This window comes from Ectopseudomonas toyotomiensis (assembly GCF_900115695.1).
Classification (GTDB): domain Bacteria; phylum Pseudomonadota; class Gammaproteobacteria; order Pseudomonadales; family Pseudomonadaceae; genus Aquipseudomonas; species Aquipseudomonas toyotomiensis.
Map to the genome: position 1 here is coordinate 1 of NZ_FOXK01000019.1, position 44,013 is coordinate 44,013.

The 44,013-nt window shown below is 62.2% G+C and carries 43 protein-coding genes, 2 rRNA genes and 1 pseudogene; 25 read left to right on the plus strand and 21 right to left on the minus strand.

Going from position 1 to position 44,013, the window contains the following annotated elements; translation table 11 throughout:
• Positions 1-329 (plus strand): 23S ribosomal RNA (locus BM186_RS25160); the annotation flags it as partial.
• 139 nt (positions 330-468) lie between these two features.
• A 5S ribosomal RNA gene (gene rrf, locus BM186_RS25165) occupies positions 469-584 on the plus strand.
• A 191-nt stretch (positions 585-775) separates the two neighbouring features.
• On the opposite strand, the gene queD is transcribed toward rrf, so the two are convergent.
• Together queD and BM186_RS25175 are read right to left on the minus strand one after the other, a co-directional pair.
• Positions 776-1,132, minus strand: coding sequence for a 6-carboxytetrahydropterin synthase QueD (queD, locus tag BM186_RS25170; protein WP_021488842.1), 357 nt, complete (start codon positions 1,130-1,132; stop codon positions 776-778).
• 126 nt (positions 1,133-1,258) lie between these two features.
• Positions 1,259-2,338, minus strand: a complete 1,080-nt coding sequence (locus BM186_RS25175; protein WP_074919109.1) for a patatin-like phospholipase domain-containing protein — start codon at positions 2,336-2,338, stop codon at positions 1,259-1,261.
• 146 nt (positions 2,339-2,484) lie between these two features.
• Between BM186_RS25175 and BM186_RS25180 the strand changes: the two genes are divergently transcribed.
• The 4 genes from BM186_RS25180 to BM186_RS25195 are packed head-to-tail and all read left to right on the plus strand — an operon-like array spanning position 2,485 to position 5,085.
• Positions 2,485-2,793: a PepSY domain-containing protein gene (locus BM186_RS25180; RefSeq protein ID WP_021488844.1), complete on the plus strand. Its 309-nt coding sequence runs from the start codon at positions 2,485-2,487 to the stop codon at positions 2,791-2,793.
• A complete protein-coding gene (locus tag BM186_RS25185; protein ID WP_072426372.1) occupies positions 2,793-3,107 on the plus strand; it encodes a PepSY domain-containing protein in 315 nt (104 codons plus the stop codon). Before BM186_RS25180 ends, BM186_RS25185 begins: the two co-directional genes overlap by 1 nt.
• Positions 3,107-3,775 carry a response regulator transcription factor gene (locus BM186_RS25190; RefSeq protein WP_024310251.1) on the plus strand — a complete coding sequence of 223 codons (669 nt, stop codon included), beginning with the start codon at positions 3,107-3,109 and terminating at the stop codon, positions 3,773-3,775. Before BM186_RS25185 ends, BM186_RS25190 begins: the two co-directional genes overlap by 1 nt.
• Positions 3,772-5,085 carry an ATP-binding protein gene (locus BM186_RS25195; protein ID WP_074919111.1) on the plus strand — a complete coding sequence of 438 codons (1,314 nt, stop codon included), beginning with the start codon at positions 3,772-3,774 and terminating at the stop codon, positions 5,083-5,085. Before BM186_RS25190 ends, BM186_RS25195 begins: the two co-directional genes overlap by 4 nt.
• Before the next feature lie 111 nt (positions 5,086-5,196).
• Here BM186_RS25195 and BM186_RS25200 read toward each other — a convergent pair whose 3' ends face one another.
• The gene (locus BM186_RS25200; protein ID WP_074919113.1) at positions 5,197-5,793 is read right to left on the minus strand and encodes an NADPH-dependent FMN reductase; all 597 of its coding nucleotides are present in this window, start codon (positions 5,791-5,793) and stop codon (positions 5,197-5,199) included.
• A 145-nt stretch (positions 5,794-5,938) separates the two neighbouring features.
• On the minus strand, positions 5,939-8,083 hold the full coding sequence (locus tag BM186_RS25205) for a methyl-accepting chemotaxis protein (protein WP_074919115.1): 2,145 nt from the start codon (positions 8,081-8,083) through the stop codon (positions 5,939-5,941).
• A 185-nt stretch (positions 8,084-8,268) separates the two neighbouring features.
• On the opposite strand from BM186_RS25205, the gene BM186_RS25210 reads away from it, so the two are divergent.
• A complete protein-coding gene (locus tag BM186_RS25210) occupies positions 8,269-9,588 on the plus strand; it encodes a Na+/H+ antiporter family protein (protein ID WP_074919117.1) in 1,320 nt (439 codons plus the stop codon).
• A 115-nt stretch (positions 9,589-9,703) separates the two neighbouring features.
• Positions 9,704-11,386 carry a methyl-accepting chemotaxis protein gene (locus BM186_RS25215; RefSeq protein ID WP_074919119.1) on the plus strand — a complete coding sequence of 561 codons (1,683 nt, stop codon included), beginning with the start codon at positions 9,704-9,706 and terminating at the stop codon, positions 11,384-11,386.
• Position 11,387: 1 nt separating this feature from the next.
• Here BM186_RS25215 and BM186_RS25220 read toward each other — a convergent pair whose 3' ends face one another.
• Positions 11,388-12,290 (minus strand): LysR substrate-binding domain-containing protein, encoded by a 903-nt coding sequence (locus BM186_RS25220; protein WP_072426366.1) that lies wholly within the window; start codon positions 12,288-12,290, stop codon positions 11,388-11,390.
• Positions 12,291-12,409: 119 nt separating this feature from the next.
• On the opposite strand from BM186_RS25220, the gene BM186_RS25225 reads away from it, so the two are divergent.
• Positions 12,410-13,018 carry an FMN-dependent NADH-azoreductase gene (locus BM186_RS25225; protein ID WP_021488851.1) on the plus strand — a complete coding sequence of 203 codons (609 nt, stop codon included), beginning with the start codon at positions 12,410-12,412 and terminating at the stop codon, positions 13,016-13,018.
• 60 nt (positions 13,019-13,078) lie between these two features.
• Here the strand turns inward: BM186_RS25225 and BM186_RS25230 are convergent, their stop codons facing one another.
• Positions 13,079-14,665, minus strand: a complete 1,587-nt coding sequence (locus tag BM186_RS25230; protein WP_074919120.1) for an ABC-F family ATPase — start codon at positions 14,663-14,665, stop codon at positions 13,079-13,081.
• A gap of 459 nt (positions 14,666-15,124) precedes the next feature.
• Between BM186_RS25230 and BM186_RS25235 the strand changes: the two genes are divergently transcribed.
• The 4 genes from BM186_RS25235 (at position 15,125) to BM186_RS25250 (ending at position 19,837) form a co-directional block, all read left to right on the plus strand.
• Entirely contained in the window at positions 15,125-15,643 is a 519-nt protein-coding gene (locus BM186_RS25235; RefSeq protein WP_074919122.1) for a sigma-70 family RNA polymerase sigma factor, read from the plus strand.
• Complete coding sequence (locus BM186_RS25240) at positions 15,643-16,560, plus strand: DUF4880 domain-containing protein (protein WP_074919124.1); 918 nt, start codon at positions 15,643-15,645, stop codon at positions 16,558-16,560. Before BM186_RS25235 ends, BM186_RS25240 begins: the two co-directional genes overlap by 1 nt.
• Positions 16,561-16,625: 65 nt before the next feature.
• Positions 16,626-18,995 carry a TonB-dependent siderophore receptor gene (locus BM186_RS25245; protein ID WP_074919127.1) on the plus strand — a complete coding sequence of 790 codons (2,370 nt, stop codon included), beginning with the start codon at positions 16,626-16,628 and terminating at the stop codon, positions 18,993-18,995.
• Positions 18,992-19,837, plus strand: a complete 846-nt coding sequence (locus BM186_RS25250; protein ID WP_241519902.1) for an alpha/beta hydrolase — start codon at positions 18,992-18,994, stop codon at positions 19,835-19,837. Before BM186_RS25245 ends, BM186_RS25250 begins: the two co-directional genes overlap by 4 nt.
• Before the next feature lie 481 nt (positions 19,838-20,318).
• Here the strand turns inward: BM186_RS25250 and BM186_RS25255 are convergent, their stop codons facing one another.
• From BM186_RS25255 to BM186_RS25265, 3 genes are all read right to left on the minus strand, one after another.
• Entirely contained in the window at positions 20,319-21,548 is a 1,230-nt protein-coding gene (locus tag BM186_RS25255) for an MFS transporter (protein ID WP_074919129.1), read from the minus strand.
• 94 nt (positions 21,549-21,642) lie between these two features.
• Positions 21,643-22,506, minus strand: a complete 864-nt coding sequence (locus tag BM186_RS25260) for an SDR family NAD(P)-dependent oxidoreductase (RefSeq protein WP_074919131.1) — start codon at positions 22,504-22,506, stop codon at positions 21,643-21,645.
• A 21-nt stretch (positions 22,507-22,527) separates the two neighbouring features.
• Entirely contained in the window at positions 22,528-23,658 is a 1,131-nt protein-coding gene (locus BM186_RS25265; protein ID WP_074919134.1) for a metallophosphoesterase, read from the minus strand.
• A gap of 137 nt (positions 23,659-23,795) precedes the next feature.
• Here BM186_RS25265 and BM186_RS25270 point away from each other — a divergent pair, with 137 nt between their 5' ends.
• Positions 23,796-24,719, plus strand: a complete 924-nt coding sequence (locus tag BM186_RS25270; protein ID WP_074919136.1) for a LysR family transcriptional regulator — start codon at positions 23,796-23,798, stop codon at positions 24,717-24,719.
• A gap of 223 nt (positions 24,720-24,942) precedes the next feature.
• On the opposite strand, the gene tcyN is transcribed toward BM186_RS25270, so the two are convergent.
• From tcyN to BM186_RS25290, 4 genes are all read right to left on the minus strand, one after another.
• Positions 24,943-25,698, minus strand: a complete 756-nt coding sequence (gene tcyN / locus BM186_RS25275; protein ID WP_074919138.1) for an L-cystine ABC transporter ATP-binding protein TcyN — start codon at positions 25,696-25,698, stop codon at positions 24,943-24,945.
• The gene (tcyL, locus tag BM186_RS25280) at positions 25,698-26,366 is read right to left on the minus strand and encodes a cystine ABC transporter permease (RefSeq protein ID WP_045735909.1); all 669 of its coding nucleotides are present in this window, start codon (positions 26,364-26,366) and stop codon (positions 25,698-25,700) included. The genes tcyN and tcyL overlap by 1 nt, the downstream gene beginning before the upstream one ends.
• Entirely contained in the window at positions 26,363-27,160 is a 798-nt protein-coding gene (gene tcyJ, locus BM186_RS25285; protein WP_074919140.1) for a cystine ABC transporter substrate-binding protein, read from the minus strand. The genes tcyL and tcyJ overlap by 4 nt, the downstream gene beginning before the upstream one ends.
• Positions 27,161-27,243: 83 nt before the next feature.
• On the minus strand, positions 27,244-28,236 hold the full coding sequence (locus tag BM186_RS25290) for a D-cysteine desulfhydrase (protein ID WP_074919142.1): 993 nt from the start codon (positions 28,234-28,236) through the stop codon (positions 27,244-27,246).
• 224 nt (positions 28,237-28,460) lie between these two features.
• Between BM186_RS25290 and BM186_RS25295 the strand changes: the two genes are divergently transcribed.
• Both BM186_RS25295 and BM186_RS26170 read left to right on the plus strand, forming a co-directional pair.
• The gene (locus BM186_RS25295; RefSeq protein WP_074919144.1) at positions 28,461-29,243 is read left to right on the plus strand and encodes a MetQ/NlpA family ABC transporter substrate-binding protein; all 783 of its coding nucleotides are present in this window, start codon (positions 28,461-28,463) and stop codon (positions 29,241-29,243) included.
• 192 nt (positions 29,244-29,435) lie between these two features.
• Positions 29,436-29,834 (plus strand): GGDEF domain-containing protein, encoded by a 399-nt coding sequence (locus BM186_RS26170; RefSeq protein WP_241519901.1) that lies wholly within the window; start codon positions 29,436-29,438, stop codon positions 29,832-29,834.
• A 164-nt stretch (positions 29,835-29,998) separates the two neighbouring features.
• Here the strand turns inward: BM186_RS26170 and BM186_RS25305 are convergent, their stop codons facing one another.
• Both BM186_RS25305 and BM186_RS25310 read right to left on the minus strand, forming a co-directional pair.
• Positions 29,999-30,208 carry a tautomerase family protein gene (locus BM186_RS25305; protein ID WP_021488860.1) on the minus strand — a complete coding sequence of 70 codons (210 nt, stop codon included), beginning with the start codon at positions 30,206-30,208 and terminating at the stop codon, positions 29,999-30,001.
• Positions 30,209-30,277: 69 nt separating this feature from the next.
• Positions 30,278-31,012: an SDR family NAD(P)-dependent oxidoreductase gene (locus tag BM186_RS25310; protein WP_045735913.1), complete on the minus strand. Its 735-nt coding sequence runs from the start codon at positions 31,010-31,012 to the stop codon at positions 30,278-30,280.
• Between the two features lie 113 nt (positions 31,013-31,125).
• Between BM186_RS25310 and BM186_RS25315 the strand changes: the two genes are divergently transcribed.
• The 4 genes from BM186_RS25315 (at position 31,126) to BM186_RS25330 (ending at position 34,353) form a co-directional block, all read left to right on the plus strand.
• Positions 31,126-32,052: a LysR family transcriptional regulator gene (locus tag BM186_RS25315; RefSeq protein WP_074919147.1), complete on the plus strand. Its 927-nt coding sequence runs from the start codon at positions 31,126-31,128 to the stop codon at positions 32,050-32,052.
• 195 nt (positions 32,053-32,247) lie between these two features.
• Entirely contained in the window at positions 32,248-32,703 is a 456-nt protein-coding gene (locus BM186_RS25320) for an HvfA family oxazolone/thioamide-modified RiPP metallophore (protein ID WP_074919149.1), read from the plus strand.
• A 68-nt stretch (positions 32,704-32,771) separates the two neighbouring features.
• On the plus strand, positions 32,772-33,614 hold the full coding sequence (locus tag BM186_RS25325; RefSeq protein WP_074919151.1) for an HvfB family MNIO-type RiPP peptide maturase: 843 nt from the start codon (positions 32,772-32,774) through the stop codon (positions 33,612-33,614).
• The gene (locus tag BM186_RS25330; protein WP_074919154.1) at positions 33,607-34,353 is read left to right on the plus strand and encodes an HvfC family RiPP maturation protein; all 747 of its coding nucleotides are present in this window, start codon (positions 33,607-33,609) and stop codon (positions 34,351-34,353) included. The genes BM186_RS25325 and BM186_RS25330 overlap by 8 nt, the downstream gene beginning before the upstream one ends.
• A gap of 59 nt (positions 34,354-34,412) precedes the next feature.
• On the opposite strand, the gene BM186_RS25335 is transcribed toward BM186_RS25330, so the two are convergent.
• The 4 genes from BM186_RS25335 to BM186_RS25350 form a co-directional block, all read right to left on the minus strand.
• Positions 34,413-34,904, minus strand: coding sequence for an HvfX family Cu-binding RiPP maturation protein (locus tag BM186_RS25335; RefSeq protein ID WP_074919157.1), 492 nt, complete (start codon positions 34,902-34,904; stop codon positions 34,413-34,415).
• Between the two features lie 7 nt (positions 34,905-34,911).
• Positions 34,912-35,562: a ferric reductase-like transmembrane domain-containing protein gene (locus BM186_RS25340; RefSeq protein WP_074919159.1), complete on the minus strand. Its 651-nt coding sequence runs from the start codon at positions 35,560-35,562 to the stop codon at positions 34,912-34,914.
• Positions 35,563-35,681: 119 nt separating this feature from the next.
• Positions 35,682-36,989 (minus strand): ATP-binding protein, encoded by a 1,308-nt coding sequence (locus BM186_RS25345; RefSeq protein WP_093051973.1) that lies wholly within the window; start codon positions 36,987-36,989, stop codon positions 35,682-35,684.
• Complete coding sequence (locus BM186_RS25350; RefSeq protein ID WP_074919161.1) at positions 36,986-37,726, minus strand: response regulator; 741 nt, start codon at positions 37,724-37,726, stop codon at positions 36,986-36,988. The genes BM186_RS25345 and BM186_RS25350 overlap by 4 nt, the downstream gene beginning before the upstream one ends.
• Before the next feature lie 213 nt (positions 37,727-37,939).
• Between BM186_RS25350 and BM186_RS25355 the strand changes: the two genes are divergently transcribed.
• Together BM186_RS25355 and BM186_RS25360 are read left to right on the plus strand one after the other, a co-directional pair.
• Complete coding sequence (locus BM186_RS25355) at positions 37,940-38,203, plus strand: DUF2790 domain-containing protein (protein WP_064495362.1); 264 nt, start codon at positions 37,940-37,942, stop codon at positions 38,201-38,203.
• A 66-nt stretch (positions 38,204-38,269) separates the two neighbouring features.
• Positions 38,270-39,502: a cytochrome c biogenesis protein DipZ gene (locus BM186_RS25360; RefSeq protein ID WP_074919163.1), complete on the plus strand. Its 1,233-nt coding sequence runs from the start codon at positions 38,270-38,272 to the stop codon at positions 39,500-39,502.
• A 97-nt stretch (positions 39,503-39,599) separates the two neighbouring features.
• On the opposite strand, the gene BM186_RS25365 is transcribed toward BM186_RS25360, so the two are convergent.
• Positions 39,600-40,808 carry an MFS transporter gene (locus tag BM186_RS25365; protein ID WP_074919183.1) on the minus strand — a complete coding sequence of 403 codons (1,209 nt, stop codon included), beginning with the start codon at positions 40,806-40,808 and terminating at the stop codon, positions 39,600-39,602.
• Between the two features lie 12 nt (positions 40,809-40,820).
• On the minus strand, positions 40,821-41,447 hold the full coding sequence (locus tag BM186_RS25370; RefSeq protein ID WP_074919165.1) for a cysteine hydrolase family protein: 627 nt from the start codon (positions 41,445-41,447) through the stop codon (positions 40,821-40,823).
• Positions 41,448-41,661: 214 nt separating this feature from the next.
• On the opposite strand from BM186_RS25370, the gene BM186_RS25375 reads away from it, so the two are divergent.
• The 3 genes and pseudogenes from BM186_RS25375 to BM186_RS25385 all read left to right on the plus strand — a co-directional run.
• Entirely contained in the window at positions 41,662-42,159 is a 498-nt protein-coding gene (locus BM186_RS25375) for a winged helix-turn-helix transcriptional regulator (protein ID WP_074919167.1), read from the plus strand.
• Between the two features lie 406 nt (positions 42,160-42,565).
• Positions 42,566-43,456: a TauD/TfdA dioxygenase family protein gene (locus BM186_RS25380; protein ID WP_074919169.1), complete on the plus strand. Its 891-nt coding sequence runs from the start codon at positions 42,566-42,568 to the stop codon at positions 43,454-43,456.
• Between the two features lie 53 nt (positions 43,457-43,509).
• Positions 43,510-44,013: pseudogene (locus tag BM186_RS25385) on the plus strand (ABC transporter substrate-binding protein); the annotation flags it as partial.

Consider the following 44,013-nt stretch of genomic DNA (forward strand, 5'->3'; position numbering starts at 1 on the left):
GAGCTGGGTTTAGAACGTCGTGAGACAGTTCGGTCCCTATCTGCCGTGGACGTTTGAGATTTGAGAGGGGCTGACCTTAGTACGAGAGGACCGGGTTGGACGAACCTCTGGTGTTCCGGTTGTCACGCCAGTGGCATTGCCGGGTAGCTATGTTCGGAAAAGATAACCGCTGAAAGCATCTAAGCGGGAAACTTGCCTCAAGATGAGATCTCACTGGAGCCTTGAGCTCCCTGAAGGGCCGTCGAAGACTACGACGTTGATAGGTGGGGTGTGTAAGCGCTGTGAGGCGTTGAGCTAACCCATACTAATTGCCCGTGAGGCTTGACCATATAACACCCAAACAATCTGCCCTCAACGCAGAGGGTGTCGATGGTGAAGTCGACAGAAAGCCGAAAATTTGCAAGAACTACAAATCATCTATCACGTATCCAAGGGATAGCGCCTCACCGCGAGATCCCAACCGAATTGCTTGACGACCATAGAGCGTTGGAACCACCTGATCCCATCCCGAACTCAGTAGTGAAACGACGCATCGCCGATGGTAGTGTGGTGCTTCACCATGTGAGAGTAGGTCATCGTCAAGCTCCTATACGAAACCCCAGATCGCCTAGCGGTCTGGGGTTTCTTCTTTGGCACGCGGAAAGCAGAGCTTCGTAGGGTGCGCTGCGCGCACCGACAAGGACGCGGTCACACCAGTGCACGCGGGGTTGTGGTGCTTTATCGGCATCAATAAAAAGGCCACCCTGAGGTGGCCTTTTGTGTTTCTGGGCGCTGATCAATCGCCGCGGTATTCGCAGCCGCTGGTGCAGGTCTCGTGGATGCGTACGCGCGACAGTTCCGGCAGCAGCGGTTTGACCTGTTGCCAGATCCACTTGGCGAGGACCTCGCTGGTTGGGTTTTCCAGGCCAGGGATATCGTTCAGGTAGTTGTGGTCGAGCTGCTCGTAGATCGGTTTGAAGATCGCCTTGATCTCGGAGAAATCTCGAATCCAGCCGGTATAGGGATCGACGTCACCTTCGATGTAAATGGCAACTCGGAAGGAATGGCCATGCAGGCGGCCGCATTTGTGGCCTTCCGGTACGTGGGGCAGGCGATGGGCCGCCTCGAAGATGAACTCTTTGAACAATTCCACTGAACAGCGCTCGCGTAAATGATTCCGCCTGAATGGCGTTGAGCGACACAGTTTATCAGGTCTGACCCGATTGCCGCCTAATCACCTCCGCTCTGCAGGTTGAGCACCACTCATAACCCCGCTATCTCAGAGGGGTTGCAGGCGTTCGGCCAGGCGGCCGCTTTCGACCAGTTCGAGAAATTCGTCACCGAGCCTGACGCTTTCGGCCATGGCCTGACGCCAGTAGCGCTCGCGCCCCTCATCATTGCCAAGGTAACGCTTGAAGTCGGTGCGATCCGGCAGTTTGCCGTGTGGCAGGCGCGCGAGGTAGTCGCGTGATGGTGCCAGCAGCAGTACGTCCTGCAGGCGGGTGCGGTCGCCGCGGCGCCAAGGCATGCTCTTGTCGAACCAGCCCGGTATCACCCGATCGGTGAAGTGCGGATAGAGCACGATGTCTTCGCCGTTGTAGGGCAGGTCGAGATGATAGTCGAGCAGACCGCCATCACGATAGGCACCTGGCTCCAGGCCTGGGATCTCACGAATCGCCTCCATCACCATGGGAATCGAGCCCGAAGCCAGCAGGGCGTGGCGCAGGTTCTCCGAGGTCAGCGCATGGAAGTGCGAACGGAAGTCGCTCAACTGAGCCAGGGGCGGCACCTGCCGTGCATCATGGAGGATCACCCGGTCGAAATGGCGGCCAAGGCGCTGGCGAGCGAGGAAGTTGTTGCCGATCACCGATGACAGGCCGAGGCTGAGTTTGCCGCGATGATCGTGTTGCAGCAGGCCGTGGCTCTTCACTACGACAATGTGCAGACGGTAGTGCGGGTTGGCGATGATGGCGGCATCCTGATCGGCGAGCAGCTCGTTGAGCATCTGCCGGCAACTGCCCGACACCTGAGCCATGCTCACGCCCTTGGCGAAGCGTTGAGAGGTGTACAGCTCACCGAGTCGTCGAATCCCCACTGCCGGATCGGGCAGGCAGGCACTGGCGAAGCGCCAAGAGCCGATGGAAGCGCCGATCAGCGCGCGTTCACGCGGCGCGCGAAGCAACCAGTCACCAAACAGCGCCAGATCCAGGCCTTGAATGCCGATGCCCTTGGGCCCGCCTGCTGCGCCAGGCAGGATGCCGACATCCGCCGGGCTCAGGCCATTCTGGCGAATGAGCGCCAAGGCTCTGGGGCCGGCTTTGAGTGTCAGGGCAGGGGATTTGATATGGATCGCGCTCATCGGTGCCTCCTTTCGCAGCAGGCGATTATAGAGGGCTGAGTGAGCAGGCCAAGCCACTTCATGCGGTGAATGACGTGAGTGAATTCAGCTTGAATTAAGTGCCTGGGCCTAGAGTGGCAGTCACTGATTCACTGCTGGAGAAACCCATGAAACGATTGATCAGCCTCGCAACACTTGCCACCCTCGTCAGCGCCGCTACCATTGCCCAGGCGCGTGATCTCGGCCCGGACGAGGCTCTGCGTCTGCGTGATGCCGGGACCATCAAATCCTTCGAACAGCTCAATGAAGCGGCACTGGCCCAGCATCCAGGCGCGCGCATCGAAGAAACCGAGCTGGAAGACGAATACGGTCGCTATATCTATCAGATCGAGCTGCGCGATACCCAGGGCGTGCAGTGGGACCTGGAGCTGGATGCCAGCACCGGGGAAATTCTCAAGAACCACCAGGACGATTGATGAAGTTTCGACGTACCACCGCGCTGTTGCTGGTTCTGGCATGCGGTCTCGCCAGTGTGCCGGGGATTGCGCGCGATCTCGACCAGGATGAGGCGCTGCGCCTGCGGCGTGAGGGTGTCATCATGCCCTTCGAGCAACTGATGCAGCACATTGGCAATGCCTACCCCGGTTCCACTCTGCTCGAAGCAGAACTGGAGGAGGAAGATGGCGTGCTGGTCTATGAAGTCGAGATTCTGACCACCTCGGGCGTGGTGCGTGAGCTCGAACTGGATGCCCGCAACGGCAATATTCTGAAGGATGAGGAAGACGACTGATGCGCCTGTTGCTGGTGGAAGACCATGTACCCCTGGCCGATGAGCTGACCGCCAGCCTGACGCGCCAGGGCTATGCCGTGGACTGGTTGGCCGATGGTCGTGATGCGGCCTATCAGGGCGCCAGCGAGCCTTATGACCTGATCATTCTCGACCTTGGCCTGCCAGGCAAGCCGGGGCTCGAGGTGCTGCAGGAGTGGCGTGCCGGCGGACTGGCTACACCGGTGCTGGTGCTGACTGCGCGAGGTTCGTGGGCCGAGCGCATCGAAGGGTTGAAGGCCGGCGCCGACGACTACCTGACCAAACCCTTCCATCCCGAGGAGCTGGCCCTGCGCATCCAGGCGCTATTGCGTCGTGCCCATGGCCTGGCCAACCAGCCGCAACTGGAGGCCGCCGGCCTGCAACTGGACGAGAGCCGCCAGTGCGTGACCTCGGGCGGCGAGGCCATCGATCTGACGGCCGCCGAGTTTCGTCTGCTGCGCTACTTCATGCTGCATCCCGGGCAGATTCTCTCCAAGAGCCATCTCGCCGACCATCTCTATGACGGCGAGACCGAGCGTGATTCCAACGTCATCGAAGTGCACGTCAACCGCCTGCGCGGCAAGCTCGGGCGCAACGTGATCGAGACCCGCCGCGGGCAAGGTTACCGCTTTACCGGAGAGCAGGGTTGAGGTCCATTCAGCGTCGGCTCGGTATTGGCCTGGCCGCTACGCTGCTACTGGTCGGACTGGTTCTGGCGCAGGCCAGCCTCTGGGTATTCGACCGTGGCCTGCGCGCTTATCTGGAAGAGGATCTGCGTGACGAGGCGCAAGGTCTGTTGGCCGCTCTGGTCCGTGGTCCGGCTGGTTTGCAACTGGATGAGCGGCGTCTCGATCCCTCGTTCCAGCGGCAATTCTCGGGGCATTACTTTCGCATCGATTTTTCCGATCGCAGCTGGCGTTCGCGTTCGCTGTGGGATCGCGAGCTGCTCAAACCCAATGGCATTGGCATGCAGGCCGAGCTGGGCGACGGCCCGCAAGGCCAGTTGCTGCTTATCTACCGCGCCGACTACCGCCGCTATGGCGAGAATCTGTCGATCAGCGTGGCGCAGGATTACCAGCCGATACTGCAGAGTTTTCGCCGCATGCAGTGGGTGGGTTTGGGCCTGGGAGGCGCTGCGCTGCTGCTGATCCTTGTTGCCCAGCGCTACACCGTTCGCCGTGCTCTGCGCCCACTGGAACAGGTGCGTCAGCAGATCGCGCAACTGCAGCAGGGTCGACGTACCGATCTGGATGCCGAGGTGCCCGAGGAGCTGGAGCCTCTGGTCGCACAGATCAACCACCTGTTGGCGCATACCGAGGACACCCTCAAGCGCTCGCGCAATGCATTGGGCAATCTTGGCCATGCGCTGAAAACGCCGCTGGCCGTGTTGATCAGCCTGGCGGGTCGCGAGGAGTTGGCGGCTCATCCGGCCCTGCGCGCGACCATGCGTGGACAGTTGGAGCAGATCGAGCAGCGTCTCAGCCGCGAGCTGGGGCGTGCGCGCCTGGCTGGTGAGGTGCTGCCGGGGGCACGCTTCGATTGCGCGCAGGAGCTGCCAGGATTGTTCGCTACCTTGTCGATGATTCATGACCGCGGCCTGAGTCTGGACTGGCAGGCGCCGCCAGGCCTGATGCTGCCGCGTGATCGTGAAGACTTGCTGGAACTGCTCGGCAACCTGCTGGACAACGCCTGCAAATGGGCCGATCAGCGCGTGCAGTTGACGGTGGAGGAGAGCGCCGAAGGCTATCGCCTGTCTGTCGATGACGACGGCCCCGGCATCGATGCCGAACGCCGCGAGGCCGTGCTGGGCCGCGGTACTCGCCTGGATGAACAAGTGGCGGGGCACGGCCTGGGTCTGGGTATCGTGCGCGATATCATCGAGGCCTGGCATGGCCGTATAGAACTGCAGGACAGCCCGCTGGGCGGGCTGCGAGTGGTAGTGAGTCTGCCACGGCGTTGAACCTCAGGCTCACGCCGGTCACACCATCGTCTGGTGGGTTACGCGGCGCGGTAAGTTCGCTGGCGTCTGCAAACGCTATGTTCAGCGCCGCTAATCCACCCTATGGATCCCTTACATACCGTTGGCGAAGGCCGAGTTGTCGAAGCTGATGGCGGCGCGTACCGGCTGCAGGGCGTGGGCGTAACGCACCAGTACATCGAGCGCGTAATCAATGCGGGCGCGGATGCGCTCATCGGCTTCGTCCAATGCCTGCGGGCCGTTCAACACCTTCTCGACCTGACGCACGATCAGGTGCTCCGGCAGGTAGCACAGGCGGCAGTTCTTGTAGCTGGAGGCGCGCAGTTCGCTGATCGGGTAGGCGCCACCAATACTGGAGGAAACGCCAACCAGCAGGCCCGGCTTGTGCGCCAGTTCGGCCTTGCTGGCGTAGATGAAGAAATTCTTGATCGCCGGGCAGGCCATGCCGTTCCACTCCGGTGCGATGATCACCACCGCATCGGCAGCCGCCAGTTGTTGCTGGTACATGGACCAGGGGCCGGCATCTTCAGCGGGCCACAGCGGCAGGGGCGCCAGGCCCAGATCGATGATGCTGCTGGTGTCCTGAGTGGTTTGCCCCATCTCGATCAGGCGCTGACGCAGCACGCGAGCGACCTTTCCCGATTGGCTGTTGTTGCGGCTGGAGCCGGCGACCAAGGCGATATTGAGCATGCTGCTTCCCCCGAAAAAAGAACGCAGGCTAGGCGATTGCCTGCCTGCGCCGCAAGGGAAGCGCCGCCAGATCGAGGATGATTTGGCGTCATGTCCACCTGTGCGCGGCCCGGATTGAGGTGCGCGCGGCGCACCCTACCTGAGGTTACACGCGGAACTGATCCATCAGGCTCTGCTGGTGATTGGCCAGGCGATTGAGGTTCTGGCTCACCTGCGCCGACTCGTCGGCCTGCGCGGTGATGGACTCGGTGACGTCGCGAATCGAGGCGACATTGCGGTTGATCTCCTCGGCCACCGAACTCTGCTCCTCCGCCGCGCTGGCGATCTGCAGGTTCATGTCGGTAATGGTGCTGACCGCCTGGCTGATGCGCTGCAGCGCAGCCACGGCCTGCTGCACCTGCTCGACGCTGCCCTGAGCCTGGCGATGGCTGCTGTGCATGGTGCTGACGACCTCGCGCGTACCGCTCTGCAGGCCCTCGATCACCTGGCGAATTTCCTCCACCGAATCCTGGGTGCGTTTGGCCAGGTTGCGTACTTCGTCGGCGACCACGGCAAAGCCGCGACCGGCTTCACCGGCGCGCGCGGCCTCGATGGCGGCGTTGAGGGCGAGCAGGTTGGTCTGCTCGGCAATCGAGCGAATCACCTCCAGCACCGAGCCGATCTGCTCGCTGCTGCTGGCCAGACCTTCGACTTCCTGCATGGCCACGTTCATTTCATTGGCCAAAAGATCGATGGTGCTGGTGGTGCGGTCGATCACCTGCAGGCCTTCGCGGCTGGCCTGGTCGGCATTGCGCGCGGCTTCTGCGGCCTGCGCGGCATTGTGTGCGACATCCTGAGCGGTGGCGCTCATTTCCTGGAAGGCGGTGGCCACCTGATCGACCTCGCGGTACTGCTGCTGCATGCCGGCGCTGGTCTGGCTGGCGATGGCCGCCGACTGATCGGCCGTGCTGCGGGCGTCGATCACGCTGTTCTTCACGTCGGCGATGATGGGCTGCAGCTTGTCGAGGAAGCGGTTGAACCAGCCAGCCAACTCGCCCAGCTCATCCTGACGGGCGTATTGCAGGCGGCGGGTCAGGTCGCCTTCGCCGCTGGCGATATCCTTGAGCATGGCAGCCACACCAAGAATCGGCCGCGTTACGCCGCGTGCCGTCAGCCACATCAGCAGCAGGCCGGCGATCACCGCGACAAGCCCCATCAGCAGCGCGACCAGACTGTCACTGGCGCGGTTGGCATCGAGCTGTGCGCCCAGCTTGATGGCACGCTCAAGCAGCACGTTCTGAGGTACTTCGAGCAGCACCGACCAGGGCTTTGACTCGGGGATGGGTTTGAACGGGCTGATCTCGCGGAGCATGTCACCGTGATGTAGCTCGGCATCGCTGCCGCTCTGGATCAGGCCGCGCAGTTCGCTGGCGTTTTCGGGAAAGGCGCGCTCGACCGGCTGGCTCAGCAGGTTGCCGTCACGGCTGTGGCCCGCCAGCAGGGCGCTGGGGCTGAAGATACTGATATGGCCCTGGCCGTCGTATAGCTCGCGATTGGCCTCCTGGCTGATTTGTTGCAGGCTGGCCAGGCTGATATCGACGCCCATCACGCCGATGATCTTGCCGTCGAGTTCCAGCGGGAAGGCGATGCTGGTCATCAGCGTCTTCTGCCCGCCGACCTCGTCGTAATAAGGCTCCAGTACGCAGGCCTGACGAGTCTCGCGCGGGCAGGTGTACCAGGCGTTGTAAGGCACGCCGTTGTCACCCGGCGTGGTGTCGCCGAGCAACTCTTCGGTCATGGCCTCGGCTTCCAGCTTGCCAGCCGTGGGCTGTGCCCAGTACAGCGCGAAGCGCCCTGCGTCATTGCTGCCCAGGTCGGGCTGGTCGGCGAACAGCTCGTCCTTGCCGTCCAGAGCGTTGGGTTCGAACACCAGGTACAGGCCGAGCAGGGCGGGGTTGGCTTCCAGGCTGCTGCGCACCTGGCGGGTCAGGTCTTCACGCAGGTCGAAGGCATCGAGAAAGCGCTTCTCAGCCTGCTCGCGCAGAAACAGGATCTGCCGGGAAAACCCCTTGCCGTACTGGTAGGCGTCCATGAAGTAACGCTGGATGCGAATCGCCTGTAATTCACTGCGCGCCTTGAGGCGTAGTGTCGCGCTCTCTTCCAGCATGGCAGAGCTGGCGTCGCGCACCAGGCTGGCGCTGCGGCTGGACTGATACTGCGAGGCGCCCACCAGCAAGGTGACGATGGCGAGCAGGCACAGGCCGGCGAGCAGGGTGATCTTCCATTGGATCGAAAGACGGCTGAACAGCATGGTGCGTTCCTTTCTACATGGACTAACAGGGTTATCGGTGTGCAGCCCGCATTCTTGATCGATACGGTGTGTGGTCGGAATTATGCACGTTTCGATTTAAATAATGAACGAGCATGCGTTTTGACAGGTGTGGCTCGCTTACGGCAGAGTACGCGGCTTTTTGCGCCGTGCAGGTGGAGTGCTTTATGAACGCTGTAATCGCTGCGGTCGGCATCATGCTGGTCCTCAGTCTCTGTCGCGTACACGTGGTCGTGGCGCTGATCATTGGTGCGCTGGCCGGTGGGCTGCTTGGTGGGCTGGGCGTCGAGGGCACGCTGAAGGCGTTCAACCAGGGGCTCGGTGGTGGGGCGACCGTTGCCCTTTCATACGCGCTGCTGGGCGCTTTCGCGGTGGCCATCGCCAAGTCGGGCCTGGCTCACGCCTTGGCGGACAAGGCTCTGGCGCTGGTCGGCAAGCAGCAGGAAGGCGCAGGTGGTGCGCTGAAGTGGCTGCTGATCGGGCTGCTGCTGGCGGTGGCGATCTCCTCGCAGAACCTGCTGCCGATCCACATCGCCTTCATTCCGTTGCTGGTACCGCCGCTGCTCTATGTGTTGAGCAAGTTGCAACTGGACCGTCGCCTGATCGCTTGCGTGCTGACCTTCGGTTTGATCACCCCATATATGTTCCTGCCGGTGGGTTTTGGCGGCATCTTCCTCAACGAGATCCTGCTGGCCAATGTCGCCAAGTCCGGTGTCGACGTTACGGGCATCAGCATCACCCAGGCCATGGCCATTCCAGCGCTGGGCATGCTTTGCGGGCTGCTCGTGGCGGTGCTGTTCAGCTATCGTGGCAAGCGCGTTTATGACCTGGAAAAGGTCGCCCAGGCCGAGCGCGTGGATGTGCAATACAACCCCTTGAGCCTGCTGGTTGCGGGGCTGGCCATCGCTGCAGCGTTCGTCGTGCAGCTGTGGCTGGACTCGATGATCATCGGCGCGCTGGTCGGCTTCGTGATCTTCTCGGTGTCCGGCGTGGTGCGCTGGAAAGAGGCGGACGGCCTGTTTACCGAAGGCATGAAGATGATGGCCATGATCGGCTTCATCATGATCGCTGCGGCCGGTTTCGCCGAGGTGATGAAGACCACCGGTGAGGTCAAGACGCTGGTCGATAGCTCGGCAGCCCTGATCGGCCACAACAAGGCCGTTGGCGCGCTGCTGATGCTGCTGGTCGGGCTGCTGGTGACCATGGGCATTGGCTCTTCCTTTTCGACCATCCCGATCATCGCCGCGATCTTCGTGCCGCTGGGCGTGCAACTGGGTTTCAGCCCGCTGGCCATCGTCTGCATCGTCGGCACGGCCGGTGCCCTGGGCGACGCCGGCTCACCTGCCTCGGACTCGACGCTCGGGCCAACCTCGGGGTTGAACGCCGACGGTCAGCACAACCACATCTGGGACAGCGTGGTGCCCACCTTTCTGCACTACAACCTGCCGCTGCTGGCGTTCGGTTGGGCCGCCGCTATGCTGCTGTAGAGGCGTGAACAGACGCCGGATTAAGTTCTCGGCGCCTTGGGTCGCTTAATTCCTCCACGGGGTTGCCGATATATCGGTAGCCCCGTTTTTGGTTTCGCACACAAGGACAATAAGAATGCGCCTGACATTGAAAGCCAAGGTAATCCTGCTTGCGCTGGTTCCCGTCATCCTCTTCGCGCTGGTGCTCAGCGGTACGGCGGCGAGGGTGTTGCAGAATCTGGCTGCTGACGAAGTGGCCGAGACCCGCGAGCGTCTGCTGCAGGAGAAACGCAGCGAACTCGAGCACTATATCCAGATCGCACTGGGCTCGGTGAAGGGGCTCTATGATGGTGCCGCGCAAGGCGACATGGCCAGTCGCGACCAGGCCATCGCCATCCTCTCGAAGATCAAGTACGGCGCCGACGGCTACTTCTTCGGTCACGACTCCAACGTGGTGCGTCTGTTTCGTGGCGACAGCCCGGTGGATGTCGGCAAGAGCCTTGTCGACCGACGCGACTCCAATGGCGTCTACATCAACCGTGAGCTGGTCAATGTGGCGAAGAACAACACCTATTTCGTCAATTATTCCTCGCCGCTGCCGGGCAACGAGGCCGTGCAGGTGCCCAAGCTCGCCTACAGCTACTACCTGCCCAAATGGGACATGGCCCTCGGTACCGCGCTCAACCTCGACGGTATCGAGGCGCAGATCGTCGAAGTACAGGGCGAGATCGACCGTCGCATCGGCACCATCATCACCAGCATCATGGTGGTGGCGGCGATCCTCCTGCTGGTTTTCGGCGTGATTGGCGTGTGGTTGGGCAACGCTTTCCTGCGTCCGCTGCAGCAAATCAAGGCCAACCTCGATGATATCGCCGCGGGTGAGGGCGATCTGACCCGCCGCCTGCCGATCACCAGTGAGGACGAGTTGGGCCAACTGGCGGGTTCCTTCAACCGTTTTGTCGAGAAGGTGCATGGCCTGGTGCGGCAGATCGTCGAGATGACCGGGCAGCTCACCGAGCTGGTGAGCCAGGTTTCGGAACAGGCGCAGCGCTCCGAGCAGGCCATGGGGCAGCAGCGCCACGAAACCGATCAGGTGGCCACGGCGATCAACGAAATGTCCGCCGCCGCTCACGAAGTCGCCAAGAGCGCGCAGAACGCCGCTGAAGCCGCGCAGCAGACTGATCGAGAAGGGCAGGCGGCGAAGAGCGTGGTCGATGGCAGCATTCAGCGTATTCACTCGCTGGTCGAGGACATCCGCAGCAGCGGTGTATCGCTCGACAACCTGCAGCAGGACGTACTGTCCATCGTCAGCGTGCTCGACGTGATCCGCTCCATCGCCGAGCAGACCAACCTGCTGGCGCTCAACGCCGCCATCGAAGCCGCGCGCGCCGGTGAGGCCGGGCGCGGTTTTGCCGTGGTCGCCGATGAGGTGCGTGCGCTGGCCAGCCGCACCCAGCAGAGCACCCAGGAAATCCAGGGCATGATCGACCGCCTGCAGCAGGGCACGCAGCAGTCAGTGACTTCGATGCGCCGTTCCAGCGATGCGGGCGAGCTGACCAGCGAGCAGGCCAACAAGGCCGGCGAATCGCTCGATGCCATTGCCCAACTGATCGCCACCATCAACGCCATGAACGCGCAGATCGCCAGCGCCGCCGAGGAGCAGACGGCAGTGGCCGAGGAGATCAATCGCAGCGTGCATCAGATCGCCGTTGCCGTGGATAGCGTTGCCGACGAAACCGAGCGTGGCGCGCAGACAGCGCGCAGCCTGGCTGGACTGGGTGATCGCCTCGGGGCGCTGGTGCGTCAGTTCCGCATCTGAGTCAGAGCGGGAAGCTCCAGCGACTGAATGCGTCGCTGAGCAACTCGATCCAGGCGCGGACAGCCGGCGACATGCCGCGCCTGTGGGTGTAGGCCAACTGGACATAGCCCTCTGGCACCGTCCAGTGCGGCAACAATGACACCAGGCTGCCATCGGCCAATTCCTCATGGCAGTAGGTGGTGGGCAGCAAGGTAATGCCCACCCCTGCCAGTGCCGCCGACTTGCGCATGGGAAAGTCGTCGACGGCCAGGCGCGCTTCCAAAGCGATCTCGCGAGCTTCCTGCGTCGTGTTGTGATGAAAGCGCAGGTGAATGCGCCGGTCGGCTCCGATGGCGCCCAGCGCTGGCAATTGCTGCAGATCTTCAGGCTGCTCCAGGCGCAGCCCGGCGATCAGATCCGGGCGCGCCACCACCAGCGCGCGCGCCGGTAGCAGGCGGCGAGTGATCAGGCCTGGTTCTTCGTCATCGGCGTTGCGCACGCGCAGGGCGACGTCCACAGCCTCGTTGAGCAGATCGATACGGCGGCTGGTCTGCACGACCTCCAGTTGCACCCTGGGATAGCGCGTCAGAAAATCATTGATCACGTCGGGCAATAGGGCCACGCCCGGTGGTGTGGAGAAGCGCACCCGACCACGCGGTTCGCTGGTCAGGTTGGTCACGGTTTCCTCGGCCTGTTCGGCCTCCAGCAACATGGCTTGGCAATGGCGCAGGTAGCGTTCGCCGATATCGGTCAGCGCCAGTTTGCGTGTCGAGCGTTGCAGCAAACGCGCGCCAAGGCGTTGCTCCAGCTCGGCGATGCGCCGCGACAGGCGCGATTTGGGAATGCCCAGGGCGCGCCCGGCAGCGGCGAAACCACCGGCTTCCACTACCTTGGCGAAGTAAAACAGATCATTGAGGTCATGCATGTCATCGTCCTATCAGTAGGACGAACTATCGCATTTTTGCCATCTTATCGGCTATTGGTTCCATCGGTAGCCTCGGTGCAATTGCGTCACCACGTCGCATAGCACTCTGGAGAGCACCTATGAAACTACTGCACCTCGATTCCAGCATCCTCGGCGATGCTTCCGCTTCCCGTCAGCTCAGCCGTTCTGTAGTCGAGGCCTGGAGCGCTGTGACTGCAGATGTTCAGGTGACCTACCGCGACCTGGCCAGCGATGCGCTGAGCCACTTTTCCGCTGCCACCCTGGTAGCCGCCGGCACTCCGGCCGAGCTGCGTGACGCCGCGCAGAAACACGAGGCCGAGCTGGCCGAACGCACCCTGGAAGAGTTTCTCGCGGCCGATGCCATCGTCATCGGTGCGCCGATGTACAACTTCGCGATTCCCAGCCAACTGAAGGCCTGGATCGACCGCATTGCCGTCGCCGGCAAGAGCTTCAAATACACCGAGAATGGCCCGGTAGGGCTGGCTGGCGGCAAGACCGTGGTGATCGCCTCCAGCGCCGGTGGTATTCATGCCGGCCAGCCGTCTGGCCAGGCGCATGAGGACTATCTGGTGCGCATGCTGAATTTCGTCGGCATCGATGACATCGAGATCGTTCGCGCCGAAGGCCTGGCCTACGGCGAAGAGCCGCGCGCCGAAGCCATGAAAGGTGCAGCGCAGCGTATCTCCGAGCTGTTCGCCACTGCCTGAGCAGAGCGTTGAAACAACAAAGCCCGCGAAAGCGGGCTTTGTTGTTTCTGTAGCGTGTGGTCAGACGATGATGCCCTGGCTGCGCAGGTAGTCGTCGTAGGTGCCGGAAAAGTCGGTCACGCCGTTGTCCGACAGCTCGATGATGCGCGTGGCCAGGGAACCAACGAATTCGCGGTCATGGCTGACGAAAATCAGCGTGCCCGGGTAGTTCTCCAGCGCCAGGTTGAGCGCTTCGATCGATTCCATGTCCAGGTGGTTGGTCGGTTCGTCCATCACCAGCACGTTGGGCTTCTGCAGAATCAGCTTGCCGAACAGCATGCGGCCCTGCTCACCACCGGAGATGACCTTCACCGACTTGAGAATCTCGTCGTTGGAGAACAGCATGCGCCCGAGAGTGCCGCGGATCACCTGCTCACCGGTCGTCCACTGGCCCATCCAGTCGAACAGGGTCACGTCATCTTCGAAATCGTGGGCGTGATCCTGCGCGTAGTAGCCAACCTCGGCGCTCTCCGTCCATTTCACCGAACCGGCATCCGGGGTCATTTCGCCGACCAGGGTGCGCAGCAGGGTGGTCTTGCCGATACCGTTGGGGCCGATGATCGCCACGCGCTCGCCGGCTTCGACGGTGAAGCTGAAGTTCTTGAACAGCACCTTGTCGTCGAAGGCCTTGGATACCTTCTCGATGGTCACGGCCTGGCGGTGCAGTTTCTTGCTCTGCTCGAAGCGAATGAACGGGCTGACGCGGCTCGACGGCTTGACCTCGGCCAGCTGGATCTTGTCGATCTGCTTGGCGCGGCTGGTGGCCTGCTTGGCTTTCGAGGCGTTGGCCGAGAAACGGCTGACGAAGCTCTGCAGCTCGGAAATCTGCGCTTTCTTCTTGGCGTTGTCGGCCAGCAACTGCTCGCGCGACTGGGTCGCGGCGGTCATGTACTCGTCGTAGTTGCCCGGGAACAGGCGCAGTTCGCCGTAATCCAGGTCAGCCATGTGGGTGCAGACCGAGTTGAGGAAGTGACGGTCGTGGGAAATGATGATCATGGTGCTGTTGCGCGCCGTGAGGATCGTTTCCAGCCAGCGGATGGTGTTGATATCCAGGTGGTTGGTCGGCTCGTCGAGCAGCAGCACGTCCGGGTCCGAGAACAGCGCCTGGGCCAGCAGCACGCGCAGCTTCCAGCCAGGGGCGACTTCGCTCATCGGGCCGAAGTGCTGCTCGAGCGGAATGCCCAGGCCCAGCAGCAGCTCGCCCGCGCGCGATTCTGCGGTGTAGCCGTCCATCTCGGCGAACTCACCTTCGAGCTCGCCGACCTTCATGCCGTCTTCTTCGCTCATCTCTGGCAGCGAGTAGATGCGGTCGCGCTCGGCCTTGACCTTCCACAGCTCCTCGTGGCCCATGATCACGGTGTCGATCACGTTGAATTCTTCGTAGGCGAACTGGTCCTGGCGCAGCTTGCCCAGGCGCACGTTCGGCTCGAGCATCACCTGGCCGCCGGAGGGCTCGAGGTCGCCGCCAAGAATTTTCATGAAGGTCGACTTGCCGCAGCCGTTGGCGCCGATCAGGCCGTAGCGGTTGCCGTTGTTGAACTTGACGGAAACGTTCTCGAACAGCGGCTTGGCGCCGAACTGCATGGTGATGTTAGCGGTGGAAATCAAAGGACTTACCTATCAGTAACTTGAGGTGCGCTGTTTAAAGGGTGATACCGCTTTCGAGCCTTTCAGCCCGGCCCGAACCGAGGAAGACGAACCTGCGCATATGAGTGAACGCTACGCCCCTGCCGGCAGACGAGCCGATAGGCTGGTGAGGCATGGGGGAGTGTCGGGCATCGTGGCGCCGGGGCCTGGTGCTGCTCAGGGCGACGTCGAAGCGCGCAATGGTATCACTTGGCACTTCGAACCACAGCCCGTCATGGGCCGCTCGAGATAAAAGGGGGCAAGGCGGCGGTCATTTTAGTGATCACCGCTAGGTGAAAAGGGCGAGGTGGGACGACCTGACTCGCAAGGCTGGTGCTTCGCAAGCTGAAAAATTTGTAATAAGAATGATTCGCTATTAATGTTCGCAGCGGTCGCCATGCTTGTCCATGGTGTTTTCAGTCTGTTGGTATGCGCCGCTTTATGTCCCCGTCCGAAACCGATTCGATCATTCCCCTTGAGGTGCTGTACGGCACGCATCAGGGCTGGCTGCATGGCTGGCTGCGGCGTTCGGTCGGCTGTTCGCAGCAGGCGGCGGATCTGGTTCAGGACACCTTTCTGCGCCTGCTGGTGCGTGATCAGCCTGTCGATAATCGGGCGCCTCGTGCCTTGCTGGCGCGTATCGCACGTGGCCTGGTGATCGATCATTGGCGGCGCGATGCGTTGGAGCGCGCGTATCTCGAAGCCCTGGCGCTGTTGCCCGAGGCGAGCCATCCGTCGCCGGAGGTTCGCTATGAGGCCTTGCAGTCCCTGGAGCGTATCGCGCAGTTGCTCGAAGGGTTGAAGCCCGCCGTGCGCGAGGCGTTTCTGCTGTATCAGCTCGGCGGCCTCAACCATGCGCAGGTGGCGCGGCAACTGGGCATTTCCAGTCGTACCGTTGAGCGGCATGTATCCAATGCCTTGCTGCATTGCTATCGCCTGTGCTTCGAAGCCGCGCCGTGATGGCCGCCGGGCAGCCTTCCGAGTCCATCGTCCGTGCGGCCATCGAATGGCAGATGCGCCTGCGCGCCGAGCCTGCCAGCGCCGAGCTGCAACGCCAGTTGCATGACTGGCTGGCGCAAGACGAACAGCACGACCAGGCCTGGCAACGCCTGCAGCAGATGGCCGGGCTGTTTCGGCTGAATCCGCTGGGCGATGCGGCGCAGGCCATTCCCTTGTTGCAGCGGGCCGAGGCGGATCTGAGTCGGCGCCGGATGCTCAAGCTGCTCGGTTTGACGGCCGGTAGCGCTACGCTGCTGGCGGCGGCCTCGGCGCCGGTGTGGCGCACTGACTTCGCCACGGCCACCGGCGAAACACGGCGGCTCGAGCTGCCGGGTGATGTCGAGGTGCTGCTCAACACCGGTAGCTCAATCGATGTTCACGACCAGGAGCTCCTGTTGCGTAGCGGTGAAGCGCTGGTCGAGGGCGCGCAATGGCAACTACGTTGCGCCTTTGCCGAGTGCGTGGGGCACCGCGCGCGCATGTCGGTGCGCGAGTACGACAACCGCAGCGAAATACGGGTGGCGCAGGGTGAGGTTTTGGTTCGCGCCGCGGCGGGGCAGCGTCAGTTGCTGGCCGGCGAAGGGCTGGCGGTATCGGCCAGGGGCATGAGTCCGCTGGGGCGAGGCGCACTCGATCCCTTCGCCTGGACACGCGGGCTGCTGGTGGTCAACGACATTCGCCTGGTGGATTTTCTCGCCGAGGCGGGGCGCTACCGGCACGGCTGGCTGGGCTGCGATCCGGCGGTGGCCGACCTGCGCCTGTCCGGTGTGTTCCGCCTCGCTGAGCCTGAACTGATGTTGCGCAACATCACCCATCTGTTGCCGGTGGCGCTGGTCGAGCGAACCCGTTGGTGGGTGCGCGTTGTGCCCATCGCTTAAAAATTTTTGTCGGACTTTGGCGGCTCATCCGGTTAGGGGTGATCACTCCCTGAATGGATACCCTCATGCGCTCTACCTGCTCTCTGCCGTCGTGCCTGCAACCGCGCAAGCTGTCCACTGCCATTTGTATCGCCCTGGCGCTATGCGGCGCAGCCACCAGCCCCGCGTTGCTGGCGGCCGAGCCGGCGCCGCGTGCGTCCGCTGCTGATGTACCGGGTGGGGCGCTGGATCAAACGCTGAGCCTCTATGCCGAGCGGGTCGGCATCACCTTGTCGTACTCGCCGGAGACAGTCCGCGGACGGGTAAGCCCCGGCTCGGCAGGCGCACAGTCGGTCGAGGAAGGCTTGTCGCAGATTCTGGGTGGCACCGGGCTGGTGGCCGAGAAGACCGCGTCCGGCTATGTGGTGCGGCCGCTACGCGCCGACGACAGCTATCAGCTGCAGCCAGTGACTGTCGAGGCCGCGCCGACGCAAAGCGCTTTCGCGCCGCTGCCGGGTTATTTCGCCAGTAATGCCAGCACGGCGACCAAGACCGATTTGCCGATTCTGCAGACCGCGCAGAGCATCAGTGTGGTCACCGCCGGGCAGATCGCCGATCGCAAGGTCGATCGCGTCGAAGACGCCGTGGCCTATAGCGCTGGCGTACGTACCGGCGGCTCGGGGCTCGATCCGCGCTTCGATCAGATCAACATCCGCGGTTTCGACACCACCATGTCCGCTGACTTCCTCGACGGTCTGCGCCAGCCCTACAACGGCTGGTTGTCGATCTACGGCACGGAGGCCTACGCCCTGGAGCGCATCGAGGTGCTCAAGGGCCCGGCTTCGGTGTTGTACGGGCAGATCAGCCCCGGCGGCATGGTCAACCGGGTGAGCAAGCGGCCCAGCCTGCAGGCGAAGAGTCAGGTGGAAATCCAGGCCGGTAATCACGATCACCGGCAAGGGCAGTTCGATGTTGGCGGCAAGCTGGACGAGGCGGGCGATGTGCTGTTTCGCACCGTCGGCGTCTATCGTGACGCCCACTACGACATCGAACAGCTGAACAATGACGTGCGCATGCTGGCGCCGTCGCTGAGCTGGCAGATCGATCCGGCCACCAGCTTGACCCTGCTCGCGCAATATCAGGAGCGCGAGACCGCCGCCTCGCCAATGCTCTATCACGACGGTAACCGCCTCACCGATTTCTGGCAGGGCGATGAGTACTTCGACAAGCTCGGCCAGCGTCAGTGGACCTTCGGCTACGAGTTCGAACACGCCTTCAACGACACGTTCAGCCTGCAGCAGAATCTGCGTTACGGCCAGCTGGACACCACCAACCAGTACCTGCAACCCAACGGCACGATCACCAACGGGGTGATGGAGCGTTATGCCGTCGGGGTATACGAGGATATGGAGTCGGTGAGCAGCGACACTCGCCTGGTCAGCCGTTTCGCCACTGGCGAACTGCAGCACACCCTGCTGACTGGCTGGGATTACGCCTGGTTCGACAGTTCGGTGCTTTACGCCTCCGGGCCGGCGCCGTCGATCGACATCAACGCACCGGATTATCACCAGCCGGTCAGTCGTCCAGGCACCTTGCTGGCTGACCAGGACAGCCTGACCCAGCGTAGCGGCATCTACCTGCAGGACCAGATCGAACTCGACCGCTGGCGTCTGTCGGCCGGCGTGCGCCGCGACTGGGTGCATGTGCGCACCAGCGACAACCTGAGCGATAGCAATAGCAAGCGCAGTGACTCTGCTACCACCTATCAACTGGGGGCGTTGTATCTGTTCGACAATGGATTGGCGCCCTATGCCAGCTATGCCGAGTCCTTCCTGCCGCAGAGCGGCAGCAACGCCGCCGGCCCGCTCAAACCGACCGAAGGCAAGCAGTACGAGATCGGCCTCAAGTACCAGCCGCCTGGTACCAGTGCACTGTTCACCGCGTCGCTCTATCACCTGACGCAGGAGAACGTCTCGACCCGCGACCCACTCGATCCGCTCAACACCGTACAGACCGGCGAACAGGTATCACGTGGTCTGGAGCTGGAGGCCGTGGCCGACCTCAGCGATCGCCTGCATCTGACAGCCAGCTATAGCTACAACGACTCCGAGGTGACCAAGAGCAACGATGGCAACCAGGGCAAGGACCCGAAAAATACGCCGCGCCACATGGCGGCGCTGTGGCTCGATTACAAGCTACCGCTTGGTCTCGGTTTCGGTGCGGGCGCGCGCTACACCAGCAGCGTCTACGGCAACAACATGAACACGGTGAAAAGCGAGGACTACACCCTGTTCGACGCCGGGGTGCACTACGACTTCGCTGGCGACCTGGACGGTGTGCGTCTAGCCGTCAATGCCCGCAACCTGACCGACAAGCAATACGTCAACTGTCAGGATGGCTATTGCTATCGTGGCGAGGCGCGCAGCGTGGTCACCAGCCTGAGCTACAGCTGGTGAGTGCGCTGAGCTGGCTGCGCGGCGCCGTAACGGCGCTAGTGCTGGGTGGTTTTGCCTCTGCCCAGGCCAACCAGGTCAATCTGGACGCTAGTGAACAGTGGCTGATGACGAGTGCCGAGGGCCGTGACTACCGCATCATGGTCAGCCTGCCGGAGGGCGATGTGCCTTACACCGGCGGTTACCCGGTGGTCTATCTGCTCGACGGCAATGCCTACTTTCCGACATTCCATGCAGCCAAGCGGGCGCAAAAGCAATGGCGCAAGGCGATTATCGTCGCCATCGGCTACCCCAGCAGCACGCCGCTGGATTTCGAGCGTCGTGCGTTCGACCTGTCGCCGCCGCAACTGCCCGAGCGCAATGATCCACCGCAAGGTGGTCAGGACCTGTTTCTCTATTTCATCGAGCAGCGTCTCATGCCGCGGGGCAACCAGCGCTTCAAGGTCGATCAGGACCAGATCAGCCTCGTCGGCCATTCCTTCGGTGGCATGTTCGGCATCTACGCGTTGTTTACCCGGCCGCAGCTGTTCCAGCATGTGGTCGCTATCAGTCCCAGCCTGTGGTGGCGTGACCGCTACCTGCTGGAGCATGAGCGGGCATTCACCAAACGAGCGCATGCAGGAGAACTGGATCTGACCCACCGCAGCCTGAGCATGTGGGTGGGCGACCGTGAAATGCCGCAGGAAATTCAGGATGTACGTTCACTGCAGCTGCGTCTGGAATCCCTCTCGCAGTACGGTCTGCGCAGTGATTTCCAGCTCGAGGCGGGCGAGGACCATATGTCGATCCCGTTTCGTGTCACCACCCGGGTGCTGGAAGAGCTGATGAGCACACGGCGCTACTGAGTAGCGCCGCATCTAGAGCTGAGCAGGGTGTGTTGAGGTCCAGTCGGGTTGATTCGGCATCCATGCATGGACTAGGCGGCTGGCGCGTGTACGCGCCACCTAAGGGTGAACACGAACGCTGGTGGGCTCGGCTGAGAAACCCTGTGCGAAGGCATGGCGTTGTGCTCCCGGTGGGTAAATCTGGCGCTTCATCAACATACTGCTCCACAGCCGGACAATGTTGGCGTCGTCCAGCCTGGCCTGCGCTTAACGCCGTGAGCGGACAGGTGGGTACATCAATATCGTGGTCTGTCCCCGGTTACCCCTCTTGGCTGACGGCCGTACGGGCTTGCTCTTGGCTCGCTTGCCAGACACCCAGGCCTAGTTGAGGAATCAGGTTCCCGTCGGACAGCTCGATCATAGGTTGGTGGTTCGTCATGGTTACCTCACTAGGGGATTAACAAAACTGCTCAGAAGTTGGGGGTGTTCAGTGATCAACGGATCACTTTGCTTGCAATGTGGTTCTTGCCGATCTTTCCACCATTACGGAAATGGCCATGACCGCGATGCCTAGAAGCGCAAGCAGGGCTCCAACCCCCCCTGTTGATGACCAGCCCAGACCCATGGCGATAGACATCCCTCCGAGGCTCGCTCCCACCGCGTTCGAGATGTTGAAGGCGCTGTGATTGAGTGCGGCAGCAAGTGTCTGTGCGTCTCCGGCGACATTCATCAAACGAACCTGGAGAGCGGGTACCAGAGCGAAGCCACAACCGACTAGGAACAGGACCGCGAGCGTCCCGACTTTCGACGGAGCGAACAGAGAGAACAAAGCTAGGAAAACTACGTTCCAGACCATGATGGCGAAGATGGCTCTGACCAAACCGCGGTCCGCTAGCCAGCCACCAACCAAGTTGCCGACGATCATTCCAACGCCCCAGAAGGCTAGCACCCTCGGCACCTGGTTGATCGAGAAGCCAGTTACCTCTGTCAGCGTTGGAGTGATGTAGCTGTAGACCGCGAACATGCCGCCGAAGCCGATAGAGGCAGTTGCCAGCGTTAGCCATATCAATGGCCGCTTGAGCCCGCTCATCTCGGCCTTAGGACTGGCGTTTGGATCACGCGGTACCGACGGAACATACAGCCAGAACAAGAGCATTGTGGCGATACCGGCTACTGCAAGAGATCCAAACGCTGTTCTCCAGCCGAAGGTCTGACCTATCCAGGTCGCCGCGGGCACACCTATCACGTTGGCGGCCGCCAGACCGGCCATTACATATCCAGCCGCTTGTGCCTTTCGCCCCTCACCCACCATGGCCGCAGCAACCAGGCAGGCCACACCGTAGTAAGCGCCATGAGGTAGGCCGGCTAAAAAGCGGGCACCCAGCAGGCTGGAGTGATCCCATGCAACGGCACTGGTGGCGTAACCGATGGCAAACAATGCAATGAGGGCAATCAGGAGTGCTTTGCGAGACGAGCGTGCCGCGAGGATTGCGATCAGCGGAGCGCCGACTACCACCCCCAGCGCATACGCGCTGATGTAGCTGCCTGCCGTTGGTATAGACACCCCAGTACTTTCGGCGAGGCCAGGCAAGAGACTCATCGAAACGAACTCGCCGGTGCCGATGAAAAGACCTCCAAGCCCAAGGGTAGCGATCGCAGTTGCTACTCCATGTGGGGCGTGTATTTCTGAACTGTCTGAGGGATGCGGTGAAGCGCTGGATATCGTGGCCATGGAATTCTCGGAAAAAGATCCCCACACCTGCAAAGGGTGGGCAGTGCGAAGGAGCAGTAAGAGAGTGCTGCGATTCAGCGCGCGTCGATGGTGTTTAGCGCGGTGGGGCTACATCAGCGATATACGTGTTGAACTGATCGCGGTATTCGGGATGCCATCGAGATAAGGCAGGCCGGTTGTGGATAAGGTCGTCTGCGCTCCACTGCATGCGTCGCTGATCTAGCTCGCGACTGACTTCGTTGTCCTCGCAGAAGATGTAGAAGTCGCCACGAGCCAATCCCTCCAGCAAGCGATCGACAACCTGATCGGCTGTCCAAGGAGCGCTGGGCTTTGCAGAGCCTGCAGCCATCCCTGGAAAGTTCATCGGTGTGAACGTGTAGCCGGGAATCAGGAGGTGAGCAGATACGCGGCCATTTGTGCGCTCGCGCAGCTCGTGCTCAAGGTGCTCGGTCAGCACCTTCACGGCGACCTTGGAGACGGAATAGGCGGTGTTTCCTGGGGGGGTGGTAATTCCTTCCTTGGAGCCAACATTCACTACTACGGCTGGAAAGTTCTGAGTGAACAGGTATTCGACGAACAACTGCTGAACTACCAACACAGCCCAGAAGTTAACCTCCATCGTCTGGCGCCACTGATCTTGGTCGTTCAAGGGGCCAGCCCCTTTCAGGATGGCAGCGTTGTTGACCACGAAAGACACTTCGCCGAACTCTCGGGCCACGGTAAACAGTTCCTGCAATGCGCTTGGAGACGTTACATCCCCAGTGACAATGGTCACCTGAGCACCTGCGTTCTTGCCGTACAGCGACAGTACTGCAGCGTCGAGTGCGGTCTGGTCCTTATCGAATAGAACAACTTTCATCCCCAATTGGGATAGGCGACTAGCAATTGCATAGCCGATCCCGACTGCAGCGCCGGTGATGACCGCAACTCCGTTATGACGGATAGCGGGATGATCCATGGGCAATCTCCTGGGTTGGGATTAGGTGGACGAATCCACGCGAAGAATTAGTTCGGTGATCTCAGCTGGCACGCCGAGACGAATGGGGAATCCATTCCAGAGACCAGCTCCATTGCTCGTATAGAGCGTCATCGCCCCCACCTGGTAAGCGCCGGAGACGAAACCTTCGTTGGCATAGCGGCCTATCCGATCCAGTCCCTTGATCATTCCCCCGTGGGTGTGACCGGAGAGCTGGAGTGCTATGCCTGCCTGGGCAGAGCGATCTGCGCCAGCTGGTCGATGCTTGAGGAGGATGATGGGAGCAGCTTCTGGCACTCCCCTGAGCGCGGCATTCAGGTTCGGCCCAGCCATCCCGAACTGAGCGGCAGCTTCGTCGGTGAGACCGGCTATGACGAGCGACTCGGTGCCGGCTCCAATCACTACGTGCTCGTTCAGCAGCATCCGCATGCCGAGGCGCTCGAACTCGGCACGCCACTGAGGCTCGTTGAAGTAGTACTCGTGATTTCCTGGAATGCCGATGATGCCGAGGCTAGCCCTCAGTCCTGCCAGCGGGGCTACATCGAGCTTGCGATCAGTTGTTGTCCCGTCAATCAGATCGCCTGTGAACAGAATCAGGTCGGGATCAAGCGCGTTGGTACGGGCAACAACTGCATCTACCCATGGCGCCTGAAAGAGTTTGCTGATGTGCAGATCTGTCAGTTGCACCACGCGTAGGCCATCCATCGTTTGTGGCAGATTCTTGATCCTCACTTCCACTGTGCGAACGCCTGGCACCTGCACCGCTTGGTACACGCCAAATGCCGACAGAAGAAGGGCGAAAGATGCGGCCAGGTACCGACTGCTGGGTCCTACCAACTTTTTGGCTGCACGTACGCGCAGGACTGACAGAACGCCGTTGGCCAGATCTGCCAGCACCACAAAGACGAACAACAGAACGAACGAGCAGAAAGTCCAACCGGCGACAAGCACTGCCCACCGCGGCATCTCGGGTGAGAACATGGTTCCGAATACCCAGATCTGAATCAGGTGGTACTTCGATACCACGAGCAGAACGGCAGCCAGGGCAGTACGTCCGCCCTTTGAGATCGGTAACGGGAGGATGAAACGCCACAGGACGTATAGGTAAGCAAGGCCAAGATAGACGTGAAACACAGGAGCAGCTCTTCCAGGGATGATGGACTCAGATCAACCATCGTTGAATTTTGTTAATGGTACGCTGTAGATGGAGTCGATTTGTTTAGGCTTTCTCCATGTACCATTGAGTAGTACTCAACATTGAGGCCGCCCCGATGCCGCTACTCCCGACCACAAAGTTGTCACGAGCTGATTTGGCTGATCTGAACTCCTTCCTTGCAGTAGAGAGCCATCGCAGCTTCTCCAAGGCAGCCGTTGAACTGGGAATTACCACTTCCGCGCTCAGCCACTCCATTCGAAATCTGGAGACTCGTTTGGGCGTTAGGCTGCTCAACCGAACCAGCCGCACTGTCTCTCCTACAGATGCCGGTGCGAGCTTGGCAAAACGCCTGGCAGTTGGCTTTCAGGAGATTGGAGGTGCGCTGGCGGAAGTTGATCGGCATCGCGACCGTCCTGCAGGTCGCCTGCGGATCAACGTCCTCAGTGACGGCGCACGACTGCTCTTCAATCGGTGGCTGCCGAAGTACCTGGAGGCCTATCCGGATGTGTCAGTCGAGGTCGCAGTAGATGATCGGATGGTGGACATCCTGGCTGCTGGATTTGATGCAGGCATCAGGTATGGCGGGACGATCGCTGAAGACTTTATTGCTGTGCCCATCAGCGAACAGCTGCGCTGGGTTGCAGCGGCATCGCCTCGCTACCTAAACCGGACATCGCGGATCCTAGTGCCGGAGGATCTGAAGAACCATAACTGCATTCAGATTCGGACTGGGCAAGGTGTCATCTATCGCTGGGACTTCGAGAGGGAAGGCGATCACCGAGTGATTGAGGTACCCGGTCAGCTTTGTGTGAACGAAACCGAGTTTGGTATTCAGATGGCGCTATCGGACAGAGGCATTACGTACTGCCCTGAGGAGCGCATTGCAGATTACATCTCGCGAGGAGAGCTCCAGGTCGTACTACCTGACTGGGCACCCATTGAGCCAGCATTCCACATCTACTACCCAGGCCGCCGGCAAATGCCTCCAGGTTTGCGAGAGCTGATTGATCTACTGCGTACAGAGTCGGGTAGCTGGTAGGTCGCCCTCTTCGACTATTTGCTTTACCGGGTGACGCTACCGAACTGGTTGATAGGACTGTCCGCTATTGGCCGCAAGCAGCCCAAAAATCGCGCTTACTCCCGCTCTTGCCTCAGTCTGTCCTACCGGCAATTGCTCAATGCATTCCCCGCAGCTGCGGGTGGAGCAGCGCGCTCAATCGGGCCGCCAGGAGATAAGGTGAAAGGCATGTGCCTGTGACTGACTAAAGCGAGCGGTCGAGCAGAAACTTGCTGAGGAACTGCCGCGTGCGTTCGTGTTGGGGCGCGGTAAACAGGGTCTTGGCCGGGCCCTGTTCGACGATGTGCCCCTGGTCGATGAAGATCGCCCGGTCCGCCACATCGCGGGCGAAGGCCATTTCGTGGGTGACGATGACCATGGTGCGTTTTTCTTCGGCCAGATCACGGATGGTGGTCAGCACTTCGCCCACCAGCTCGGGGTCGAGTGCCGAGGTGGGTTCGTCGAAGAGGATCACCTGCGGGCGCATGGCCAGGGTACGGGCGATGGCCACGCGCTGTTGCTGGCCGCCGGAAAGACGTTTGGGGTAGGCGTCTTCCTTGCCGCTCAGGCCCACCTTGGCGAGCAGGGCACGGGCATGGGCGAGGGCTGCATCGCGCGGCTCCTTCTTCACCTGTACCGGGCCTTCGATGACGTTTTCCAGTGCCGTACGGTGGGGGAACAGGTTGAAGTTCTGGAACACGAAGCCGGCCTGCTGGCGCAGTTGGCGGATGAGCTTCTGCTGGCCCTTGAGCGGTTTATCCGCATCGATATGGATATCGCCCACGGTGATCTGCCCGGCGCTGGGTTGCTCCAGCAGGTTGAGGCAGCGCAGCAGGGTGGTCTTGCCCGAGCCGCTGGGGCCGATGATGGCGACCACTTCGCCGGCGGCGACGTCCAGGTCGATGCCCTTGAGTACTTCGTTGCTGCCGAAGGCTTTTCGCAGATTGCGCACGGAAATCATCAGTTGTCCTGCTCGTGCCGGTTGACCCTGGCCTCAAGGCGCGCCTGGAAGTGCGCGAGGATGCTGGCCAGCGCCCAGTAGATCAGCGCGGCCGCCAGGTACATGGTGAAAATCTCGAAGGTGCGCGCGGTGATCAACTGCGCCTGACGGAACAGTTCCGGCACCTGGATGGTGGCGGCTAGGGCGGTGTCCTTGACCAGGGAAATGAAGCTGTTGCCCAAGGGCGGCAGCGCGGTGCGCGCCGCCTGCGGGAGAATGGCGCGGTACAGGGTCTGCGTCTTGCTCATGCCGATGCTGGCGGCCGCTTCCCATTGGCCGCGGTCGATGGAGGCGATGGCCGCGCGGAGAATCTCCGAGGTGTAGGCGGCCATGTTCAGCGAGAAGCCGATCAGCGCCGCGGGCAGCGGGTCGAGCTGGATGCCCAGCTGCGGCAGGCCGTAGTAGATCAGGAACAGCTGCACCAGCAGCGGCGTGCCACGAAAGAAGGAGACATAGAGGCGGGTGAGCCAGCGCAGTGGCGCTGGCCCATACAGGCGTCCGACGGCGAGGGCGAAGCCCAGCAGCAGGCCGAAGAACATGCCGCCCAGGCTGAGTACGACCGTGTAGTAGGCGCCCTTGAGCAGAAAGGGCGCGGACTCCAGAGCCAGCTGAAGGGCGGACTCGATCATCGGGTGACGTCAGCCTTGAACCATTTCTCGGAAAGTTGCTTGAGAGTGCCGTCGGCACTCAGATTGGCCAGCGCCTGGTCGATGGCGGCGAGCAGGGCGGGGTTGCCCTTGCGCATGGCGATGCCAGCCTCCTGGCGGGAGAAGGCGTCGCCGGCCACGGCCAAACGGCCACCGGTTTTCTCGACCATCTCGAAGGCGGCGAGGCGATCTACCAGGATCACGTCGATGCGGCCGACATTGAGATCCTGGAATTTGGTCGGGTCGTCATCGTAGGTGCGGATGTCGGCTTGCGGCACGTTGTCTTTCAGCCACTGTTCGTAGTTGGTGCCAAGGCCTACGCCGACTTTCTTGCCGGCCAGGTCCTGGGCGTTCTTGATGCTCTCGCCATCGGCCTTGCGGGTCAGTGCCTGGATGCCGGAGACGGTGTAGGGGGTAGAGAAATCGTATTTCTTCTTGCGCTCGTCGGAGATGGTCACCTGGTTGATCACCACGTCAAGGCGCTTGGATTCCAGCGCGGCGAGGATGCCGTCCCACTTGGTCGGCTGGAACTCGACCTTGACGCCAATCTCCTTGGCCAGCGCCTCGGCCAGCTCCACTTCGAAGCCGGTCAGCTTGCCGCTGGCGTCCTGGTAGTTGAAGGGCGGGTAGGTGCCTTCAAGGCCGACCTTGATGGCGCCGCGGGCCTTGATGTCATCGAGCAGCTCGGCGGCGAAGCTCGGTGCGCTGAGGCTGGCGCCCAACATGAGAGCCAGGCTAGCGAAGAGGAAATGGCGACGCAGGGTGGAGAATGTCATGGTGACCTCATGCAAGTGGGAAGGTGGCGCCACTCTAGGTGGAAATTATTATGCTTCTAAATAATTAAAAATTATCTATATATTCATTTTTGTTTGTAGGCGAAGAGGGCCGGCGAGCCGCCTGTGTGCAGGAACAGCAGCGGTCCGTTGCCTGGGAAGGCGCCACGCTTGAGGCCATCGAGCAGCCCGGCGAAGGCTTTGCCAGTGTAGACCGGGTCGAGCAGGATCGCTTCCAGGCGCGCCAGCAGGCTGATGGCCTCCAGGCCGGCGGCGTTCGCTTCGCCATAGCGCGGGGCGAAATAGGCGTCCCATAGCTCCAGGTTCAATCCTTGCGGCATCTCCACACCTAGCAGTTCAGCGGTGCGCTGGAGTAGACCCTCCACTTTGGGCTTTTGTGCCGCCTCGCTACGTGAAACGGTGACGCCGATCACGCGCGTGCCGGGGCGTGCACTTTCCAGCGCCAGGGCCAGCCCGGCATGGGTGCCGGCGCTGCCGGAGGCCAGCACCACGGCGGCGAAGTTCTGGCCGCTGGCGGCGATCTGCTCAGCCAGTTCCAGCCCGCCACGCACGTAGCCGAGTGCGCCCAGGGCATTGGAGCCGCCGATGGGTACCAGATAGGGATGACGCCCGGTTGCGCTGAGGCGTTGGCAGGCGGCCTCCAGCAGTTGGTCGGCGTTGTCCAGGTTGGCGACGTTTTCCACCTCGGCGCCAAACAGATCCAGCAGCAGGCGATTGCCGTTGCCCAGGTAGTCGTCGCTCTGGCTGTCGATAGGGTTTTCCAGCAGGGCCAGGCAGCCCAGGCCGAGCTGCGCGGCGACCGCTGCGGTTTGCCGCACATGGTTGGACTGGATGGCGCCGGCCGTGACCAGCACATCGGCCCCCTTGGCCTGCGCATCGGCGGCGAGATATTCGAGCTTGCGTGCCTTGTTGCCGCCGAGCGCCAACGGGGTGAGGTCGTCGCGTTTGATCCAGATATCGCGGTCCAGGTGCTGGGACAGACGTGGCAAATGCTGCAGGGCGGTGGCCTGAGGGATCAGTTGCAGACGGGGGAAGCGGGCGAGGGCGGCGGTGAGCATGGGAGCCTCCAGGGAGCGAAGGCTTTTCACTCTAGGTGGGAGGAGGCTGGGCTCACAAGCAGCAGTGGAAGATTATTTTGGGTATAAGAAGATAATTAATAGTTATTTTATGGCATAAATGTTTCTCCGTACTGTTGCGCCCAGCCCGGCCTATCCGCCGGGCGCCTGCCAAACGCGCCGGGCTGTCGATCCAGCCGGTGCCATAAACCGAGAACAAGGACATCATGAAGAAGCCCCTGCTGCTGACTGCCCTGGCCGCTGCCCTGACTGCCTCCCTGGCCCAGGCGGGCGAAAAATTGAGCGTTGCCGCTACCCCGGTGCCGCACGCCGAAATCCTCGAACTGATCAAGCCCGAGCTGGCCAAACAAGGCGTGGATCTGGATATCAAGGTCTTCACCGACTACGTTCAACCCAACCTGCAGGTGAGCCAGAAGAATCTGGATGCCAACTACTTCCAGACCAAGCCGTACCTGGACACCTTCAATACGCAGCGCGGTACCGAGCTGGTGATCGTGCAGGGCGTGCACGTCGAACCCTTCGGCGCCTATTCGGCCAAGTACAAGTCCCTCGACGAATTGCCGAACGGCGCCACCATCGCTATCCCCAACGAAGTCAGCACCACCGGCCGTGCGCTGCTGCTGTTGCAGAAAGCCGGCCTGCTGACCCTCAAGGATCCCACCAGCGCCCAGGCACTGCCGCGCGACATCGTCGATAACCCGCGCAACTTCAAGTTCCGCGAGCTGGAGGCGGCCACCGTACCGCGCGTGCTGAATCAGGTCGATCTGGCGCTGATCAACACTAACTACGCGCTGGAGGCCAAGCTCAATCCCAAGCGCGATGCGTTGGCGATCGAAGGCAGCGACTCGCCTTACGTCAACTATCTGGTGGCCCGCCCGGACAACCAGGACAGCGAGGCGATCAAGAAGCTTTCCGCCGCGCTGACCAGCCCGCAAGTGAAGGCCTTCATCGAGAAGCGTTATGACGGTGCGGTACTGCCGGCCTTCTGATTGAAACTGTAAGGCGGCTCTTTTTGTGTCCTAGCTGCCCACCGTTGAAGACGGTAATAAACCTGTGCAAACGGGTTTGCGTTTACGCCGAGCCGGCTCAGCCGACTCGGCGTTGTTTTTTCGCGCGATAGGCCAGCGGAGCCAGGCTGCCCCTGCCGGCGTGCATAAATGGCAAATTGCCTTCCCGACGCCATGAGCCTACGATTCGCTGGTTTGAAATGCCATGCCGACGGCTTCTGGAGTGCAGAGAGAGGCGCGGGCGCCGTTGCGCGCCACCCAGTGCTAGGCTCCTGCCCCTCTCAACTTACGCGAACCCATGGTCACAAGGCCGGTGACCGTGTTCTGAGCCACGTCGCCGCTGTGCTCAAGGCCACGGCACGCCAGAGCGACCTGGTCTGCCGCTTGGGCGGCGAGGAATTCGTGGTCATCGCCCTGGACACCGACAGCACCGGCGCCCAGCAACTGGCCGAGCGCATGCGAGCGGCGTCTTCCCCAGGTAAAGGGCGGCATCCGCCTGCTGCAGAAACGCGTCGAAGGAATCGGGTGGAGTGGGCGGGAGTAGAGCAGTCGGTGCAGATATACGGGCTATAACGAGTGCTTTCAGTCAGAAGCGGCCAGCCACCCGTCGTTAACCCTGTTGATGCCGGATTTCACTTGCGACGACCTATTGGTGCGCCGCATTCATGGATTTCTTTGTACGTCCCTGGAGGCACTGGTCTGCGCCTCCTGACCCCGCCTCCAAGGCTCGTGCGCGATCATCCCAGTGGTTTTTTGCTGCGGTACTCGGTGGTGGTCATGCCCGCGTAACCCCAGTTATCGGTGTCGACTTCCTCGATTACGATGTGGGTGAGTTCGGGCTGCTTGTTAAGTACGCGCTGCAAAGTCTCGGTGATTTCCTTGATGACCTGGGCTTTCTGTTCGCGGGTGACGCCGTCACGGGTGATACGGACGCTGACGAAGGGCATGATGTCGCTCCTGTGTGGGTGGATGTCTTCAAACGGGGAAGCGCGGGCCACCCCGTCAGGTTCAGCCTATTACCATTTACCGACACTCATTCCGCCGTCGACCGGCAATACCACGCCCGTGGTGAACCGGGCATTGGCCAGGTAGAGCACGGCGTCGGCGATATCGCTGACGCGGCCGATACGTCCTGCCGGCTGCAGGCCGTTGAGGAAATCGAAGCTGGCCGGGTCGTGCATCGGCGTCTCGATGATACCTGGGGCCACTGCATTGACCTGGATGTTGTGGGGCGACAGCTCCAGCGCAAGGGCGCGGGTGACCTGATTCAGGCCGCCCTTGATCAGTACTGGTAGGGCGGCGGGCACGGCGAGGTTAGGCTGCAGCGCCACAGCAGCGGTGATGTTGATTATCTGCCCCTGGCGCCGCTCGATCATGTGCGTGGCGGCGGCCTGAGAGGCGTAGACCACCCCCTTGAGGTTGGTTTCCAGCAGGCCGTCAATGTCCTCTGGGCTGTACTCGATGAAAGGCTTGGGCAGGAAGAAACCGGCGTTGTTGACCAGCACGTCAACCTGACCGAAGGCCTCGATACCGGCCTGGATCAGGTGGCGTGCGGTGTCCGGCCTGGCGATGTCGCCGGCCACGCCGACGAAGGCGGTGGGGCTGCCTAGTTGTTCCCTGGCTTGTTCCAGGCGTTCGGCGGAGCGGGCGTTGCCGACCACGTTGAAGCCGCTGGCGAGGAAGGCCTTGGCCAGGCCGAAACCGATGCCGCTGGAGGCACCGGTAATGACTACCGTTCTGCTGTTGCTCATGTCGATTCTCCCGATGAGGAGGCGCCAGGTGGCGCCGTTGGGAGGACTATATTTTTGTTGTATAGGTGGATAAATATGGCTCGGAGAACTTCAGTTAGTACATGGTGTAATTAATGCAGCGACAATTCGACGATGTGATGCTCGGCAGCATCGAGCTGTTCTGCCTGGCGGCGGAGCTGGGCAGCTTCACCGCGGCCGGGCTGGCGGCTGGGGTTACCCCTGCGGCGGTCAGCCGCTCGATCGGCCGGCTCGAGGAGCGCCTGGGCTCGCGACTGTTCGTACGTACTACCCGTAGCATCCGTCTGACCGAGGGCGGACGCGGTTACTACGAGCAGTGCCGCCAGGCGCTTACCCAGATGGTAGAGGCCGAGCGCACGCTGACCGGCCAGCAGCAGGAGCCCTCCGGCACCCTTCGTATCAGCCTGCCCACCACCTACGGACATCACCGCATCTTGCCGCTGTTACCCGAGTTCCGCCGGCGCTTTCCGAAGGTGCAGGTTGACGTGCATTTGGGTAACCGCAACATCGATTTCGTCGGCGAGGGTTACGACCTGGCCATCCGTGTGCGTGCGCAACCGGACTCGACGCTGATCGCCAGGCCGCTGGAGGATGCCCGGCTGGTGGTGGTGGCCACCCCCGAGTACCTGGCGCGAGCGGGCACGCCACAGACCCTGGATGATCTCGCGCGGCACGACTGCATCCAGTTCGAGCTTCCCAGCAGCGGCCGGCGCATCACCTGGCTGTTCAGTGAGGATCGGACCGAACGGGAGATACTCACCGAGGGCGGCTACGTCTGCTCGGACGATGTGCTAGGCGGCGTGACCCTGGCCAAGCACGGCGCGGGGTTATTCCAGACCTATCGCTTCATCGTCGAGCGCGAGCTGGCGGATGGTTCGCTGGTCGAAGTGTTGCAGCCATTCGCCGGACGCTCGCGACCTTTCACCCTGTTGTATCCCCATGGCCGGCACATGCCCTTGCGCCTGCGCACTTTCGTCGACTTCATCATGGAGCAGCAGCGCCGCTGGACTGCTCAGGTCTGAGCCTACGTATCACTCTGTATCGGTTTCGCACCCTGTGGTGCTGGCATACAAAGCGCGCCGGCCATCGATACGTGCCCGACACACATGCGCGGCCAAATAGCCGGACCCGAGAGTGGCCCGCGCCGTGCGGCCTCTCCGGGCCAACTGCCTCATGGCATATCCGCGCACCATCGCGCTCAGCACCGGAGAATTCCCATGTCCCGTACTCCCGTATCCAACAAGACCCGCATCGGCCTGCTCGCTGTCGCCCTGGCTGGTGGCATGAACCTGGCCTCCACCGCCTTCGCCGTGGAGCAACTGCCTCAGGGCTATCAGCTGGCCGCCGCCGACAAGGCTGGGGAGTGCAAGTGTGGCGAAGGCAAATGTGGCGGCGAAGCCAAGGCGACCCAGGCCGAAGGCAAATGCGGTGAAGGCAAGTGCGGCGATGCCTCCTTCGCCCGTACCGACACCGACGGCGATGGCCGCGTCTCGCTCAAGGAGTTGCTGGCCGTGGCGCCGAACGGCAGCGACGAGTTCAAGGCCATGGACAGCAACGCCGACGGCTACCTGTCCGAGGCCGAGGTCTACAAGTTCCGCAGCAACCAGTACACCAGTAACGGCAAGAAGGTGCCGACCGAGTTGTTCACCCAAATGAGCCAGGCCCGCGACTGATCCGTTCCCTGTAACCACGCCCTCCCTGTCACCGACTGGGAGGGCGTTCGTCCATCTGGAGAAGCCTAATGACTGCTCATTCTTCGGTGCACGGTGCCGGCCTTGGCCTGCGCCGTGCTCTGCTTCCCGAGCTGCTGGCGATGGCGCCAGGCAGCGTCGACTTCCTCGAGTGCGCTCCGGACAACTGGATCAGCGTCGGCGGCGCCCACGGCGACTGCCTGGCCGCGTTGGCCGAGCGTATCCCGCTGACCTGCCACGGCCTGTCCCTGTCGCTTGGCGGCCCGGCGCCGCTGGACCTCGACCTACTGCGCCGCACCCGGCAGTTCCTCGAACGCCACCGGGTGCCGCTGTACAGCGAGCATCTGAGCTACTGCTCGGACGACGGCCAGCTTTACGACCTGCTGCCGCTGCCGTTTACCGACGAAGCAGTGCGTCACGTCGCCGCTCGCATCCGCCAGGCTCAAGACGCGCTTGGCCGGCGCATCGCGGTGGAGAACATCTCTTACTACGCCGCACCCTACCAGGCGCTGAGCGAGATTGAGTTCCTCCGTGCGGTACTGGAGGAAGCAGACTGCGATCTGCTGCTGGACGTCAACAACCTGTTCGTCAACGCCATCAACCATGGTTACGACGCGGCGGCCTACCTGGCGGCGATTCCCGCCGCGCGGGTGGTTTGCCTGCATGTGGCCGGCCATTATGACGAGGCGCCGGACCTGAAAATCGATACCCACGGCGCGGCGGTGAAGGGTGATGTGTGGAGCTTGCTGGAGCAGGCCTACGCGCGCTTTGGCGCGGTGCCGACGCTGCTGGAACGGGATTTCAACTTTCCACCGCTGGCCGAGCTGCTGGCCGAAGTCGGGCAGATCCGCCGCTACCAGCGTGCCGTGCAGGTGGAGGTGCGCCATGGCTGAAGCACTGTATGAGCAACTGATGCGCATGGCCAACCACGTGCGTGACCCGCAACGCCACGCGCCCCCGCCGGGCATCGAGGCTCGGCGTCTGGCGGTCTACCGGCAGTTGTTCCTCGGCAATCTCGAATCGCTGCTGGCCGGTGCTTTCCCCGTTGCTCGGGCGAGCCTGGGGGCGGCCCGCTGGCAGGCACTGGTAACGACCTTCTACGCCAACCATCGCTGCCAAACGCCGTTGTTCACCGAACTGGGCAGCGAGTTCGTCGACTACCTGGAAACCGGTGGGGCTGCGGACCTGCCGCCGTGGCTGGCCGAGTTGGCCCACTACGAGCGAGTGGAGAGCGTTCTGCTGCTCAGCGATGCGGCGGAGCCGCATCACGACCCGCAGGGTGACCTGCTCGAGGGTGTGCCGGTGTTGTCGCCCCTGGCGATGCCCTTGGCCTACCGCTGGCCAGTGGTAGAGATCGGCCCGGGCCATCTACCGCAGCAGGCTCCGGAGCAGCCCACGCTGATCCTGGCGCGGCGTGATACGGACCGTCACGTGTACTTCTCACGTCTGGCACCGCTGGCTCATGCGCTGCTGCTGTCGCTGCAGGAATGCCTTATCAGCGGCCGGGCGCATCTGGCGCGGCTGGCCGCGGCCATCGGCGTTGCACCGGAGGAAATCGTGCCGGCCGGGCTGGCGTTGCTGGAGGACTTGCGCGGCCAGGGCGTGGTGCTGGGCACTCGTCTCGGCGCCTGAGCCGCGGCCATAAAATGCCCGCGCACCCGTTAAGGTGCGCGGGCTTTTTGTTTCATGGGTCAGACCTTGCGGCGTAGCAGCCCGTCCAGACTCAGGTGCCCCGCACCGCCGAGCAGCAGCGGCAACAGGGCTACCAGGTAGATCAGCGGCAGCTTGTAGTTGCCATGGCCGTGGTCGCTGATCGAGTAGCCCAGGGCCAGTTCCGCCAGGCTCGACCAGTGCGCCGGCCAGTGCACGGCGGCGATGGCCACGATGGTCAGCACCATCAGCGTTGCCGACGCCAGGCGCGTACCCAGGCCGAGCAGCAGGAGCAGCGGCGCGATCAGCTCCACCCACATCGACAGCTGCCAGTTCAGCTCGGCCGGCAGCAGGTCGAAGGGGAAGGGGAATTGCAGCTGGCCGAACCAGTTCTGCCCGTACCATTTCTCCAGGCCGGCTTCGAAAAACTCCCAGGCTAGGAACAGGCGCAACGGCAGATTAGCGCCCCAGGCGCCGAGGCGGTCTAGGCGGGAGAAGGCGTTTTGCAGTGGGGTGAAGGCGGTATTGGACATGGTGACCTCAGCGAGTAGTGACGAGCGGAGCGCGGGTCGGCTGTACCTCACGGCGCAGACGCTGGGCCAGCTTGGCGACGAGCTTGAGCACGATGGCGGAGAAGATCAGGGCGAAGCCCAGCGCGTACCAGGGGCTCATCGGGATGCGTTTGTAGAACGACAGGCAGAAGATCGCCGCCAGCACCCAGGTACCGGTGCCATGCAGCAGCTTCCAGGCACGACCACCGAGGGCCTTCATTGTCCTGGGAAAGGAGGTGAGGCTGAGCAGCAGGATGAACAGGTAGCCCACCGAGCCGGGGATGCTCGCTGGCACCGAGCGGCCGTTCCAGAACACCTCGGGAAACAGCTTCGCATAGGTCAGGATCAGCACGCCGTGGATCAGGTGGGAGAAGGCGAAGGCCAGGCCGAAGTAGCGTCGCTCGCGCAGCAGCGCGCGGGTCGTGGGGCTGGGCAGCAGGAGGGCCAGGGACGAGGCGAGAAAGGCGATCAGGAACAGGGCGAAGGAGGTACGCGCGGTGACGCGGATGGCGCTACGCAGTGCCTCTACCAGCTGCGGCTGCCAGAGCAGGGCCAGCGCGGTGGCGACGAGGACGAGCAGCGATAACAGGCTGAATAGGCGCCAGCCGTGCAGGCTGGGTAAGGTGGCGGATCGGGTCATAGGAGGCTCCTTGGATGGGCGCGACGCGTTGTGTGCCGCGTTGACCGCCATGCTCGCCAACTGCTTTATCTTGCGTGTGTCCCGCTCAGGGCCGCCTTGTATCGCTCTGTATCCTCTTCTCAACCCGTTACATTGAGCTCCAGTTCGGCGCATAGGCCACCGTGCTCGCGGTTGCGTAGGCTCAGGCGGGCGCCCAGAGCCTGACTCAGCTGCAGGGCGATGGCCAGGCCGAGACCAGTGCCGCCGGTACTGCGGTTGCGCGAGCTCTCCACCCGGTAGAACGGCTTGAACACGTCCTCCAGTTCGGCTTCGGCGATGCCGGGGCCCTCGTCCAGCACCAGCAGGTGCACGCCGTGTGCGTCGCGCTTCACCTGCAACTGGGCGCTGCCGGCGAACTTGAGGGCATTGTCGAGCAGATTGCTCAGCACCCGGCGCAGCGCGTGCGGGCGCGTCTCGATCAGTGCGCCGCTGCGGCCGTCCAGGCTCACCGCCTGGCCGCTGTCCTGGTAGTCGAGCACCAGGCTATCGAGGAAGGCGTCCAGATCGACCCGACACAGCGCCTCGCGACTGCCTTCCATGCTGCGTGCATAAGCCACGCCCTCGCGCACCAGGTGCTGCATCTCGTCGAGGTCACTCCACAGGCGCTCGCGCTCCAGCGAATCGTCCATCTGCTCGACGCGCAGCTTCATGCGCGTGATCGGCGTTTGCAGGTCATGGGATATGGCCGCCAGCAGCTGCATGCGCTCTTTCAGGTAGGCGGCGATACGGCCCTGCAGTGCATTGAACGCGCGGGCCGCGTATTGCACCTCCGTGGGGCCGCGCTCATCCAGTGGTGGCGCCGGGTTGTCTGGGTCGAGGTGGTCCACCGCACGGGCCAGGCGGGTCAGTGGACGAATCGCCGTGCGCACTGCCAACCAGGTGCAGAGTGCCAGCACCAGCAACTGCAGAACCAGCATCAGCGGCAGCCACTGGGCCACCGGAATGCTGCTGGGGGTTACGTCCAGCACCAGCGGGCTACCGTCGCTGAGGCGGATGTGTACCTGAAAATGCGGGCGCGGCCCCTCGATGGTCTCGAAGCGCAGAGCGAAGCGCTTGCCGATGGCCCGTTCGATGGAAGGCACGGCCATGGGCATGTCGTCCATGGACATCGGTGTGCCGGGCAGACCGCCGTCCAGTCGATAGTGGTAGTTGCGCCGCTCCAGGACCGGTAGCCAGCTAGCACGTTCTTCGGCCGGCAGGCGATCGATCAGCGCCACGGAGGTGCTCAGGTCCCTCTCCAGATTGTCGAGCATCACGTTGCGCCCGGTTAGGTAGCGCTCGTAGAACTGTGAGCCGAACGATAGGCCGTAGGCCAGCACCAGGCCGGTGAGGAAGATCAGTGTGAGGCGCGTGGCCAGGCTGCGCGGCCAGCGGAGCAGGGGCATCATGCGTTGGGCTCGATCAGTTGCACGGGAAGCGAGAACACGTAACCCTCGCTGCGCACCGTCTTGATGTAGGCCGGCTCGCGGGCGTCGTCCAGTAGGCGCTGGCGCAGGCGGCTGACCAGCAGGTCGATTGAGCGATCGAAGACGTCGGCCTCGCGGCCCTGGGTCAGGTTGAGCAACTGCTCGCGGCTAAGCACCCGCTGCGGGTGGTCGAGGAACACCCTCAGCAGGCGGTACTCGGCGCCGCTGAGGGCGACTACGGTGTCGACCTCGTCCAGCAGGTGGCGGGCGCTGGTGTCCAGGCGCCACTGACCGAAACCGATCAGCCGGCTGCTCTCGCTGATCTGCAGGTTCGGCGGCAACATGCGGGTGCGGCGCAGCACGGCGTTGATCCGCGCGAGCAGTTCGCGGGCCGAGAAGGGCTTGGTCAGGTAGTCGTCGGCGCCCATCTCCAGGCCGACGATGCGGTCGGTCTCCTCGTTGCGCGCGGTGAGCATCAGCACCGGCGTGGCCTTCTGTTTGCCCACGCGCAGCTCGCGGCACAGCTTCAGGCCGTCGTCGCCGGGCATCATGATGTCGAGCACGATCAGGTCCACCGCGTTGCCGTCGAGGACGGCGCGCATTTGCCGGCCATCGGCGGCCAGGCTTACGCGCAGGCCGTTCTTCTTCAGGTAGTTGCCCACCAGTTCGCGGATTTCCCGGTCGTCGTCGACGATCAAGATGTGATCGACATGCTCCATGGCCATCTCTCATTGCAGTGACGGCGCCCAGTCTATCTGGCTCGATGACGCTTGCCCGCCGCCCTTTGTATTGCAGTGTATCCGGGTGCCCAGGTGATACCTGGCGCTGCAATCATTCTTCCCTCCGGACACATCGGCGATACCTCCTGAACGTGCAATTGGGCGCCCGGCAGATGCGACCCATCGCCCTCGCACCATCATCAGGAGATTGTCATGAAAGCGATCACTCGCACCTCCCTTGTACTGGCATTGGTACTGCCCTTTGGCAGCCTCAACCTGCACGCCGCAGAGCAGATCCCGGTTGAACGCTACCACTACGGCATGCAACTGGATGTACAGAAGGTTCTGGTGCTGGAAGAGGTACCGTCATTGCGTTGTCAGGTCGTGGAGGCGCGCATGGACTACCTGGATTCCCAGGGCCACAAGCGCAGATTGGCCTATCTGAAGCAGGCCAAGGCTTGCGAAAACGAAAACTGAACCCCAGCCCTTGCCCGCTGCGCCCGGTTTCGCCGGGCCTGACCCTTTTGCGTTTTCGAGGTAACCATGCTGCTCATCGCCTTTCTCGGTGGGGTTCTGACGCTTTTCAGCCCCTGCATTCTGCCGGTCATTCCGCTGCTGCTGAGCAGCACCCGTGGCAACGTCCGTACAACCCTGCTGACCTTGCTCGGGCTGGCCTCGGGCTTCGCCACACTGGCAAGCCTGGCGGCCGTGTCTGCCAACTGGGTGATCGAGGCCAGCGTATGGGGCCGCTACCTGGCCCTGGCGATCCTCACGCTGTCAGGGCTGGCGCTGCTCTCCGCGCGAGTCAGCGCCTGTTTATCCCGCCCCTGGCTGTGGCTGGGCGCTCGCCTGCAGGGCGATGCCCGCCGCCTGTCGCCTGCGCTCTCGGCCTGGCTGCTGGGCGTTGCCAGCGGCTTGCTGTGGGCACCCTGTGCCGGGCCGATACTCGGGCTGATTCTTTCGGGGGCCATGCTTGAGGGGCCCAGCGTGAACACTACTCTGCTGTTGTTCAGTTTCGGCCTGGGCAGCGCGGTGGCGCTGGCGATCCTGATCTTCCTCGGACGCGTTGCGTTACGGCGGTTGCGGCCCTCGCTGCGCCTGATCGAGTGGCTGCGGCGCGGCACCGGTGCGGCGGCGTTGTTGGCGATCATCGGCATCGCCAGTGGGCTCAATGCGCAACTGGCCAACCCGGCGATGTCGGGCCTGCTGTCCACCCTGGAACGCCGGGTGCTCGAGGTGGTGCCTCGTGTGTTCGAAGGGTTGGTCGGCAGCGCTCGAGCGGCCGTGCCCGTTCATCTGCCAGACCTGGGATTGGCACCTGAACTTAGCGGCGTTACGCAGTGGCTCAACAGCGCGCCACTGGACTGGACCCAATTGCGGGGGAAGGTAGTGCTGGTGGATTTCTGGACCTATGACTGCATCAACTGTCGCAACAGCCTGCCCTATGTGAATCAGTGGGCGCAGCGCTATGCCGAGCAGGGACTGGTGGTCGTGGGTGTGCATACTCCGGAATACCCCCATGAGCGTATCGTCGCCAATGTCCGTCAGGCGATCAAACAACTGGGCATCCGCCACCCGGTGGCGATCGACAACCAGTATCAGGTGTGGAGTGCATTCGGCAATCAATACTGGCCCGCGCATTACTTCATCGATGCCGAGGGGCATATTCGCCATGCGCACATGGGCGAGGGCGATTACGCAGAGCAGGAACGCGTCATTCAGGAGCTACTGCGCATGAAGGATATGCGCGCTGGGGCGGACGGCGCAGCTGGGTAAGTGACGTGTCCGCCTATTATTCAACGCCGACTTACGGCAGGGCTCGAAGCCTGAGCAAACCAGCAGAAGGTGCGCTGCCGCGTCGTCTTCGAATCGATCATGGGCGAAGCTCGCCCATCGTCGAGCTCGACTCGCGGGGGGCGAGAGCATTTAGCGCCATGGCCGCACAAGACAGCAGGATGCCAACAGCGGCAAGGCCTATCCAGCCTGCTCGGTGTACGCCGTAATTCCCCAATGCAGCGCCAATCGCTCCGCCCAGAAAATACGACCCCATGAATACGGTGTTGAGCCGGCTACGAGCTTCGTGTCTCAGGGTGAATACGCGTGCCTGGTTGGCAATCAGTCCGGCGCGATTGCCAACGTCGAGCAGCAGCATGCCGAGGATGAGCCAGCCAAGACTTTGCCCGCCGGCTGCGATGCAGGCGAAACCCAGGGCGAGGGTCATTGCGCCGGCGATGGCCAGGGTGCGTACGCCCAGACGATCGGTCAGTGCGCCAATTTGGGGTGACGCGACGATGCCCAACAGCGCGACCAGGCCAAACAGGCCGATGGTGGCAGAGCCGAAACCGTAGGGTGGTTGTGCCAACAGCGCGGCAAGCGAGGCCCACAGCGCACTGAACGCGGCGAACATAAGCAAGCCGCTCGCCGCACAGTAACGCAGCACGCCTTCCTCCCGGACCAGGCTGCCCAGCGAACGCAGGAGCCGGCCATAGCTTATCGTCGTCAGGCTCGTAGTGGCGGGCAGGCTCTTGGCAACAATGATCAGCAGCAACACATCGCTGAGCGAGGCCAATACGAAGACGGCACGCCACCCCATATTTTCGCCGGCGAACCCTCCAATCATGCGCGCCAGCAAGAGGCCAGCCGAGAGGCCGCTGAGCAGGCTGCCGACGATGCGACCTCGCTCAGCCAGAGTGGACAGTCCCGACAGGGAGGGAATGATGATCTGCGCAGTGATTGCCGTCACACCGACCAGGAGGCTGCCCACGCACAGCACTGTGAAGTTTGGCGCTACGGCGCAGAGGATCAAGGCGACGGCATTTGCAGCGATGGCCAGCAACGCGAGCTGGCGTGGCTGTCGGCAATCGGCGAGCGGCACGATGAACAGCAGGCCTGCCGCATAGCCAAGCTGCGTCAACGTGGCGACCAGACCGGCCTGTGTCGGCGCCAGGCCAAACGACGCGGCCATCTGTGGCAGAAGCGGCTGGTGATAGTAGATGGTCGAGACGGCCAGCGCGCAGCAAAGGGCCATGAGGGTGACGAGTCGACTGGAAACGCTCATCGGAGCTGAAGAAGAGACAGACATGGCGCCATCCATTCACTGCTGCTGCAGGGCCTGCACGAGCCCGTGGGTATCGACGATGCTGTGCGCAAACGTTGGCCCGTTCAGGTCGTGCGCCGCGTGCATCATTTCCTTGCTGAAGGCGGCTGTTGCATCTCGTACCAGTGTGACGTGGTAACCCAGCTCCATGGCGAAGCGTGCGGTTGATTCGATACAGGTGTTCGCCAGCAAGCCGACGACGATCACGTGTGTGATGCCTCGCTGCTTGAGCTGGAAGTCGAGGTCGGTATTGGCGAACCCGCTTTGTCCCCAGTGCTCCTGGACGACGATGTCGTCCTCCTGCGGCACGAAGTCGGGATGCCATTCGCCGCCCCAGGAGCCCTTGGCAAAAGTGTGGCGCTGCTGGATCAGGCGTTGGGTCGGGTTGGGGTGATCCCAGTGGTCGTAGTCGCCTGGCTGCCAGCGCCGATGTGGCACGTAGTACACCTGGATGGCCTGCGCTCGAACGGCGGCAACAGTGGTGCGCAGGTTGTCGAGCAGATGAACGTCGTCCGCGACGCTTCTGAGCATGGGAAACAGCTTGCCGCCATCGGACAGGAAGTCGTTGTAGGGGTCGACCAGCAGCAGAGCGGTCCGCTCCGGGGAATACACAGGGTAGCTCATGACGGTGCTCCAGATAGAGGAGTGGGGCTGGGACTTATGCTGCACGGGCAAATGCCTCGATTGCCCATGGCGCTGCGTAAGCCTCACGGGGTCAATATTAACTATGAAAATCATAGTGTCAATTGGAATGAGGCCTTGGGAGGTGATGCGTGAGGCATTGCGATCCTGGTTGCGTTACTATGAAAAAGATAGTTACCACAGAGAAAACAGCGCTATGCCAATGCAGGATGAGACAAACGACACGGTGTGCCCGGTGGCGCGCTCGGTGGATTTGGTGGGCGACAAATGGACCATTCTGGTCATGCGTGAGCTGTACATGGGCGCGACACGCTTCGAGGAAATGCAGATCCAGACCGCAGCTACGCCTCAGATGTTGACCTCGCGCCTGAAAGCGCTGGAAGCCAACGGCCTAGTCGAACGCCGGCCCTACAGCGAAAAGCCGCTGCGCTATGAATACCTTCTGACTGACAAGGGCTGGGACTTCTATCCCGTGATCTACGCGCTACGCGCCTGGGGCGAGAAGTGGTGCAAGAACCCGGATGAGGGCTTGGCCGTGCATTTTGTGCATCGCGCGTGCGGCCATGACGTTGGCGTGGCCAGCGTTTGCCCTCACTGCGGCGACCCTGTGGAGCGCAAGGACCTGGAAGCGGTGATCAGCAATCGTTTCCTTGGCGAGCGCGAGTCTCGCCGGGAAGCCTTCAAGAGGAAGTAGCTGAGGCCAGGAAGCGTTTCCGTCCTGGTGGGTAGCTTGAATTGGAGACGAACTCTATAAGGCCGTTATTGGCCATGGCTGACCCTCTTAACGACAACTATCTACTAGTCGAGGCCGGCTATCTGCGATTGATTCAGCGGTCTATGCCGGTCCTGTTTGCCTAAGGCAAACGACTGTCTGGCTGACGAAGCGCGCGATAGTGGCGGCGAGCGTGACACCTGATGGCGCGACTCGCTGACAGGTCATATGCATATTCTTATTTGATATTTAAATTAATTTTCTTATACCTATAAAGTTCCATTCCATGCGTACCTGCCGACCAATCGGCGCGCCGCACTGAACACATGGCCGAACCCTCGGCCGGTCAAAGTGATGCGCCGATTGGCGCCTTTGCATGGAGTTTTCTATGTCGGCAGTAGCCTATACCAACACCGCGGCGTTGGCACAGTCGTTCGAAGTTCGTCCCTTCGATGCGCCAGTGGGCGCCGAGATCATCGGCCTGGATTTGACCCGGCCGCTCAGTGATGAAGACTTCGCCCGTGTCCATCGCGCCCATCTCGATCACGCCCTGCTGGTATTCCGTGACCAGCGCATCACCCCCGAACAGCAGATCGCCTTCAGCCGCCGTTTCGGCCCGCTACAGATCCACGTGCTCAAGCAGTTTCTGCTGGCCGATCACCCGGAAATTTTCATCATCTCCAATATTGTCGAGAACGGTCAGCCCATAGGCCTAGGCGATGCCGGCAAGTTCTGGCATTCGGATCTCTCCTACAAGGAATTCCCCAGCCTCGGCTCCATGCTGCTGGCTCAGGAGCTACCGGAGGAGGGCGGCGATACGCTGTTCGCCAGCCAGCAACTGGCCTATGAAACCCTGCCCGCGGATCTGCGCCAGGCCACCGAAGGCAAACGTGCCGCGCATTCCTACACCGCGCGCTATGCCGATGAAGTGTTCGCCGGCATTCGTCGCCCGACACTGACCGAGGCGCAACTGGCCGAGGTCAAGTCGGTCGTTCATCCGGTGGTGCGTACCCACCCGGAAACCGGGCGCAAGGGCCTGTTCGTCAACGAGAACTTCACCACCCATATTCTCGATATTCCCGAGGACGAGAGCCGGCAGATCCTCGCCGAGCTCTATGCCCACAGCGCCAGACCCGAGTTCATCTACCGCCATCAGTGGCAGCCCCACGACATGGTGTTCTGGGACAACCGCGCGCTGATTCACCTGGCAACGGGCTGTCCGAGCCACCTGCGTCGGCGCATGCACCGCACGACCATCCAGGGTGACGTGCCGTTCTGATTGACCGCAACACCCTAATTCCCTTTTCGCTTGCATCCCAATGGAGTCACACCATGTCTCTAGGTAAACGCTTTCCCTTCATTCCGCGTTTTGGCCGGCTGGCCAGCGGTATCGGTCTTGCCTTGAGCCTGCTGGCAGGCTCGCTGGCAGCGCCTCAGGCGGCGCAGGCCGAGGGGCAGATTCGCATTGCCGAGCAGTTCGGCATCGTCTACCTGCTGCTCAACGTGGTTCGTGACCAGCAGTTGATCGAGAAGCACGGCAAGGCCGATGGCCTGGACATCAAGGTCGATTGGCAGCAGCTCTCCGGCGGCGCGGCGATCAACGATGCGTTGCTGTCCGGCGCCATCGACATCGCCGGTGCCGGCATCGGCCCTCTGCTCACCGTCTGGGATCGCACCCACGGCAAGCAGAACGTCAAGGGCGTGGCTTCGCTGGGAAACTTCCCCTACTACCTGCTGAGCAACAACCCCAAGGTCAAGACCATCGCCGATTTCACCGAGAAGGATCGCATCGCCGTGCCAGCCGCCGGCGTCGGCTTCCAGTCACGCACCCTGCAG

What these genes read in the sequence shown, in the direction of transcription:
- BM186_RS25290 (WP_074919142.1), bottom strand. Translation starts at nt 28,236, where the DNA reads ATGCTCACCGCCGCCCTCGCCCGCTTCCCCCGTCTGCAACTGATCCCT.
- BM186_RS25205 (WP_074919115.1), bottom strand. Translation starts at nt 8,083, where the DNA reads ATGCTGTTCAGCCGTCTTTCGATCCAATGGAAGATCACCCTGCTCGCC.
- BM186_RS25260 (WP_074919131.1), bottom strand. Translation starts at nt 22,506, where the DNA reads ATGGATCATCCCGCTATCCGTCATAACGGAGTTGCGGTCATCACCGGC.
- BM186_RS25375 (WP_074919167.1), top strand. Translation starts at nt 41,662, where the DNA reads ATGCCAATGCAGGATGAGACAAACGACACGGTGTGCCCGGTGGCGCGC.
- BM186_RS25310 (WP_045735913.1), bottom strand. Translation starts at nt 31,012, where the DNA reads ATGAGCAACAGCAGAACGGTAGTCATTACCGGTGCCTCCAGCGGCATC.
- tcyJ (WP_074919140.1), bottom strand. Translation starts at nt 27,160, where the DNA reads ATGACATTCTCCACCCTGCGTCGCCATTTCCTCTTCGCTAGCCTGGCT.
- BM186_RS25220 (WP_072426366.1), bottom strand. Translation starts at nt 12,290, where the DNA reads ATGCATGACCTCAATGATCTGTTTTACTTCGCCAAGGTAGTGGAAGCC.
- BM186_RS25175 (WP_074919109.1), bottom strand. Translation starts at nt 2,338, where the DNA reads ATGAGCGCGATCCATATCAAATCCCCTGCCCTGACACTCAAAGCCGGC.
- BM186_RS25225 (WP_021488851.1), top strand. Translation starts at nt 12,410, where the DNA reads ATGAAACTACTGCACCTCGATTCCAGCATCCTCGGCGATGCTTCCGCT.
- BM186_RS25365 (WP_074919183.1), bottom strand. Translation starts at nt 40,808, where the DNA reads ATGTCTGTCTCTTCTTCAGCTCCGATGAGCGTTTCCAGTCGACTCGTC.
- BM186_RS25180 (WP_021488844.1), top strand. Translation starts at nt 2,485, where the DNA reads ATGAAACGATTGATCAGCCTCGCAACACTTGCCACCCTCGTCAGCGCC.
- BM186_RS25185 (WP_072426372.1), top strand. Translation starts at nt 2,793, where the DNA reads ATGAAGTTTCGACGTACCACCGCGCTGTTGCTGGTTCTGGCATGCGGT.
- BM186_RS25355 (WP_064495362.1), top strand. Translation starts at nt 37,940, where the DNA reads ATGAAAGCGATCACTCGCACCTCCCTTGTACTGGCATTGGTACTGCCC.
- BM186_RS25200 (WP_074919113.1), bottom strand. Translation starts at nt 5,793, where the DNA reads ATGCTCAATATCGCCTTGGTCGCCGGCTCCAGCCGCAACAACAGCCAA.
- BM186_RS25215 (WP_074919119.1), top strand. Translation starts at nt 9,704, where the DNA reads ATGCGCCTGACATTGAAAGCCAAGGTAATCCTGCTTGCGCTGGTTCCC.
- BM186_RS25240 (WP_074919124.1), top strand. Translation starts at nt 15,643, where the DNA reads ATGGCCGCCGGGCAGCCTTCCGAGTCCATCGTCCGTGCGGCCATCGAA.
- tcyL (WP_045735909.1), bottom strand. Translation starts at nt 26,366, where the DNA reads ATGATCGAGTCCGCCCTTCAGCTGGCTCTGGAGTCCGCGCCCTTTCTG.
- BM186_RS25210 (WP_074919117.1), top strand. Translation starts at nt 8,269, where the DNA reads ATGAACGCTGTAATCGCTGCGGTCGGCATCATGCTGGTCCTCAGTCTC.
- BM186_RS25190 (WP_024310251.1), top strand. Translation starts at nt 3,107, where the DNA reads ATGCGCCTGTTGCTGGTGGAAGACCATGTACCCCTGGCCGATGAGCTG.
- BM186_RS25315 (WP_074919147.1), top strand. Translation starts at nt 31,126, where the DNA reads ATGCAGCGACAATTCGACGATGTGATGCTCGGCAGCATCGAGCTGTTC.
- BM186_RS25335 (WP_074919157.1), bottom strand. Translation starts at nt 34,904, where the DNA reads ATGTCCAATACCGCCTTCACCCCACTGCAAAACGCCTTCTCCCGCCTA.
- BM186_RS25360 (WP_074919163.1), top strand. Translation starts at nt 38,270, where the DNA reads ATGCTGCTCATCGCCTTTCTCGGTGGGGTTCTGACGCTTTTCAGCCCC.
- BM186_RS25235 (WP_074919122.1), top strand. Translation starts at nt 15,125, where the DNA reads ATGTCCCCGTCCGAAACCGATTCGATCATTCCCCTTGAGGTGCTGTAC.
- BM186_RS25340 (WP_074919159.1), bottom strand. Translation starts at nt 35,562, where the DNA reads ATGACCCGATCCGCCACCTTACCCAGCCTGCACGGCTGGCGCCTATTC.
- BM186_RS25370 (WP_074919165.1), bottom strand. Translation starts at nt 41,447, where the DNA reads ATGAGCTACCCTGTGTATTCCCCGGAGCGGACCGCTCTGCTGCTGGTC.
- BM186_RS25255 (WP_074919129.1), bottom strand. Translation starts at nt 21,548, where the DNA reads ATGGCCACGATATCCAGCGCTTCACCGCATCCCTCAGACAGTTCAGAA.
- BM186_RS25345 (WP_093051973.1), bottom strand. Translation starts at nt 36,989, where the DNA reads ATGATGCCCCTGCTCCGCTGGCCGCGCAGCCTGGCCACGCGCCTCACA.
- BM186_RS25330 (WP_074919154.1), top strand. Translation starts at nt 33,607, where the DNA reads ATGGCTGAAGCACTGTATGAGCAACTGATGCGCATGGCCAACCACGTG.
- BM186_RS25320 (WP_074919149.1), top strand. Translation starts at nt 32,248, where the DNA reads ATGTCCCGTACTCCCGTATCCAACAAGACCCGCATCGGCCTGCTCGCT.
- BM186_RS25380 (WP_074919169.1), top strand. Translation starts at nt 42,566, where the DNA reads ATGTCGGCAGTAGCCTATACCAACACCGCGGCGTTGGCACAGTCGTTC.
- BM186_RS25350 (WP_074919161.1), bottom strand. Translation starts at nt 37,726, where the DNA reads ATGGAGCATGTCGATCACATCTTGATCGTCGACGACGACCGGGAAATC.
- tcyN (WP_074919138.1), bottom strand. Translation starts at nt 25,698, where the DNA reads ATGATTTCCGTGCGCAATCTGCGAAAAGCCTTCGGCAGCAACGAAGTA.
- BM186_RS25325 (WP_074919151.1), top strand. Translation starts at nt 32,772, where the DNA reads ATGACTGCTCATTCTTCGGTGCACGGTGCCGGCCTTGGCCTGCGCCGT.
- BM186_RS25305 (WP_021488860.1), bottom strand. Translation starts at nt 30,208, where the DNA reads ATGCCCTTCGTCAGCGTCCGTATCACCCGTGACGGCGTCACCCGCGAA.
- BM186_RS25245 (WP_074919127.1), top strand. Translation starts at nt 16,626, where the DNA reads ATGCGCTCTACCTGCTCTCTGCCGTCGTGCCTGCAACCGCGCAAGCTG.
- BM186_RS25295 (WP_074919144.1), top strand. Translation starts at nt 28,461, where the DNA reads ATGAAGAAGCCCCTGCTGCTGACTGCCCTGGCCGCTGCCCTGACTGCC.
- BM186_RS26170 (WP_241519901.1), top strand. Translation starts at nt 29,436, where the DNA reads ATGAGCCTACGATTCGCTGGTTTGAAATGCCATGCCGACGGCTTCTGG.
- BM186_RS25270 (WP_074919136.1), top strand. Translation starts at nt 23,796, where the DNA reads ATGCCGCTACTCCCGACCACAAAGTTGTCACGAGCTGATTTGGCTGAT.